The following is a 57,671-nucleotide window of genomic DNA, read 5'->3' as shown; positions in this document are numbered from 1 at the left end:
GATTCATCACCCCGAGTTAGACGTCCTAAAGACACAGCTATTCCTCTTTCTAGTTCTAAACTCACAACACTTATCTAACCACTATGGGCTACTCTTGCTTTCCCGGAACCTCAACATAAACGCCTTTTATATTTTGCGTTCTAAATTCGATGGTACTAGGGTAATCACCGAGTTCGAACTCGATGGCGGCGTAACCGTTCGCCATTTCTATTGTGCTGCTTTGTGTAGGGGTTCCATGGTTTTCAACGAGTTGTCCGTTGTCACCAATATTGAAAAAGTAGGCGCGTTCTGCATAGTCGAGTACTCGATTCCCACTGGCATCTCTAGCTTCCGCGTGAATCATGTATTTATCCTTATCCACAGTTGAAATTGTTAAGCGGATATGATCAAAATCTCCATTATTTCCAATAAGATAATTAACGGCAAGTGTGTCACTAGCTACAATATGGTCGTCGTTTAATCCATTGACATGCAGCTGATTATCACCCTCCACAAAGGGGACTTTCCATACTAAACCACCAGCTGGAACCACATTGGGTTGTTTTGTCTTACGCCCGAGAGAATCACCATTGAGGAAAAGCTCGGCCTCGCTGGTGTTGCAATAAACTGTGACGTCTCGCCCTTCTTTTGGGCCACTTCGGTGTGTCCATGTGTGGGATTCGATCCAACACATAGGGTCAGTGCTCCAGTAACTAGCAAACACATAGTAGGCATCTTTTGGGTTGCCATTACGGTCCACAAGCCCTTTCATATTGATATAGGGTATGGGGTTTTCTGGACGTAATGGCGTACCAAAGTCTTTGAAGGCCCATTGGGCATTACCGGCAAAGTTAGGTAGGGATTCAGAGACATTTAAATGCCAGTCAAATAGATCGACGATGTAGCTTTCGTTCCAATCAGAGTCTTTTGCCACACTTTTCACGACTGCTTGATTAACTGCCTCCGCTACAGATACTTGAGCGTCTTGCAATCCATCGGCACTGACAGGCGTCTCAGTGTGTCGGCCTACGTGACTAGAGCCGCCATATTCCATATGCAAAAATGCAGGATACTTTTCCATGGCATGTTCTAATGCCGCTTGATACTGGTTATAAGCGCCGCCATACCAGCCTGCCCAAATACTTGGCGAAAAGGCATCCACAATGTCCCAGCCCGGATAGTACTTTCTTAGTGTAGTTAACCGGTAGGGGTCCATGGCTTTTACCATGCCGTTGAGCTTGGTCAGGTAGGGGTTTATCACATCATCAGCACCACCTCCAACAAAGTCTTCCTCCCAGTACATTTCGTTACCCAGTGACCAAAAATAACGCTCGGGTGATTCATGTTTTGATTGATCATCGAAGTGAGCATGTATTCTGTGTTTGCTTCCCATTCCTTGCCGCCTTTTCCACCGCGACACCAGGGGAGCTCATCCCAAATGAGCAAACCAAGTTCGTTAGCTGCTTGGTATACTTCAGGATCTTGCGGGTAATGACCCAAGCGGACAAAGTTAGCCCCCATTTGCTTTATCATTTCCATATCTTTTCGGTGCTGAGCGTTAGGTAGCGCTGCGCCCAAGCCTGCGTGTTCCTCATGGCGATGCGTGCCACGGATAAGCAGACGTTCCCCATTAAGGAAGAACCCTTGATGAGGTTTCATTTCAAACCAACGATAGCCGATGCTGTGACTATCGGTATGCATGCTTCCTAGCGCCGTTGAAAGTCTGACAGTGACTGTATAGAGCGAAGGAGAGTCAGGAGACCATAGTTGAGGATCTTGCAGTGTGGGAAGGTCTACAGTTAAGGAGTTATTGCCTGTGACGAGGTCAACATTTTTTTGCTCAACGCTCACCGGTTCGCCTGATGGCGACTCAAGATAAATAGAGATATTAGCTTGTTGATTCTGTGCTGACGTTAGCTCTATAGATATCTGTGTTTGAGCTTGATTTTTGGATACTGACGGAGTGGCTACATGGGTTTGAGTGATATGGGTTGTTGGTACGTGTTTTATCCATACGTCTCGAGTGATTCCTCCAAACAGGAAGAAGTCTGCTTTTTGAGAGGGGATCAAATTAGGATTAAATCTGTTAGATACGCGAACCAATAATTCATTGTTGTCGGTGCTATTCAAGAATGGTGTGATATCAAACGTGAAGCCGATGTAACCACCAGTATGCTCACCGACTCGTTGCCCGTTGAGGTAAACCTCAGTTTCAAAGTTTGCACCTTCAAAATAAAGTTGGGTTAACCCTTCTGGGTTTACAGCTTCGGCCGGAATTATTCGTTTGTACCAGCTAGCACTGCGTCGGTAACCGGGAACCGTATCAACGGTATCAGTGGCATTCCACGTATGAGGTAGTGTTATTGATTGCCATGATGAGTTTTCCAACGCGAGTTGATAAGACTTTGTATTGTTCTCCCAGTAGTACCAATCTTGGTTGATGTTAATTGTTTGCTGTTGTGCCTGAGCTGTTAAAACAACACCGACGAAACACAGTAAAAGCACTAACCATTGCTTTAGCATTACCAACCCTTATACAAAACTCTAAATAATTCAAATTAGGTCATATGGAGCCATAAAATAGTAATGTGGCATGACCAATATTGTTCGATAATGAACCCCTGAACGCATCTGATCAAGAATTTTTTACAATACTATTACATCCTGATTTGCATGAAATAGTACTGATACATAGTAATTTATTGTTATTAATGTGATTTTTATAATTACCCTGATTGACAAATTAATCAAAGAAAAATTTAATTCACAATAATTGGCCTTACCGCTTGACAGTATGTTTGGTTGAGAGTAGTTATGTAAAGGAGATGTAAAACACAACAACGTATTGGGACAAGGAAAAGGTATGCAAACCACACTCGCAACTCACCATTCAGCCATGCGTCGGCGCAAATTTAGAGGTTCAATTGTCGCCGTGGCTGTCAACACGATTTTGGCTGTATCAACGCTGCCGGCTTTCGCGCAAGAGAGTGAAACCGATGAATCGGAGACTGTTGAAATCATAGAGGTACGCGGTGTAGCAGAGGCGTATCGCAATGCTATTGCAGAAAAACGTAATGCGGCGACCATTGTGGATGCGCTTTCCTCTGCAGATATTGGCGCCTTGCCTGACCTGTCTGTAGCAGAGACACTGGAGAGGATCACCGGTGTGGCGGGTGACCGATTCAAAGGCAACGCCAGTGAAATATCTATTCGTGGTTTGGGGCCTTTCTTAGGCCTTTCAACAGTAAATGGTCGAGCCATTTCATCGGGTAGCGGCAATCGAAGCGTCGCGTTTTCTCAGTTTCCCTCAGAGCTGGTTAACGGTGTTGTGGTTTATAAGGCACAAAAAGCAGACCTTCTTGAAGGCGGTGTAGCTGGGACCATAGACCTTAAAACTATTAAGCCCATTGATTATGGCAAAGAGCGTTTTCAAGCCGAAGTTCGCCTCAATTACAATCCTTATCACGCCAAGTTAGACGACGAAAATGGCATGGGATATCGACCCTCTGTGTCGTACACCAACAGTTTTGAATTTGATGACGGCAGCAAATTTGGCTTTGCCATTGGTTACGCGGGTACTGATGTGTCTACCCCTGAAGAAAGCTATAACACCAGTTCTACATTGAGAAATTGCAACTCTGATTACGGCCTCGATGGTGGAAGTAACTGTAGCTTTAGTGATGGAAATGCTGCAGCTAACGGCGGATCGGCTGAAGCGGGTGACTACTACTTTATTCCCAATCTGTTTTATTACCGACAAATGGAATCTGAAGAGAAGCGGGATGGTGTTATTTTCGCAGTTCAGTATCAGCCAAACAGTGATATTGATATCAACCTAGACGGCCAGTTTTCTAGCCGTTTCTATTACGAAGATCGTCACGACCTTTACTTTGATGATGGTCGTCGCCGTATTTCAAATTGGACCACCAATAGTGAAGGTGCGCTGCTGTCATACACGGGTAATTCACGAATAAGTTCCTATGGTGAATACCGAGAAAGAGATGAAGACTACAGAGGTGTTGGTCTGAATGTGGATTGGCAATTGACCGATGAGCTGGGTGTTGAGTTTGATGCTTCTTTTTCAGGCACCGAGCGCTGGCAAACGCGAAACTATACGCGCTTTAGAAGTGACCGTTTTTACTATGATTGGGTAAACCGTGGCAGTGAGACATTCCCCAACATAGCAAATGTGTACAGTGATTTTGATGATCCTCAAGGTTCGTCGGTTGATTGGCGCAGTCAAATTCAAGACTTGAGCTTCTTTGACGCCAATAGTGAAGCGCGCAACTATCGTTTTGATATTAGTGATGAAATTACCGCCTATCGGCTAGATTTTGATTACGCGCTCGATGGCGACGTATTTACTTATGTTCAAGCCGGTGTTCATATCTCGCAGCGAGAACACGATAACTTCCAAGAAGACCGCAAAACCGTTAGTACGGCATCAGGTGACCGAGACGCCGTATTGGCGTCTGTTGACCAATCTTGCTCATCAAGCTGGCCACAGTCTGATTATGGTGATGATGCTCAGTCTCCGGTAACTCAGTGGGCGTTTTATAACACCCGCTGTGCCTACAATATCCTTGTGGGAGATAACGACGTTTCCCTTGACCCCAGTCAGCCATCTTCGGGTGACGTGAACTTGTCAGAAGATATTACGTCCTTGTATGCGATGGCTTTCTTCTCAACAGAGTGGGGAGACGTGACCGTAGACGGTAACGTTGGTATTCGCCATGTCTCAACTGATATAACGTCATTAGGCACACGCAACTCATATTCAGTGACCACTACCCCAGAGGGTTTTATCGTTTTTAACGAAAACGCCGACCCAGAGACAAACGTTCTTGAGAATGACTATTCGAATGTGCTACCGAGCATTAACGTAAACTTTGGGTTGACCGATGATGTGCAGTTGAGAGTGGCAGCATATGGTGCGATTTCTCGCCCAGATATGTGGTTCTATGGTGCTGCAAGGGAAATCTCGGGTGCTTCTGAATCAGACGAATTTCAAACCATTGAAGAAGCTCTGCAAGACAACGTGCGAGCGCGAGGTAATCCATTCTTAGAAGCATTGGAATCAGACAACTTGGATGTAAGTGTGAGCTATTTTGCAAGTCAGGATACCCTGCTATCAGCGGCACTATACTACAAAAAGTTCAACGCTCGAATCGTCCCTGAAAGTGATATTGAATCTGTGATTGTTGATGGCCAGTCTTACGCGGTGGAAGTCTCTGGTCGCCCCACCATTATTGATGATTCATCAAGCATTAAAGGATTGGAACTTACACTTCAACATAGGTTCGTGAGTCTGCCAGAACCTTTCGATGGCTTGGGCATGGTTTTAAATTACAACTATGCTGATTCCGATTTTGAGACACCCGAAGCTGGTAGCAGTATATCAGATAGCGTTTTGCCTCTGATTGAACCGGGTAATGTGCCAGGTTTGTCACAAGACACTGCCTCAGCTCAGCTGTACTGGGAGAAAGGTGACGTATCTGCGCGTATGCAATACCGCTATCGCTCTGAGTATCTCAAACCGTTTGGCGCAAACTTGGGACAAACCAATCGCTATGTTGTTGACCAGTCGTCGTTGGATTTGGATGTTGCTTACGATATCTCCAAAAATCTTACTGCCAGAGTTCAGGTGCTCAATCTGACCAATGAACCTTATGTGGAACAGCGTGTTGTGGATGAGGCATACAATCGCATTGAATATTCAGGAAGACGCTTCTTCGTCGGCCTTAGATATAGAATGTAATGCTGAATCAACGCAACTTATTTACTGACATGAGGATATGCTGTGATTGAAACGTGGCGCTGGTTCGGACCAAGTGATTCAATAACGCTGACGAAAATAAAGCAAGCTGGGGCAACGGGAATTGTTACGTCGCTCCATCATGTTCCCACGGGGGCGCTGTGGGAAAAGGAGGAAATACTCGCACATAAAAAGATGATTGAAGGGGCTGGACTCACGTGGGAAGTTATCGAGAGTATCCCAGTCCATAACAACATCAAGACTCGTACAGGGAATTATCAAACCCTTATCGAAAACTACAAAATGTCGATTCAAAATGCGGCGGAATGTGGCGTTACCACGATTTGCTACAACTTTATGCCAGTGGTTGATTGGACGCGTACTAATCTCATGTATCGCTTACCCAACAATAGTCACGCGTTGCGATTTGAAATGACGGATTTCGCTGCCTATGACATTTATGTGTTGAAGCGAGAAGGAGCGCGCGATTGCTACTCTGATGCGATATTGACAAAAGCAGAGGCGTTTTACGAATCACTCGATGCAGACACCGAAGCAACCCTCGAAAAAAACATTATCGCTGGACTACCCGGTGGCGAGGGTTCATACACGCGAGAAACCATCAAAAAAGCAATAGACGACTTCATCCAACTGGGGACAGAGGGCTTTAGAGCAAATCTTTTTGCCTTCTTGAAAGACGTTGTTCCCACCGCGGAAAAATACGGTGCGAAGCTTTGTATTCACCCAGACGATCCGCCATTTTCTTTGTTTGGCTTACCTCGTGTGGTGTCGACTGCTGAGGATGCGCGTAGGATCCTTGCCGCATATCCATCCCCAGCAAATGGGTTAACCATGTGTGCTGGCTCTTATGGTGCGCGTGGAGACAACGACCTGGTCAGTATGGTTAACGAGTTTCATTCGCGGGTGTACTTTGTGCACTTGAGAAACGTGACTAGAGAGGAGGATGGATCATTTTATGAGTCGGACCATCTTGATGGCGACAATGATATGGTAGGGTTGGTTGAAGCATTGTTGAACGCAGAGGCTGAAAACAATATCAAAATCCCAATGCGACCTGACCATGGTCACTTACTTGAGGATGAGTTAGATGACAAAAGCGTTAAGCCCGGATACGGTTACATGGGAAGAATGAAAGGACTCGCGGAGTTGAGGGGAGTTATTCACGCGGTGTCATCTATGTTTAAAAATAAGTAGGTCGACTCGCCCTCGCTTATATTGGTAATCTATGGGTAAAGCTATACACTTCGAAACGCAAGATTGAGAGCGTTGACTTTCAATCTTGTTTTCCGCTCTACGTGGGTCTCAAGCCATGGTCAGGGCAGCTAAGATCAATGAAAACCCTACAATCAAGGAATTACCGCATATGTCATTTTATGTTGGAGCTTATGCTTCATCTCCATGCACTTCTGGATGGAACCCAGAACTCGAATCCTCTTTTTATGAACAGCTAAAACGCTTGCCTAACATGGCCGGACTAGAACATCCATTTTTAGGTGAGTCTTTACACGCCCATGATGATGATTGGTTTTTAGCAAACATAGACTCATCATGGAACTATGTGCTGACTTGTGTGCCCGGTACTATGGGAGCTATCGGTAAGAACCCTAACTTTGGTATTGCCTCAGGTGATGAAGAAGGGCGTCAGTTAGCGATTGAGTTTTTGGCGCGAGCACGTGATGCGGTTGTTAAATTGAATAATCACTGCGGTCGCAACGCGGTCAAGGCAATTGAAATTCAAACGGCGCCGAATCAAAGCAAAGCGAGCTCCTCTGCAGAGGCTCTGACAGCTACCCTTGAGACTATTCTTGGTTGGGATTGGCAAGGCACTAGCATTGTTATTGAACACTGCGACACCTTGGTAGAAGGGCAAACACCTGCGAAAGGCTTTTTGTCATTAGAAGATGAAGTTAATGCCGTGAAGACCGTAAATGCAAAGTGTAATAGCAATATCGGTATCGTAATCAACTGGGGACGCTCGGCTATCGAAACTCGTTCAGTAGACGGTGTAATAGAACATATCAACCAAGCAAAAACAGCAGGTTTACTGTCAGGACTAATGTTTTCTGGTGTGTCAGCAACTGAATGTCCTTATGGGGTATGGGCTGATACACATATGCCTGCTGCAGCATCAGAAAATTCTGAAATAGGCGCTGAACACTCATTGATGACCGAAGCCGAAATACACAAGTGTATTGTTGCGGCTGGAAATGTTGATATCCTGGGTATCAAGCTGGGTATTCGCCCAAAAGACGAGATAATTGACAATCGCATTGCTTACAACCGAGAAGTAATGGCAATGATGAGTCGTGCGGCCAAGTCTTAAAAGGTCCGTTTGACATGGTGTGACATCTGTCAGTAAGTGTAAGAAGGTTGATAACGCACTAGAGGGAAGGTAAGGGGCTTTTTACAGCCGTCTGAGGCAGGGATGCCGAAGCCGAGCCCACACGGATGTGCTTGCGGCGTGCGGTAAAAAGCCCCTTACCTTCCCTCAACGGGCCGATACCACCTGAATAGCTTAATTGACAGGTGTTACGACCCTTGTAGCGATCGCTTTTTTAGCTTTTCAATACGTATAAAAGTGAGCATGATGCAAATACCCAATATGCCGATACACAATGAACCTAAAGTGGCGTCTCTGAAGCTATAGAACTGGGCCACAAGCCCTGCACCTGTGGTGCCTAACATCATGCCTACGCGAGTGGCGTTTGAGTAGAACGCAGAAGTAAATCCAGTGAGGTCGGGGGCTTGATGTTGTAGCAGTGTAAGTCCAATTCCCGCATACAATCCGTAGAACAGTGCGTTAAAAATCTGAAGTACTAAAAAGTGCCATTCTTGGGTGGCGTGATACATTCCCACGTAAAAGCAGCAGGCAAATACAAAGGCCGCTAGCATAATGCCAGCAGATGAAAATCGATTGGCAAGTTTAGCCGCAAAGAGCATGGTTGGAATTTCAAGACCAGCCACCACACCCATCATCAAACCTGGTAAATATTCGGGCAAATCTAGTTCTTGCATCACATAAAGTGGCATCGACGAGAGATACATAACATTACCTGCCATACCGGCCACTACCGCCAACCCGATCAGCCAAAAAGAGACAGACAGTTCACCTTTTATCTTTATAGGCTCAGTGCGCTTCGGGGCTATTTGTGAGGGAACCACTTTCAATACAAAAACAGACGCAATGATCACGCAAATAATAGCCGCAGAGAATGATGCCGCAAACCCAAAACTCGCTACCAGGGTAAACGCCAGAGGCGGACCAACCACCCATGCCATTGAAATTGCTGCACGAACTCGAGAGTTAAAAGCGGGTAGATCGATATCTTGGTTTTTTGCCCATAGCCCTGATACGGTGAGCATTTGAGATACAGCCCCGGCACCAATCGACATAAACAACACACCAGCAACAAACACCTGCCAAAATTGGTCACTGACAATAAAGGCTATCATAGCTAGCCCTATACACCCCATAGTCAAACCATAGAGCTTATTGGCATTCATTCCTTTGTCTGCCAGATATCCTAAATACTGACTAATCACTAGCCCAGAGAGTGTTACGGATACCATGTAAACGCTCATGTAGAAAGGCTCAACATTGATGCCATCTATCAGGAAGTAACTCATCAAAGGGGTGACAAACGAAGACGTGAGGCCGGTTAATAGACTGAGTAATAAGAAGGGTAATTGGGGGCGCAGCGACGCTAGAGAGGCCATGAACAACTAACTGTATAAAAAAGGAGCGGGCATTATAGGTGCAATTTTTACGTTGTCTACTTAAAGATTGAGGTTGAAAAATACCAATTCACTACTACTTTTACTGGCGGTAGTAAGTTCCATCAACAGAAAAGAGGTCGTTATGGATATAGAAAGATTCTTATTTGATATTCCTTCATCAAAAGCCATTGAAGAACACCATCAAATGTTGGTTGACCAAGCGGATGCAACTTTAGCACTTCGCGCAGCATGGCAAGAATATTACGAGACGGATACTCAAGACTAGCTAGTCCTACGGAGATGGGTTATAGGTGATACGTTGCTTTAGCTCATCTTCCGTTATTTCCCAGTCATCAAATAAGCTGAGTGCCAGCGTAATATCTTCTAAGTAGCGTTGTTGACTTGGAGTAAAGTTGTCCCAAATCTTCCCTTCGTCGTGTTTTCTTCGCAGCAAGTAAAAAAGTGTAATGTAGTCGTTTACCGCAACAAATCCGCGAGCACAGTAGTTGCCCAGCGATGAATATAATGTGAACCGATGCAGTTCATTCCGGTGTTCACCTAATATAGCACCTTCATAAATTACGCCATGTTTAGTGCAGAGTGCTGCAAAGTGGCCAATCGATTGGGTGATAAACAAAGGGACGTTCATGATAGAAAATTGGCTCACAACGAGCGTGCTTTCAGTCTTACCTATGGTGGTGACGCTTTCTTTACATGGCACCCCGAGTGTTGCCATTTCTCGAATGAAAGAACGAATGTCACATTTTTCATCATTAACAGCGTACATAAAGTGAGCTATTTCGATATGCTTTAGATTGCCATGTAACTCAGAAATGGCCGGTAAGCTTTTAGATACAAGTGCGGTAGGGTATTCGCAAAGTTTTATGTAAGCAGCGTTGTTAATGCTATCTAAAGTATTAAACAAACTTTCTCGGGTCAGATTCGGAAAGTGGTATGACGAACCATCACGAACCTTTTTATCAAGGGCAATGGCAGGATATGATGCGACCTTATAAAACTGAGCGAGCTTACCTTTATTATCTTCAGTTGCGACAGTGCTGCTACCAAATTCATAAGTGTCGATTAACGGAATGTTGTTAATTTCTTGACCGTGAACCCAGACAGTTTGTTCGTTTACATCGTTGCTGAACATAATATTCAAGGCATGAAAAGACGAAAGTTGGGGCGTTGATAATAGGCTGTAGTCATCGACATTCGAAGGTGTATTCGGTTGAAGGTCGGTTAGGCAATAGATAGTCGCATAGAGTCGGTCATAGCTAACCCCATAGTCTATCTCTTTGACAATAAGGTAGTTATGCCTAGGAGAAACCGCAAAACTGAAACCCTCGTAGTTCTCATCAGTGCCGTATTGGTATGTGCCGATGACTTCACCCGAGCTCATACAAATTCGCTGAATTTCGTTGGGTGCATTAATATGGTCTACCACTAATGACTGGTGTAGATCATATAAGTGAATTATTTCTTTTTCTTGTCCGTTTTCTTCTAAATACAGCGATTCTTCATACTTCATCAATACTTCCCTATTGTTGAACATTACTACATTTTTGTCATGACACGAGTAACCCACTGCAATAGGTAAAATCACAAACATCATATCATTAAAGTGTCACGAATATCCTTGATACTTTCTAGTTTTCTATTTGACCTTAACGAGTTCACCGAAGTAATGATGAAGGATGCCATTCTCTCCGCGACCGTTTCTTCTCGCTCTTTACGTAGCTATATTCGAAAACTTGTGAGTCGCGAGTCAGACGTTGAAGACGTCTTACACGACACTTATCTGAAGATGGCTGACGCTCAACAAACCATTGAAGAGCCAACGCATTACGCTCATCGCGTGGCAAAGAATATAGTGCATGATATGCATCGCCAACAGTTTCGCCAACATGAGCTGCTTGACGAAGAGCCCGCTTGTGACAAAAGTGAGCTGGACAATGTGATAGAGCATTCTCAAAGAATTGAACTTTATCAGCGTATTGTTGCTCGTATGCCCAAAGTTAGGCGTGAGGTATTCATTCGATATCGCGTTCAAGGTCAAACTAAGGCGGATATTGCAAAAAACTTAGGGCTTTCTACAGACAGTGTAGACAAGCACATTACTCGCGCCTTAACCACACTCAAAGGCGAAATGGCATTACTCATTAATGAAAAGGAGGGCAAATAGATGAAACCACGCAATGAACAATCAAATCAATGCCCTACTCAAAACGATCTTCTTGCTCAACAAATTTGGGATGATCCAGCGTTAGTTGAAGCATTATCTAACGTATCCTGTGCTTCTGCCTCTAATAAATCATCAAGGGTAAGCACGGGTTTTTGGCTCACCGCTGTTTGTTTCGTACTCGCGATCACTACCTTCTTGCTGTGGCCCTCGAGTAGTCATGTTTCGCCTGTCATAGTGTCTCCGTCACAAATGTTTGTGACGGGTACGGCTAAACGAGAGCAATTTATCCTAGAAGACGGTACGTCAATCGCCGCCAATGCGTCGACGTCATTGGAAGTCACATTTTCTGAAACGTCTCGGCGAGTGACCATGACTCAAGGAGAAGCTTACTTTGATGTTGCCAAAGACCCCAACAGGCCTTTTGAGATAACCACTAAATTTGGTGAAATTACAGTACTGGGTACTGCCTTCAATATAGATACGGACAGTATGGGCGCAGAAATTCGTGTCTTTGAGGGGGTAGTGAGCGTGGCATCTAACGGAAGGAACATTGAGCTCACTGTGGGTCAGAAAGTTGTTGCCGATAGTTTAGGTAATCTGACTTCGGTGACTAATTTTAATGCGCAGGTTGAGGAAGACTGGATGGCGGGAACGTTACATGCCGATAATATGTCTATGCGTCGAATTGTTGATCGAATGAACAGGTACACTGACAAGCCGATTTATTTAGCACCAGGTATATCTCAGCGTTCGGTAACGGGAGCATTCTCTCTTTCTCGACCAACTGAAAGCCTTGAACTACTCAGTGAGTTGTACGATTTAACAATTGAAGAAAATCACAATAGTTACTATTTAACGCCGCAGCACTAGTATTATGCAAGCCGCTATTAGAATGTCAGCGGTACTTATGGTGCTGCTGTTGTGTTTTAGTGAAGTTAGGGCACAAAGTACTGACGGAGCTCATTATGTTTCGTTGCCAGAAGGGCAACTGGCGGATGTTTTACCTTTGTTGGCAGAGCAATTCCAGCTGCCAGTCATTGCCGATAGCCATGCTATTTCTCAGTTTACTATTCAATCCGTTAGCGGCAGATATACACTACCAGAGGTACTGGGTATTATTACTCAGGGTTTACCCATCGAGGTGCGCATTGTAGCAAGTGGGGTAGTACTCAAGTTGCAGCCCGCAGAACATGAGCTTACGCAAGATAATATCGAGTCCGCACCGACCCAAGAGATGGAGAAAGTCGTTGTTGTTGGAGAGCGTTTATCTTCAGTAACACAAACCTCCACACACGCTATGCAAGGCGCGTTTATAGAGCAACTCGATGCTCGAAAAAACAATTTTGTATTTTTAAGTTCAGCAAACTACCAGAGCTTAAATGCGTCATCATCAAACACCTTGGCAGACGCTTTTGGTTTTCTTTCTGGCCTTACTGTTGCGAGAGATTTTGGCGAAGGGCTAAACGTAAGTGTTAAGGGCTTGGGACCTGATTATCAAGCCACGCTGTTAAATGGTCACCCTTTGGCGGTTAACGAAAATGTTAGAGATAGCGGCCAGTCTGGCCGTTCTTTTCGATTTGACGTGTTACCTGCTCAACATGTTGACCGTATAGATATTATCAAAAGCCCAACAGCATCCATGGCCGAGGGTGGGGTGGGAAGCACCATTTCGGTGACAAGTTTGCGCCCGCTGGCGATTGGCGAACGTGTGTCTAGGTTCAGCTTTGGTGCAGATTATTCAGCAAATAGTAAAAAAGCCCGCCCGAGTGTTAATACACTCCAAAATTGGGTGAACCACGATAAATCGATCGGGGTTTTGTTGTCAGCCAACAGTAACTCAAGGGAGATACGGCAAGATCATTTCCATACTTGGGAGTGGGAACCCAACGGGAATAGCTATCGACTCGATGGGATTGATTCAAGTGTATTGATTCCAAGCAACAGAATAGCTGTCAGTATTGAACGAGAACGCAGAGATACCGAGAGCTTCTCATTGTCTACACAATGGAGTCCGAGTAATGCCTTTACGCTAAGTGCTGAACATTTTTACTCATCGTTAGTATCGAACTACATAGAGCAGCGTTGGCTCGCTCGATTAGACACTGAAAACGCTGGCTTGGAATCCTATAGCCTCAGTGGCAATAGTCTCGTAGGGGCAACACTCAGCAACATTAATATGAAAGCGGCGTTGGACAGTTCCGAACAGCGACATACTAACCAAACTTCAATTTTTGATCTCCAGCTAAACACTCAAGGGTGGCTGGTAGATGCATCGTTGGCGAGAACGTCGGCATTGAGTAATACCGACGACCCCATAAGACGAACACGCTATGAGAGCACGCCTGTTGAGTTTTCATTTGGTCATTTGGGCAATAAAATAAACGACCCGTTCATCAGTGTTAGTCCGTTTCCTGAATTCGGTGATGAATCTCCTGAGCATGTGAGTGCTAGACGCATACGTGTAGAGGACGATGGGCATTCGATGCGTTTTACAATGACCAAACCATTGAGCAATACGTTTACTGAGATTTCGTTTGGCACAGATTGGCGGGAACAGTCTCGTCGCTACAATCGACAAGATGTTAGTGTGAGCATTCAAGACTTGGGTCGGTTCTTGCCCGAAGTCAATGTTCTTGAGCCTGTGTTGGCATCTAATTTCTTGGCGGGTCAACTGAAGGGAAATATTCCAACCTATTGGTCAATTCCCAACCGCGATACTCAGCGTGAGTTGGCGTCTTTACTCTCATTTGGCGATCGCACACTCCAAGACCTTTCCCGCAGCTACCAGGTAGATGAGCGGGTTCATGGTGGTAGTGCTACTGTGCAATTTGTGTTTGGAGAAGATTGGAGCGGAGAGGCTGGGCTTCGTTGGCAGCATTGGAACAATGAAACAAGCGGATTTTATGCACAAGGAGATAGCATTACACCTACATTCAAGCAGTTTTCCAGCGCTCGAAACAATTGGTTGCCAAGTTTGAGTATCAGAAAAACGTTGAATTCATCGCTGCTGCTTAAAGTTAATTACGGTGAGGCGATCACGCTACCTAGTTATGCTGATTTGCAACCAGGGTTATCTTTAAATTCTACCGATGGTGTGAATTTAGCGACCGGAGGAAATCCAAATTTGGCGCCAACAACGTCAAAACAATTCGACGCAGGTTTGTTGTGGTCGTCAGAGAATATGAGTTTATACCTAGCTGGCTTTCACCGCAGGCTAGATGACTACATTGATGTGATTCGTCAAACGATCATGATTGACGGTACAACTTATCAATTATCTCGCCCAGAGAATCTTGGCTCGTTTTTGTTTAACGGTGTTGAAGTTGACTTTCATTATATTGAGCCGTGGGGGGGAGGTATTCAGATTAATGGCGTTTTTCTGGATAACATTGAGCAAGTAATTGAGTCTGTTGCACGCTGGCATTACAAGGCTCAGGTGTTCTATGAAACCGAAGCATATGCTGCACGAATAGCGTTTGATGTTCAACAGAGTCACGTAATTGGTCGTTCAGCCACTGAGGTGCCAAACACCTACATTGACCGCCAGTCATTCCTGTCTGCACAACTGAGTTATGTGCTTTCTGAGGCTGTAGTATTGAACCTGAGTGGGCGAAACTTATTGGATGAATCTGTAAGATTCTACTTTCAGCGTGATCAAGGTAACACATTGAAAGAAATAGAATATATCGGAAGAAGTTTTTCATTTTCCATTGAAGTTAGTTTCTAACCATCTTTTCAATTCACAAAAATGTCATAGTTTTTTTGTCCTAAATTTTTCTTTTGTCCCGTCTTCTAGTCAACACATTACAAAAAATCACTAGGAGAGTGACATGACATTACGTAAGAACTTGGCTCCATTAGCGTTAGCCGTTGCTGCTGCAATGGTTCCCAGCGTGCAGGCACAACAAACCGATGACGAGCAAGTCATCGAAGAAATTCTGGTTTTAGGGTCTTACTCTAGCAGTTTGATGCGTGCCATGGATTTGAAACGCAGTGCGGAAACGGTAACCGATGCGATCTCAGCGGAAGACATCGGTAAATTCCCCACTGAAAATGTGGCGGAAGCACTTCAACTAGTACCGGGCGTACAAATTGACCGTAACCGAGGAGAAGGGCTAGGCGTGAGTGTACGTGGCTTGGGGCCAACGTTTCAGGTAACGCAACTTAACGGACGTGGTGTTGCAGTTAACGAAAATGTTGAAAATAGCGGTCAGAACGGTCGTCAGTTTCGATACGATATACTGCCATCTGAGCTAATTTCTGGTCTAGAGGTTATCAAATCGCCGTCGGCAAACATGGAAGAGGGGGCGATTGGTGGTTTGGTGAATATCCAAACCTTTAAACCACTAGAGCTGGGTAACTTTGGATCTGCTACCGCAAAAGCAAGCTACACAGATTTAGCTGATAGTACTGATCCCCGTGTATCTGGTTTGTACAGCTGGAACAATGAAGACAAATCCCTTGGCTTTTTAGTGTCCGGTGCATTTTCTGAACGAGAGCTTCGTCAAGATCGTGTTTTTACGTTCAACTGGATCCAAGGAGCGTTGAGTGCTGAAGATGGAGAGCCATCGCTAGACAAAGCTTTTGCGCCTCAGCGTAACCGCCCGACGTTAGAAAGACAATCTCGCACGCGTCAGTCATTGGCATCGGCATTGCAATGGAAGAGCAGCAATATCCATGAAATGAATATCGACATGCTTTACTCAAAATTCAATGTGGCGTTTGACGAAATTGGTATTGATATTGAGCTGGGGGGAAAAGTTGCGAACCCTGTGGTCAATGGAAATTCTTTGGTATCAGGTACGGCGTTAGATACCAATCTACAGCTATCGCGAGAAAGCTCTGATGCAGAACACGATACCTTCAGTTTGGGCGTTAACAATGAGTGGAGACTCGATAATTGGCATTTGTCTGCGGATGTTTCATTGTCTGAAGCCAACAGTGAAACGGTAGAGCCTATACGTCGAACCCGTATTCGTTTAAATGACCAAGCGGTAGGATTCGACTACAGTGCGGGTTACAAACACGCACCTTCATTTACTTTCCCTGTGGACATTTCCGATAGTAGTGTATTTCCAGGGCGTCGTATTGAATATCGAACTATTGCTGTTGAAGACAGTGATTACGGCGTAAAGCTAGACGCAGAACGCTTTTTTGATGGCGCGGTATCATCGGTAGAGTTTGGCGTGCATCTTCGCAAACGAGAGCGTATTTATAATCGTCGTGATATTAGAGTGTCGGATGGTATCAGTGGTGAGTTCTTTAACGACACATTCTACGAAACGTTTCCAGTATCTGATTTTGCAGCGAATGTATCGGGTAATTACCCTTCTGTATGGGCAGTACCAAATGAAGATGCATTCTTTAGTACATTCTTTTCTAGCGAGCTAATCAACCAACCGCTAACTGCGGGCGATCAGCGAAATTCATATCAGGTTGATGAAACTATCTCGGCTGGATATGTCATGGCGAACTTGTCTGCGGGTGACGAGCTACCTGTATTTGGTAACATTGGTCTTAGAGTAGTGAGCTCAACTCAGTCGCCCTCAGGTACAAGTATTATCGATGGTTCGCCACAAGTTGTGGACTTCGAGACTGACTATGTTGAAGTACTACCCAGTGCAAATATCAACTTTGAACTTAGCGACGACTTGCTATTGCGTACAGCTTTTGCAAAGGTGCTAACGCGTCCTTCGTTACCTGATTTACGTCCGGGGTTGACCTTCAGCACAGATTCTCCAACGGCAAAGGGCGGTAACCCATTACTAGAGCCTTATGAAGCATTGCAATACGATGTTTCTGCGGAGTGGTATTTCGCTGATTCTGGGTATGTATCTTTAGGTTATTTCTACAAAGACATTACCACATTTATTTCTACACAAGCTCAGCTACTAGACGTTGAAGGTACTGAGGTCATTCTAAGTGCTCCGTCAAACACCGGAAATGGCGATATCTCCGGATTAGAGTTTGCCTATCAACAAGTGTTTGACACCTTACCTGCACCGTTTAATGGTCTTGGCGTGCAGGCTAATTACACCTTTGTTGAAAGCGAAGTAGAAGTTACCGAAGGTGATGTTCTAGTGGCTCAACCGATTGCGGGGCTCTCTGAAAACAGTTTTAACCTTGTAGTGTTCTGGGAGTATGAAGATTTTGGTGCTCGTCTGGCTTACAACTGGCGAGATGATTTCTTAGTGAGCAACGGCGTGGGGGCGGTTTCAGATCAATTCCAAGATGCGTTTGGTACCCTAGACACCAGCATGTCATACGATGTTAGCGACTCAATTAGTGTGTCTTTAGAAGGGGTTAACCTTACCGATGAATCTATACACACCTACTTTGACCAGCGTGTTCGCGGTGGTCGTATCGACCATTATGGCCGTCGATTCTCGCTCGGTGTGAACGTTACTTTCTAACTTACTTTTCATCACTTTTTAGGGCGCTCATTGTGTAATGTCCGTGAGTCAAAAAAGCCTTTAAAGCTTAACTGGCCGGAGTTACCCGAGCGCCTTTTTTGGCTAGGCATTCGTATGACAGAACATTTTCAAGCCGTTTTACAACGGCGTATTAACCGTAGGTCGTTCCTAAAAAAATCTGCATTAGCAACCTCGGTTGCCTTTGTACCATCATTGCCCTTGTCGGCAATAGTGAATGCACCACAGCAAAACACAGTCACCGAGACTTTCAATTTCAGTGAGATAACTCACGGCATTGGTGACGAGTTAGTCGTTGCTGCCGGATATGAACATAATGTACTAATTCGTTGGGGTGACCCCCTGTTTTCAGATGCACCTGACTTTGACATTAATTCGCAAACGCCTTTTTCCCAAGAGCAGCAGTTCGGTTACAACAATGATTACATAGGTTACTTGGCGCTACCTTCCAAAAGCGACAGTCAACGAGCGCTACTTTGTGTTAATCACGAGTACAGTTTGCCTAAAATGATGTTTCCCGACATTCACTCAGAGCGTGATTTGACACTCAATCACGTTAATATTGAACAGTCCTCGGTAGGCAACAGCATTGTCGAAATACAGAAAATTGATCGTGACTGGAAGGTGGTTGTTGGTTCTAAATTCAATCGACGTATCACCGCAAGAACCACTCAAATTGAGTTTTCTGGACCTGCAAAAGGTCATCCTCGTATGCAAACTAAGACCGATACTTCTGGTGTTTTGGTTACAGGAACACTCATGAACTGTGCAGGAGGGATGACTCCATGGGGAACCTATCTCACCTGTGAAGAGAACTTTAACAATGTCTTCACGGGAAGTTTGTCAAAGGACCACGCCGAGTACGCACCCTATGAAAGGTATGGAGTAAACCAACGAGAAGAAGGCTGGGGTAGGCTCGATCCAAGGTTCAACATAGAAGCAACAACAAATGAACCCAATAGATTTGGTTGGGTGGTAGAAATTGACCCTCTTGCGCCCGATGAAAAACCGATAAAACGTACAGCACTAGGACGCTTCAAACACGAGGGAGCGGAATCTGTCATTGCACCTTCAGGCCAGCTGGTGGTTTATATGGGGGATGACGCTGCTAATGAATACCTATATAAATTTGTCAGTCGAGATGTTGTCGATACCAAAAACAAAGCAAACAACCGAGAGTTATTGGACCATGGCACTTTATACGTTGCCCGTTTTAGTGATTCTGGGGGTTTAGACTGGTTACCCCTTGAGTATGGTAAAGCACCATTAACACCGACGAATGGCTTTCACAGTCAGGCTGATGTAGTTATCAACGCGCGAATGGCTGCCGATTTACTTAAAGCTACGCCGTTAGACCGTCCTGAAGATGTAGTCCCACACAGTCACACTGGTAGAGTATATGTACTGTTAACCAACAATACGAAGAGAAAACAAGAGGATATTGATGCGGTAAATCCAAGAGCAAATAATCAATTTGGTCAAATTGTTGAAATTGCAGAAGCTAATGATGATTTTGCTGCCACAGAGGGGACGTGGGATATGCTTGTTGTTGCTGGCGATCCAAATAAAGCGGAGGTGGGTGCAAAGTGGAATAGTAACATCAGTGAGAATGGTTGGTTTGCGTGCCCAGATAATGGAGTAGTCGATCAAAAAGGTCGTTTATGGGTAAGCACTGACCAGGGTGATGTTGCCTACCAGACTGGCACCAACGACGGTTTGTGGGGGCTGGAAACTGAGGGAGGGAATCGCGGTAAAGGCAAAATGTTTTTACGATGCCCAGAAGGTGCAGAAGCTACAGGACCGATGTTCTCTGATGACGGTACTTCGCTTTTTGTGGCAGTGCAGCACCCAGGAGCCGGAAGCCGTGCTAGCGGTAAAGATTCTTTACATGATCCCATCAATCGTTGGCCAGATAATGAGAAAGGAGTACCTCCAAAACCTTCTATTGTGGTCGTACAAAAACATGACGGAACTGAGATAGGTTAAATGTGACAATTAGCTTGCATCTGCATATCTCGTCAACAAGTGTACGATATCCAATACAAAGAGCGTTGGCGAACGCAGGTTTTGAACTAATATAGAATTGAAGGAAGGTAGAATACTCTGTAACCTTCGCGGGATTTTTTATTCCATCCTCTTGGAGATAAGTTTTGTTCAGAAGCTACACCTACTGGGTGTTCTATCTCACTTTGACTTTTGCGGCGTTTACCGAAGTAAATGCCGTGGAGGGCGAATGCAAAAAGACGCTTGTTGTCAGCGTTGCTCAGGAGTGGCCTCCATTCTCCTATCTCGAAGATGATGAATTTAAGGGATTGGATATTGAAATTGTTGAGTTGGTACTGAGAAACGCAAACTATTGCTGGAACTACGTTTATTATCCGTCATCTACGCGGTCTTTGATTGAACTTAAAAAGGGTAATGTAGACCTAATATTCGCTGCCAGTTATACATCGGAGCGAGCAGATTATGCTTTTTACAGCGAAGCCTACCGCTTTGAAACCATGCAGCTTTTTGGCCGCATAGGCCAAATTGCTAAATCTACCCTAGAGGCGGGAAGTACTATCGCCGTAAATCGCGGATCCCACTATGGCAATGACTTTGAAAGGTATAGACAGGAATGTGAAGAGTGTATAGTCGACACTAACACTGCGTCTGAACGCTTTGCACTTGTTGATAGGGGACGAGTGGACTTTGCTATTGAAGAATCAATTGCTGGTGACTATATCATCGATAAAGCAGGACTCACGGGATCTATTGTGCCAACGAGCGTTACCATTAATCGCTCACCAGTGCATTTTATGCTGAGCAAAAAACAGCTTACGTTCCTCGAACTCGACCATTTGAACCAAGTCATTGGCAATAGCCACAATGAAATAAATAGTATCGTTATCAAATATCATCAACGCTACGGAAATTAATTTAGACTAATTAATTGTCGCTACTCATATTAGAGTCTGAAGATTACCGTTAATCAGGTTGAATTTTGCTCATTTTTAGGCGGATTATTGAGCCAATAGAATTTCTAACGAACATATTTTCAACTATTGCTTGCGATAATTCGGCGGATTCACTAACGTGTCCTATACGACCCGTGTTTGTATATCGAACCAGACCCCAAAAGAAGGATTTAATAATGTCGATAGTGGTTAGTTTTGAACTTAGCGAGAGCGATTTAGAGCATTTCCGTAAGATGATGAAAACGGCAATGGAAAAAACCCAGTCGTTATCAGAAGAAGACATTCTTGCTAAGGCAACTGCATTGTGTGAAGAAATGGAACAAGCAAACATTCCAGAGTTTGTTCGTTCGCGCTTATCGTCGCTAGAATTGCTTATCACTGCAGTAAAAGACGACGAGTGGCAAATGCCAGAAGACGAGAAAACTGACATCCTTGCTTCGTTGGCATATTTTGCTGAGCCTCAAGATTTAGTGCCAGACCATATCCCTGGCCTTGGTTATGTCGACGACGCTATTATGATCGAGCTGGTTATCCAAGATTTGTCGCTTGATCTGGAGTCTTACAAAGCATTTTGTTCTTTCCGTAAAACGGAAGAAAATCGTCGTGGTGATGAAGCAAGTGTTAATCGCGAAAGCTGGCTTGAGTCAGAGCGTACAGAACTTCGCTCTCGTTTGCGCCGCAATAAATCTACAAGTAGACGTCGTAGAGTATTCGGTCGCATCATGTAATTAAAAAGTCATGTCATTCAAAAAAGAGCAACACACTGTGTTGCTCTTTTTTTTAGAGTATTACGGATTTTTACTGAAGCCAGTTAACGTAAATTTCTGAACGCGACGGCCCGTGTTCACCTCTGACGTATAAACGTTTCCTTTGCTGTCCACTTCAACACTGTGTAACCAAGTAAATTGTCCCGGATAACGACCAGGGCGCCCGAAGCTACCTAATACTTCGTAGTTTTCGTGCCACAAAATCCATATGCGGCCATTCATCATATCGGCGACATACATGTATTTATTGTCGGGCGAGAACGCAATATCTGATGCAGTGCCTAACCCTCCAGTTTCACCCGCAACAATGACATCCTTTACGAAGCTGGCATTACCATCTTCGCCAAGCGTGAAAACCTGAATACGATTGTTACGTCTGTCACACACATAAATTCTGCCGTCGGTAGACTGAGTAATACAGTGAACAATGTCGCCGAAATTCTCTGCCCTAATACTTGTGTTTTCGGCATTGGCAGTCGCTTGAGATACGTCAAATGCGCCTTCGCGAGTTCCGCCTCCGGGGATTGTCGCATATGCCCCCCAGAATTGGTTGAAGGAGTTATCTTCTGTGTGAAATGCCATGATGCGTTTGTTGATATAACCGTCTGCGATGAATAGTGCATCGGTATTCACGTTATGAAACATGTCGGCGGGGTTGCCCAATGCCGATTCACTTAAGTTACCGGCAGTGTCTCCACGTTGGCCAAACTGGCGGATAAATTCTCCTGATTGAGTGAAGTTAAGTACCACGTGGTCTCCTTCACCATTTCCACCTAGCCATACGGTATTGTCGTTATCGACAAACAAGCCGTGTACGGTGGCTGGCCATTGATTTTCACCATCAATAGTAGGTGATATTTCCGGGCCACCCCATGCGTTAACTACATTGCCCTCAGGAGAAAACTGCACAACGTGTGGTGCAGATTCACAGCATTTTCCCATTTTGTTGGTTAGGCCGAGGTCTAGCCTGCTCAATGAATTTGGTCGATGTAGAATCCATACATTATCATTTTTATCAACAGCTAAGCCGGGGACCTGACCAATCAACCATGTATCAGGCAAGGTTGGCCAACTTGCATCAACACTAAATTGTGGTACTGGATGACTCGCTTGTGCCTCTGGATACTGTTCGACGTCAACTAGTGTACCTGTTTCGGCATTAACTGAACTCAGCGTAAACAGTTGAAATAATCCAGCGAAAGCGAGAAGCTTGCTAGTGCTGCGTAAAACCATGGTAAGCCTTCCTTAAAGTGTATTTGGTCAATACGTTAAAGTCTGGATTATAGTTCCACAGTTATCCTAGGTTCGCAGCGCGTTACGTCGAATTTATAGCCATATTCACCGCTTTCATCGGGGCTAATAAGTAGCACCATGTTTTCATCGATAATGACTGAACGCTGCTCTGTAGTCTTTATACACGCGCTGTTGGGGTAAGATTCGAAGTAAAACAAGAAGTGAGCAATAAATCTTCTGATGAGTTTAGCCTTCTCTTCATTGGTAGCCTGAAAAGAGCCAATGGTATCGTTTATGGCCTGAGCTTCGTCCATTGCGGCCTGTTGTTGTGGTGTTGTTAATTCACTAACGTCTGTAGAAATATTTCCATTGTTATCAATAAGGGCAACATCTTCCTCCAGAAAGTTAATATTTATCGGTATGTTACCGAAGGTAACGGCAAAATACGGAGAGGTTACTGTTGCCAGCGATATCATCACCACAGGTATCAGCACAATTCGCATGATCATAGTGACGAATGGGTGCTTTTTATCTTCCCAATGAATAGCTGGCTTGAATCCGAGCAAACGAAAAGGAAGTCTAAGTAGCAGCCAAAGATTGGCCACAATCATAAACATGAAAAAGAAAGAGATGGTAGCTACGGTTATCCAAAAAGGAAGCATTACAACCGTAGTAAAGCCGAGAGTAAAAACGAAAGGCGTTGGTTCCACGCCGGTGATCAAATTAATTTGCATGGCCGCAAAGGCAAGCGCCACATTTGCAGTGGTTGCATAAAGGATCAATATGGCCGCCTTACCTAGCGAGTAAGACCATAAATAGTGAAACAGCCCAAGCAGTTCTCGTGTTAGCCCAACCAGTGCGATAAAGCCAGGGACGATAATGTTGACTTCTTCAGCCCAGAAACCCTGAATTGCGAGTAAAGAACAGGCAGCGAAATAACAGAGTTGAGAGAAATTATATGCCTGCCACCACGACTGAGATGGATCTTTTTCGTCACGTGTCTTGGTGAGTGCTTGAAATCGTTTCGACAATAATGTCTTGATACTACCCAATGCATTGGGCAATCGTTGTAATGATGATTCTTCCATAAAACTAGACACGCGATATTGTTGTTATAACCTCATATTAAATGGTTAACTCAATAATATTCAAATTTTGTTCAAATTCTATGTCGCTGAGTTTGCATAACGAACAGCTATTGATGGTCATCATTTCTCACAATGTTGGCTGAAGTGTATTTTGTGGTGCCATATTCTTCGATCTGATAGGGTTCCGTAGTGATAATGAAGGAAATTGCTATGCCTGATTCAAGAGTTACACTTACGGTCAAAGACAATATTGGATACGTTGCCCTGAATCGTCCAGAAAAGCACAACGCGCTAGATTTCGAGATGTTCCTTGCGATTGATAGCATCATCAAAAAAGTGAGAAAAGACAAATCGATTCGGGTGGTTATTCTCAGTGGTGAAGGTGAGAGCTTTTGCTCCGGCTTGGACGTTAAGTCGATTCTCACAAAACCGTCGAGCGCACTGCGCTTGTTGTTTAAGTGGTTGCCTGGGAATGCCAATTTGGCACAGCGGGTAACTGTTGGATGGCGCAGGTTGAACGTACCCGTAATCGCCGTGTTACATGGAAAATGTTGGGCGGGGGTATGCAAATTGCCCTAGGTGCTGATTTTAGAGTAGCATCGAATGATTGTTCTCTAGCGATAATGGAAAGCCGTTGGGGCCTTATTCCCGATATGGGAGGCACACTGGCATTGTCGGAATGTGTACGCGGAGATACCGCAATGCAGCTTGCCATGACTAGTGAAGTGATTGATGCAACTCAAGCACAGGCCATTGGGCTTGTGACTCACTTAGATGATGACCCCATCAAAGCAGCAGAAGCGCTCGCAAATAAACTACTCAATCGCTCTCCGGATGCCATTCGAATAATAAAAGGTATGTATCACAAGATTTGGTGCTCAAAAGGTCGCAAAATCTTAGCTAAAGAAAGCCTTAATCAAGTCAAAATATTACTCGGAAAAAATCAGCGAATTGCAGTAAAGCGAGAAACAGGCAAACCGGAAACGCCGTATATATTTTGATTTCATTTAATTGTTAACAATTTTGAATGTTTGGGTTAGCATAGTGTTTATTGAAACAACCACTCATCATGCTAACGAATGAAAATCGCCTGTTTTTTAATTGTTTTAAGCGTTATTGTTTTCGCCAACAAGCCTAGTGCTTCTGAAGATAGCCGTCCAAATATTATTGTTATATTCGCCGATGATTTGGGATATGGCGATGTTGGATTTACTGGCTCTAATGAAATTAATACTCCCAACATCGATGCATTGGCTGCTGGGGGCGTAATATTTAGTAATGGGTATGTGACTCACCCATATTGCGGCCCATCCCGCGCAGGGTTACTCGCTGGTCGACATCAAGCTCGCTTTGGAATGGAAATTAACATAGCTCATTCACCAGATGATCCGTTTTCAGGAATGCCCGCCTCAGAAGTTACCTTTCCTGAGCGTCTACAAGACGTAGGTTATACCACGGGAATTGTTGGAAAGTGGCATTTGGGATCTCATCCTAACTTCCATCCCAACAAACATGGTTTTGATTATTTTTATGGTTTTTTACCTGGCGGACATGATTATTTCCCAGATTCAGTGAAGACAAGTACCGAGCCATATCATGTGCCTCTCGAGCGAAATGGCGCGACTGCAGAATTTAGCGAATACCTAACTACTGCGTTGAGTCGTGATGCGGCAGAATTTGTGACAAATACCAATACCCCTTTTATGTTGTATCTGGCCTACAACGCACCTCACGCTCCACTCCATGCCCCGCAAGCATACATCGATAAATACACTCATATTGAAGATGAGAATCGACGTATATACGCTGCGATGGTAGACGCAATGGACTCAGGTATTGGGATGGTTGTTAACGCATTAAAGCAATCTGAAAAGCTAGACAACACACTTATTTTCTTCCTATCTGACAACGGGGGAGTGTTTCCAGAATATTGGAATAGTTGGGAAAACTGGGCGGATAATACACCCTTTCGTCGAGGAAAAGTGAGCCTTACAGAGGGTGGAATACATGTGCCATTTATTGCGTATTGGCCTAACCAAATTAAGCCTAACCAAACTTTTGATGGATTGGTGTCATCACTAGATATAGCGGCAACCTCAGTAGCATTAGCCGGTGGTAACATCGATAAATTGGAAGGTGTTCATCTGTTACCCTATATCACGGGAGAGCGCTCTGGGTCGCCTCATCAAGCGTTGTTCTGGCGCTTAGAAGAAGCTGATAATATATGGGCAGTTCGAACGCCGACAACCAAATACCTTAATCAAGGTCTGCCCGATGTGGGTCTGAGCTTGTTTGATATGGTGAGTGACCCTTATGAGTCGAATAACCTCATTGGTATTCGCGATGATTTGCGTAAACCTCTTGCAGAACTTTGGAACAAATGGAATGTAGAGAACGTTAATACACCGTTTTTACAGGCATATCCATACAAGCAGCAGCGTGACAATTTCTACCAATCTTTATATGAAGAAGGGCTAAGGCGAGCTGCTTCGCGGGAACCGTATACCATTAATTAGTGAAGAGTGCGTTTAACTTTCACTCATTTTATGACACTTTGCACGAGCATCCTCTTCCTGCTCGTGCTTTACTAAAATAAAAGTCAGGTACATTTTGGTTGGCAGGCTCATAATCATGCCTACGGCAACCAAGCATGCGCTTATTACAATGCCAGTAACGCCCATGCTCTCGATGGTTTCGCTGAAGTTATGACAGTAAATACCCGCCAAGATTAGCATTATACCGGTGAGCATTATCCCTTTAAGTAGAGTAATAAGTTGTTTGTCTTTCATCATAAGCCTCCGGAAAGAAGTCTGACGAATCCTCTATATTAGATAGTTATTATATTCCTTTTTGTTTATTACCCTATTGATGCAGATCATTAAAGGATCATGGTGCTATTTTTCACCTAACGCATAGACTTTTTTTTCGTAGTCTATATAGTGCACGCTTCAATATTTGTCCTCAGTTCAATTTGCTTCAACCTTTGGAATTTCTATGATCACTGTATCTAACGTTACTATGCAATTTGGTAGTAAACCGCTATTCGAAAATATCTCTGTTAAGTTCGGTAACGGCAACCGATACGGACTCATTGGCGCTAATGGTTGTGGTAAGTCTACCCTGATGAAAATTCTTGATGGCAGTTTGGCACCGTCGTCGGGTAATGTATCGATTACACCTACCGATCGGGTAGGTAAACTAAATCAGGATCAATTTGCTTTCGAAGAATTTACCGTCATCGATACAGTGATCATGGGACACAAAGAACTGTGGGACGTTAAAAAAGAGCGGGATCGTATTTATAGTCTTCCAGAAATGAGTGAAGAAGACGGTATTAAAGTTGCTGAGCTTGAGTCGTTGTTTGCCGAAATGGACGGCTACAGTGCGGAGAGCCGTGCTGGTGAAATTCTCATTGGCGCAGGTATTGAACAGGATGCTCACTACGGCTTGATGAGCGAGGTCGCTCCTGGTTGGAAGTTACGTGTATTGCTCGCACAAGCGCTGTTTTCAGAGCCGGACATTCTTCTACTCGATGAGCCAACCAACAACTTGGATATTGACTCAATTCAGTGGCTAGAAAATATTCTTAACGATTACAAATCAACCATGATCGTTATTTCGCACGACAGACACTTCCTCAATTCAGTATGTACGCACATGGCGGACATCGACTATGGTGAGCTTCGCGTATATCCAGGTAACTATGATGATTTCATGCTGGCATCCACCCAAGCCCGTGAAACTATGATGGCAGCGAATGCGAAGAAGTCGGCACAAATTGCAGAGCTACGTCAGTTCGTTGCGCGATTCTCTGCAAACGCATCAAAAGCAAAACAAGCGACGTCTCGTGCTAAGCAACTCGACAAAATCAAGTTGGAAGACATTAAGCCCTCAAGCCGAGTGAACCCGTTTATTCGCTTTAATCAACAAAAGAAGCTTCACCGTCAAGCGCTTGTCCTTGAAAACTTAGGCCATGGCTTTGACGGCGAAACCTTATTTGACGACGGCAACCTCATTCTTGAGGCTGGTGCTAAGCTCGCCGTGGTTGGCGAGAATGGTGTGGGTAAGACTACCTTCCTTCGTTTGTTAATGTCAGAGCTTGAGGCCAATACTGGAGTGGTTAATTGGTCTGAAAACGCCAGTCTTGGTTATTGCCCTCAGGACAGTAATGACATTTTTGACAACGACATGAACTTGTTTGATTGGATGACACAATGGCGTAAACCGGGCGATGATGATCAAGTGATCCGCGGTACGCTTGGTCGTATGCTGTTTTCGGCAGATGATTTTAAGAAGCAGGTAAAAGTGTGTTCTGGTGGTGAGAAGAACCGCCTGTTATTCGGTAAACTGATTCTTCAAGAAACCAATGTGCTGATTATGGATGAGCCAACAAACCACTTGGATATGGAATCTATCGAATCGTTGAATATGGCGCTAGAAATGTACGAAGGAACATTGATTTTTGTGAGTCATGACCGAGAGTTTGTTTCGTCCTTGGCAACGGAAGTTATCTCCATTCACGACAAGCAACTAGAGCACTTTAAAGGTACTTACGACGAATTCTTAGCACATAGGAATGCTAAGTAAAATAAATGTTTGAGCTAGTGGTAAGTACCTACTTACCACTAGCTTTATGCTGTTTGCTTATTTTTGCTAGCCAAACGTCTGTGAGCAATGGCTTGTCAAAGTAATACCCCTGAAAAATCTCGCAACCTCTGGCTTTGAGGTATTCTACTTGTTCTGAGGCTTCGACGCCCTCCGCTACACACCTCACATTAAGGGCTTTTGCCATTCCTAAAACCACGTTTACGATCAATGCAGGATGTTGAGCGTCGGCGTCGATGATGTCATCAACGAAGTACTTGTCGATTTTTATTTCAGAGATAGGAAGTACTTGCAGGTAGGCCAAGCTAGAGTAGCCGGTGCCGAAGTCATCAATAGAGAAGCTGAACCCTTGATCGTTTAGATACTGCATGGTTTGTTTAACAACATCCACATCTGCTACTAACGCGGTCTCAGTGAGTTCGATAACCAATGCCGTTGGGGGCAGAGACCAACGCTGAATACAGTCTAGTAATTTGTCTGAAAAATCATCAGCGATAATTTGCTTGGCGCTAATGTTTACGGCAACGTAGGTTTGTATGCCTTGCTGATAAAGTGAACTCAATAGTTCACAAACGCGATCAAGTACCCAATCGCCTACGGCAATGATTATGCCACTTTCCTCTGCTAATGGAATAAACTCCGCAGGACTGACAAAGCCTAGCTGAGATGAATACCAGCGAAGCAATGCTTCGGAAGAACAAAGGCTATTTTTTGAATCGTATTGGGGTTGTAGAACAACTGAGAGTTCATCGAATACACTTCCGCTGTGAAGGGCTGCTAGTATAGCTTTCTTTCGACGATAGCCTTTCAAAGCATCAGCAGTGAGAAAGCACTCTCCGCTCGGTTTGGTTTCTTTTGCAGTGGATAGCGCGTACTCTAACGAATCCAAAATACTCTCGAAACTCTCATGCTGCGGGTAGCAAATCATACTACCTAGAGAGAATGTAATAGTCTCTTGGTAATCCTCTCCTTGAACAATAACTTCGCTGAGTAGGCTCTGTACTGTATCTTGATGTAGTTGGCTCCACTCTGTGTCGGTGATGTCGTCGTTGGCGGAAGAGATATAAAAAGAGTCGGCGCCATTCTTATACAGCTTGAAATTAGAAGGCAAGCGAGTGGCTAGCGTAACTCCTACCGTGTTGATGACTTCATCGCCAATATCAACGCTATACTTTAAATTAAGTTGGGCTATACCATCGATATCGATAAGACCAATGTACTTCGGAAGGCGCTCGTTACGTTTGAGTTCGTCTCGTAATTCTTGCTCGAACCAACGGCGATTTTTCAGGCCCGTAATTGCGTCGGTATAGGCCATATTGTAGATTTTATCTTCGGCGGAGATACGTTCACTAATGTCGCGAACAATTCCGATGAATTCGGTTTCACTCTCTTTTTCAACTTTTGTTAGCGCCAACTCCATTTGAAAAATTTCACCGTTTTTTCGCACCGCAGGAAGTTGTCTACCTTTGCCAATGATATTTGCTTCACCGGTTTGTCGATAGTGTTCGAGATACCTATCGTGCTCATCACAATAGGGTGGTGGCATAAGAAGATTGATACGATTACCAAGTAATTCACTCTCGGCGTATCCAAATATTTTTTGTGCGACTACATTGCAGTGCTTAATGATGCCTTTTTCATTTATGGTGATAACTGCATCATTGAGGTTATTTAGTATTGTTTCAAGGCGATTCTTACGTGCTTGTTGCGCGAGTAACGCTTGGCGTTCATTGGATATATCTTCGAAAGTACCGTAAACCGTAACGATGTCTCCATGATGGTTTCTATCGGCATAGCCAGTGGTTCGGACCCATTTTGCGTGGCCTTGAGTATCGACGAACTGAAGTTCTTCTTTGTATGGTTTCCCAGTAGATATAAGCGTGGCCAAACGTTCTGCAATAATCTGAGCGTCTTGTTCTCTGTAACAGGAAATGGCTTCGTCTTTGATAATAGGCGTATTAACTGGCATCCCGTATATGCGATACACTTCTTCAGTCCAGAACAGAGTCTCGGTAGCGAGTTCGAGTTGCCATGCACCTACGTTAGCTATACGTTCAACCGCTTCAAATAGCGTGAGTCGCTCATTGGCACTATTTTCAAAAAATGATTTTTGACAAAAAACGCCGAGGTACTCGCCGGTTTGTGTGAACAGCGCTTTTTCGACGTCATTCAATGACCTGTCTTGTTGTTGCAAACCCACAAGTAGCCCACACGGATGCCCAGCGGTATCAAGGAGTGAGGTGCCGACATAGGTTTTAATACCCATGTCAGTGAGCAGTTTGTCCATGGGAAAATGCTTGGCAACATCAAGATATTCGCAATAAGTACCAGTGATTGCGTTATCACAAGGCGACTGTGCGAGTGGGTAGCTAAAGTTCTCAATAATCTTGTTGTTATTCAGGGTAATTGTTGTAGTTGCGTTTGATTTATCGTCGTCAACGACGGAGAGAAAAAGGTAATCTAATTGCAGAGTATCGTTAAGCGCAAGTAATGTTTGTTCGATGTGCTCGCGCTGTTCTTCGCAAATGTGCAAAAAGTCTTTTGCGGAAAACAGGGGGGTATACTTCAACATATTTTTACAATAACAACCCTTAAAGTAAGGACAATAACTTCGCTATTACCAACGATACACAATGGTGCCGGAGTATACACCACGAAGGTGTTTTCGTGAATTTTTTGTAATGTTATTCGTGGCTTACATCAGACTATTTATCCCTTGTTAAGTAAACAGTTTGCGATGGGAATGCGAAGCCACTGTCGTTCTCTTTAACAATTCTAGCAAGAGATAGTAAAAGCTTTTCCTGAAGCGCTAAAAACATACTGTAATCGTCTGCAATGATGTAAACATAAATTTCAACATCTAACGAACACGCGCCATAACCAATGAAACGCACTCGCATCGATTCTTTGTCTGTAAACGGGTACGACGAAATTTGTGTACGCATGGCTACCAGAAGTTTTTCTATATTTGATGTTGTGGTTTCATAGCGTAAATTGAGCGTTGTTCGAGTAAGAAACTTGCGACGTTTTGTGTAATTTTCAATTTGTTCAGAACTCAGTAGCCCGTTGGGGTATGTTACTAAGGTATCGTCGAGAGTCCGTATTCGTGTAGAGCGAAGCCCAACTTGTTCTATGGTTCCCAGTAGCGTACCCACCTTACAAAAATCCCCGACCCTTATTGGCTGATCAATAATGATAATGATACTTCCAACTAGGTTCTCAATTGCCTTTTGAGCACCCAGCGCTAGGGCAATACCACCTATGCCAAGTGCCGCTAACCCGGTAGTTACATCAACGCCTGCGTTACTCAGCAGCACAATCACAGTAACGATAACAAGGAGTACTTTGGCACTTGCGCGGGTAAATATCAGGATAGATAAACCACCTACACGATTTTTATCTCTTAGGTAGGTTTCACTGCGTGTAGCTGAATAGTTAATGAGTGCCCATAAAACCATAAAAAGGGCAATCCACAGTATGCTTGTGGTGAAAAAGCTCAAGGTTTGACGCAGTACTATGGAGACACCTAAGTATTTCAGCAGCGAGCTAAATAATATCACCGCTACTACTAGGCTAATGGGTTGGACTAATATCTTTGATAGAGCCTTGCCAGTCGGGCTTTTATGGATTCGAGTGATACGGATTGCGAAGAATTTAAGCAGCAGTGAGAGCACTACGCTTACGAAGTAGCACAAGGTGGCAAGTATTGGTACGCTTATCCACTGTCCTAAGGGGGCGCCTCGCCAGCTAGATGATTTTAGTAATTCTGGTAGCCATTGAGAAATAAGCGCTTTGTGCTGCGTGGGCATATTTCTAAACAGTTGTGTAACTGTCTCTCTAGCAATCAACCACTGCGACGTACCGTCGTCTCTTGTGATACGAACCAATAGCAAGGGGACGATACGATCCGGCAGGTCAAAATCTCCGACTTTTTCATAATTGTATTCCAAACCAGTTTCCTGAGTGCCTTCAGGGCGATTTGAGATAAGCCCAATGGGCGGCATACTCACGTATTCGTCAAGTAGTTGCGGAAATGCAGCTTTAACTGCGGTGAGTTGATGGCGTTGATAAAATTCATCAAATCGCTTGTCAAAGAGACCGTCCAGGCGCGTCGTTTGAACGTTTTTCATTCTACTCAAAAGCCTTTCCACAGCCTGTCTAGGGGATTCTTGATCAGTGATGAGTGACTCATTGATCGGCTGAACTGTCGGTATTTGAGCGCTAACCTTAGAGACAATTACAAATATTAAGAGCGTAATGATGGTTAGCAGTTGGGTACAGGTAATCCTTACTCGCATTATAAATTCCTCGTCACGCTAATCGCTCTGACTTTCGTTCCATTAGTCTAGAAGGTGAAAATAGAACATCCAAACTTTCATCCAAACCGTAATGACAAAAGATCAAAAAAGTTACCTACACTTTTCTAAACTATATCGTGGCAGAAAGGATCAACAAGAAGCGTATGAAATTCATGGACAACAAACCTCATCGTTCTACTTTTTTAGCACTACTGATTTTACTAATCACTTCCGGAAATGTTGTAGCTTCTGAAGGCTCACCATTAAATGACGAAACGTCTGATCCAAGAAATATGGGGTGGATGGTTGGTTTTCCGCCCGAGCCATCGTTAAGAATTACGCAGCCAGACAGTAATTACTTTAGTTTTCCCAAGCTTCGCTGGTCTGTTTGTCACTTAAGAGAGCTTTTGCCTACGGCTCGAGTAAGGCGAAATCCATATCTTGCGATACCGTTCGAATACGCGCTAGATGGTGGTATTGAGCGTGTGACTTTTTCTCCGATGAATAGCAATAACGATATGACTTGGCAAGAAAGCTTGTCTGCAAACTATACTGATGGGTTGCTTATCCTGCATAAAGGCAAAGTGGTCTACGAGTACTACAGCGGTTGTTTGTCAGAGCATACCCTTCATGCTGCAATGTCGATGACGAAGTCTTTCACTGGGTTGATTGCTCAGATACTGGTATCCAACGGCGAACTGGATGAAACAGCGTTGGTGAGTAGCATCATCCCCGAACTCTCACCCTCTGCATTTGGTGATGCTACGGTACGTCAAGTGATGAATATGACTACGGCTTTGGATTACAGCGAGAACTACGCAGATCCAAATGCCGATATTTGGATTTACAGCAAAGCAGCGAGCCCCATGCCTAAAGCTCCGGATTATGATGGACCCGAGGGATATTTTGAATACTTACAAACCGTTCGCAAAAAAGGCTCTCACGGTGATGGCTTTGGGTACAAGACGGTAAATTCTGACGTTCTTGGGTGGATAATTGCGCGAACGACAGGGATGGCATTTGAAGATGCAGTTCATCACTATTTGTGGGATCACCTCGGTGTTGAGAATGATGCTTATATTACGGTAGACGGTCTCGGTACTGCATTTGCAGGTGGTGGGCTTAGTGCAACACTAAGAGATTTAGGGCGCTTGGGGCAAATGATGTTAGATGACGGTAAAGTCAATGGCTTGCAGCTAGTACCCGAAGAGGCTATTGATGCAATCCGTCGAGGAGGAGATAAGGAAGTTTTTGCCAAAGGTGGATTCACAACGCTCGCTGGTGGTAGCTACCAGAGTATGTGGTGGATCTTTCACAACGACAATGGTGCTTATGCTGCCCGAGGGGTACATGGTCAAACAGTCTACATAGACCCTACCGCAGAAATGGTTTTGGTGCGTTTAGCCTCGTTTCCTGTCTCAGCCAATTCAAAGATTGATCCTACGTCGTTACCTGCTTACCAAGCCGTTGCGGACTATTTAATGTCTAAAAATTAAATAGGCGAAACATGTGGTAATTCATACTCATCGAAATTAAAGGGTTACATTAATCAAAGTTCGTGGCATAAACGTTCTAGTATTGTTAGAGGGAAGGCAATAGACGTTGAGTAAGTCATGTAGAGAAAGCAATGCACTTTTTACCGCACGCCGTAAACCCGTCCTTGGGGGCTCGGCTTCGGCATCCATGCCTCAGACGGCTGTAAAAAGTGCATTGTTTTCTCTTTGAATTAGCAAAATAAAGCTAACTGCTTAAGGGTTAGTAACAGGGAGCATATTTATAGTGAAAAATGAAAGTGTCTTGCGTTTCGATGCTCAAATGATTAACGCACTGAGTAAAAGTGCAAAGGACAGTCCTAGGCAGCGCGCGAATAAAAACATTCACCCTCACTATCAAGATGCAGTACAGCGACTATTTATTTCTATGTGTCCTGACTCTTATGTAAGACCACATCGTCATACGCAAGACTACAAATGGGAATTTTTCATGGTAGTGTCTGGGCGGCTGGATATTTTACTGTTCGAAGAGGATGGCACACTCACCGAGCGTATTCCTTTGGAAGCGGGAGGGGAAACTTTTGGTGTAGAAATACCTCCCAATACTTGGCATGCAACGGTGTGCTATGAACCAGTAACATTCGTAGAGGTAAAGCAGGGGCCGTATGAGATCACCGAAGATAAGAACTTCGCTTTGTGGTCACCACCTGAGGGCGACAATCGTGTGCCTGCGTTTTTACAGACGTTAAAAACTGCAGAAGTTGGTCAGTTATTATCTATGCCTGAGAGTGCCTCAGTGTAATCAGCACACAAAGCGCAGAAGATGTATATAGTCTTGTGTAGGGGGAGCGATGGAGTTTTTACAGCCGTCTGAGGCATGGATGCCGAAGCCGAGCCCACAGGGATGTGTTTACGGCGTGCGGTAAAAACTCCATCGCTCCCCCCTGAATTCCAACGGTTCCACTAAATTCGATGGCTTACTCCCTAAGCAGCGGTCATTTCACTCTGTTCTTGCTTGCTGATTCGCTGCGTTTCTAGCGTATCAATAAGCGCTTGAGGGTCGGAAACTATTAATTGGATGGTTTCTGGATGCTCTAAAAAAGTTCCCATCAGTGTGTGCCATTGGGCTTGCTTAGTGCAGGTTATCTTGATGTTGGCAACGTCTCCACGCCCAATTGTGACTGTTTCCTTGCTCTTTTCCCACGTACCTTGGCTCACTGAGTTTATGTCACTTAATGGAACAAGTAGAAGATTTAAGAACGAATCATTGATGACAAGATGGTCATTGTAGAGATAAATCGAGTAATGCTTTGCGATTCTGTAATTCGCTATTACCGAGAAGACACTATACAAAATCAAGCTCGACACAATAATAGCGGCTAGCTCACTCAAATTGACTATAGCCAAATAAGAGCCCACGCTCGCAATCAGTGTAGCAGCGAGCAATAACAACATGAAAACACCTGATTTACTGAGGGTTGCTACATCGGTAATTTTTGGCGTGTGGTTGCGACTAAATTTGGGGATCATGTAGTACCAACATGCAGGTTCAGCTGCCATCATTAAGGCAAGGGAACGCTTTTTGTCTTCACTTTCTGTGAGTGAAGATAACGCTTTAACGCGTGGATCCCCTTTGATGTGACGTGCCTTCCACAACATTGACACCACGTGTGCAATTACGGCGAGTTCAATCAGCAGTAATATCGCGATAATCGGGTATCGAACGTAGCTGATGAAGTCAAAGTACTCGGCGAGTGCACTCGGCAAAGTATAGCGGGCGATAACCGTTCCCAAACTCAGTGGAATAATGATTTTCCAACGCTTCTCTTCGCCTTTGACGATGACGCAAAACCAATAAAGGGCAGGTAGCGCAACAAAATAAGCAGTGAGAAAACCGTAGGTTAAGACCTTATCAGCTCTAGTGCTCAATGCCTCTGGCATAAAAGTAAAACCAGCGCCGAATACGGCGGCCATACACAGTAGATAGAATAATCGAAATTTGACTCGTGTACGCATTGTTCTTCCTTGCATTTCAATCAAGGCACTATACCCACAAACCGAGAGAGTATCATCCGATATTTATGACGCACGCCAGTCTGTCGTAGTTGAAATTACACACCTTTCCAAAATGGAAAGTAGTTGCCATTGCTTATTAAAATGGTATGGTGAAGGATACTTAATGTGCAGAGATTGTTCTGCCAATTAATTTTTTAGGAAGAATTCCCATGCGAAACGTAGCCAAACCGTACATTTACAATTTTACCGATTGATTGCGCCTGACCGTGGTGTTCAGGGGCGATTAATGGCTCTGGGCACGCAGGAAACGTTTTGCAAAAGCCCAGAAGTTTAAACTATCTGGGTTTTTTTATGCCCAAAACTTGAGGCAAGTTTATAATGAGAGAGTTAACGTTAGGCGAAATCAGAAAGCAACACCGTGTAAAGCAGGAAGTCGTAGCAATGGCATTGTGTGTGACAGCATCTGGGGTGAGTAAACTAGAGTCAAAGCGTATCCAAGATGTGCCCTTGCATCGCGCGGCAGCGTATCTGGCAGCGGTTGGTGGCAGTTTAAAAGTGGAAGTCACACTACCCGATGGTGACACGCTGTCGGTTGCAGAACACAATGCTGCTTGATACATCATCATGTGTGAAATAGTAGAGGACGTAAATAATGTCGGTTCATGAGATTACCCACCCCTTGGTTCAACACAAGATTGGTTTAATGCGGGATGGTGAAATAAGCAGTAAAGATTTCAGAGCATTAGCGTCGGAAGTGGGTAATCTTCTTACCTATGAAGCGACTCGCGCTTTACCTACAGAATCGACTGAAACAAAGACTTGGTCTGGAGAGACAGTAGAGATCAAGCAAATCAAAGGGAAGAAAATTACAGTAGTGCCTATATTGCGAGCGGGACTCGGCATGCTAGATGGTGTATTAAACCTAATTCCTAATGCCAAAATAAGTGTTGTGGGTTTGTATCGCAACGAAGAAACCCTTGAACCCGTCGCCTATTTTGACAAAGTGGTCAAAAATATCGACGAGCGAACCGCGTTGATTGTAGATCCTATGCTCGCCACCGGCGGAACACTCATGGCGACCATTGAATTATTGAAGCAAAAAGGGTGTAAGCGAATTCTTGGTTTGTTTTTAGTTGCAGCACCGGAGGGAATCAAAGCGGTGGTTGAACGTCATCCTGATGTTGATATTTTTACGGCAGCTATTGACGAGAAGTTAAACGACAAAGGGTACATACTGCCGGGTCTTGGCGATGCTGGTGATAAAATTTTTGGAACACGCTAATTAGCGTGCTCCCTCAGTATGTGCTTTAAGTACATTGTTATGTGATTGAAAGTTCAAAGCGCAGCCTTCAAAAAATGCTTCTAGCCCATTATCTCTGTATAAGTCACCCTGTTCTTTAAGGCTTTCGGGTTGATTGTTGGCTTTTGGTGGAAACAAACCGTAACCCGAGAGTAAACAATGCCAAGACGACGCGCTAAAATGTTCATCGATGTTCTGACGACTGATTTCTTTTACTAAGTCTTGTTTTTGATACCAAGTATTGAGTAGTTGAATCAGGGAATCTGATATAGCGTTGTTCTCTCTGTTATCTATCCAATATTGGCTATCTTCTCTGGAATTCAGTTTGTAATGGCCAACAATATAGTCACGAACACGCTCAAAGCGCTCTGACATTGCACTGTTATACTTATCCTGATGCTTCGATGTAAAATCTCCCGCTTGGTAATCACGGATAAACATCTCAATACCTATTTGCACAAGATGGAGCGCCGTTGCTTCTAACGGCTCGATAAAGCCTTGTGATAGCCCCAACCCTAAGCAGTTCTTGGCCCAATGTTGCTCACACTGGCCTACATTCATGGTTAAATGTCTGGCTTCTATATCTGCATCTAATAAGCCCAAGTGTGCTCTTAGTTCGGTTTCAGCAGCGTCTTTATTCAGGTATTGATTGCTGTACACATATCCATTACCCGTTCGGTGAGTCAATGGGATTTGCCAACACCACCCATTGGATAGGGCAGTAGACTTAGTTTCAACTGGAATGTCTTTAAAAGCGCTAGTAGGGAGTACTACCGCTGCATTATTAAAGAGATTATCGGCGAAGGGGTTGAAAGGTACCTTTAACGTACTTTGCAACAACAAGCTTTTAAACCCCGAGCAGTCTACAAATAAATCCCCTTCGATACTTCGACCATCGTCACATTCAAGAGATTTAATGCTGCCATCGGGATGTTGAGCGACTGCAGTAATTTCTGCTTGGATATGGTTTACACCTTGGGTAACCGCGCGGTCTTTGAGAAAGTTACCTAACAATCCAGAGTCAAAATGGTAACCATACTCAATACGGAAAGGAAAGTTATCAGGGGTTACCGGCGCTAATCCTTGGTTAGCGAGATAACCTGCAAACAAAAACTTATCCGGTTGAGTTTCAACGTCTAGTCCGAGCCGTCGAGTACGGCAGTTCACATGAAATGCACGTTCACTGAAGGTATCGAGTTGCCCGAAAAAAGGGTGACTATATCCCTTGGGCGCATATTTGGGGCTCCACCCTTCAAAGCGTATATTAGTTTTGTAGGTGGCGTTGCACTTAGGCATCCACTCAGCTTCGCTAATCGCTAAATCAGAGAAGAAACGCTTCAACGTTGGCGTTGATCCTTCTCCAACCCCGATGATGCCGATGTTGGGTGCTTCAATGAGGCTGATTTCAACGCAAGCGTCTTTCCAATGGTGCGCAAAAAGATTTGCAGCCATCCATCCTGCGGTACCACCGCCAGCGATTACGATTCTGTGAGGTTGCACTGAGGTAACGTCCTATTGTTTGTCCCAAACTAATGCTTTGAAATGCTTTCGACACATAGATTCATATCTATCGTTGCCACCGATTTGCACTTGATCACCACTGTTAACTGCATTGCCATTTTCATCTAAACGAACAACAAAACTCGCCTTTCGGCCGCAGTGACATACGGTTTTTAACTCTGAAAGCTTGTCCGCCCAGGCAAGGAGGTAATGGCTACCTTCAAAAGTCTCCCCGAGGAAGTCAGTTCTCAAGCCATAAGCCAAAACAGGGATGTTAAGTTCATCTACTACTTCTACTAGTTGCATTACCTGTGCTTTAGACAAAAACTGAGCTTCGTCAATGAAAACACAATCCAGTGACATATTGGTGTGCTCACTATTAATTGAAGCAAATAAATTGTCGTCATTGCTATACAATTTTGCATCGGCTTGAAGACCGATTCTAGAAGTGACTTTGCCCACACCATAGCGATCATCAAGCGCAGCTGTATAGATAAGCGCGTTCATCCCGCGTTCTTTGTAATTGTATGCAGATTGTAGAAGAGAAGTGGATTTACCTGCATTCATTGCAGAATAATAAAAATAAAGCTGAGCCATAATGCGTTAGTTATTCTTGTTATACCAATCGATAAAATCGTTTTTGTTCATTGGGCGAGCAAAATAAAAGCCTTGGAAAAAATCGGTGCCAAGTGCTCGTAATCGCTCGATCTGTGTTTCAGTTTCAACACCTTCGGCAACGGTTTTACAGTCAAATTCATTGGCAATAAGTACCGTCGCTCGCAAAATCGTATCGTTTCCTTCGTCTGAATTTTTAACAAAAGAACGATCGATTTTAATGAAGTCACAATCCATAGATTGTAAACGACTCAGTGACGAATACCCAGTACCGAAATCATCGATAGACACTTGTACACCACGGGCCTTAATGTCGTTAACTCTTTTCACTGCATCTTTGTCATTGGTAGTGAAAACACTTTCCGTGATTTCTAAGTAGAGTTTTTCAGGAGATATTGGCGTAGTTTTGAGCACGTTGTCGAGTGTGCGTATAAAACTCTCATCCATAAGCTGAATCACTGACACGTTAACCGAAAGGCCTATTTGTTCTTCAAAAGGCCACTGGGACGCATCTATACATGCTCGATGAAGGACCCAACGACCTATGTCATTGATCAAGCCCATTCTTTCCGCCAACGGTATAAACTCCGCCGGAGATACAAACTCACCATCACACTCCCATCGCAATAGCGCTTCAACAGAAGCGACCTTTAACGTGTCAGTATGAATGATTGGCTGGTAATAAACCGTAAGTTCGTTGTTTTCTATCGCGCAACGGAGTTTATCTCGTCTGCTCTGCTCGAGCCTTATTTGAGCGTGCAAGATTTCATTAAATACACCAATCGTGCCACTTCCTTCACGCTTTTTATCATACATGGTTAAGTCAGCATGCTGAATCAAAGTCAGTGCGTCTTTTCCATGAGTGGGAAATAGGGCGATACCAATGGTTGCATCTAAATTAACTTGGTTATCATTGGCGCTAATGGGCACTGTAACGCCATTTCGCATTGCGTGGGCCACTGCCATTGCGGTGTCTTCAGTAGCATATGGAACCACAGCAACAAATTCATCACCACCCCAGCGCCCTAAATGGCCATCCTCGCAATATCGGGAGAGTCTTTGTGCAATGTTCGCCAGTACGATATCGCCTATTTCATGGCCTAGGCTGTCATTGACTTGCTTGAAGCCATCGAGATCGATAAATAACACTGCGAAGTTCTTCTCGAGGCTACTCGATGTTTCAACCAGACTGTTTAAGTGTTTTAAAAAGCCACTGCGGTTGAGCAGGTTTGTGAGTGGGTCTTTATTGGAAAGGCGGAGAATATCACTGGTGCGTTTTTCTACTTCGGCTTCTAGCGTACTGTTAGCATGGTCTAATCGATTGTTAGAATCTAAAAGTTTGGCGTTTACCTCAGCGATCTCTGCACGCTCTTTGGTCATCTGATCGACAAGTTCTGTATTACTCTGTTTGAGTACAACTGTATTCTCAAAGAACGCATTGTAGCGAAAAGCGCTACTTATCAACGCGGCCCAAAACACTATCCCCAAAATCCCTAGTACCGAAAACTGGTGCTGGTTATCAAAGAGAATCACAATACTCAAAGGTATCAGTAACAAAGTACAGTAAATCGTTACGAGCACTCTGCTCGGAGCGAGTATTGTGGCAGAACCACTGGCCATCGCTGCAAGCACAATCATGGTACCCGCCAGTTCATGTAGTGCCATGTTCTCGTAGAGACCTATGGCGTAAACACACCACATGATCGCGGTCAGGATGACCCCAATAGAAAAACGAAGTTTGGCAGAAGGTGGTGGGTAGTCGGTTCCTTTGAGGCGGAGATACCAATAACCTGTGTCAGCAAGTCTGCCCACCGCAACAATGATGACTATTACCCAAAAGGTATGTTTTAGATCTTGTACCATGGGAGTTTCAAACCCAAAGGTAAGGCCTGTGAATACCAAAATAGTGACCATGATACCTGCTATTGCGTTTCCGTATAGCATATCTACAAGGTCACGTTGTATATGCTGAGACGTAGCTACTTTCTTTTTATGAAACAGTGCAGTGATGTTTGCTTTCGCCATATTCTTCTTTGTCGATACTTCTTGGTTAAAACAAATCCTTGTTGGCTAGGGGCTGCTGACCTTTGCGGTACACTTCGCTGCAAAAACGTACAGCAAAGATCAACAAACCCTATCGTAACTTTAGCAGCTTGTTTGGTTAATTTACCAAAAATTAACAGTTATAGCTGAGATAATAATCGACAGTTATAAAAAAAGCCCTGTAGACGAGCTAACAGGGCTTTGGCATGGTTGGAACTATGTGATTAAGCGGCGTTTTTGTTGCCACCCACCGCTTTTAATGTTGCTGAAGCGGGCAGAATTTCCAGGTCGAACGTATATTCGTCTACGCGAACCGCTAGCTTACGCTTCTCGTTGTAATCGAGCAGCTGAGCTGCTTCCTGTTCAGTTACAACACCTTTTTCCAATAGCTTGTTAAGTGCGTGCTCAAATGAAATAAACGGGATAACAGGTTCTTTGCGCAGTGCTTTTTGCACTTTACCAAGAAGATGCTTAACGGCATGTTTCGCTTTGAACGCTTGCTCGTTGATGTCGTTTCCGTCACCGTTCATCGGACGCACTAGATGCGTAATTTGATCTTTAGCGCTGTTATCCTGCATCGATGCTGCTGCAAGCTCTGTAACCAGCTTATCACTGATACCCTTAACACTGCTTGAATAAGTGTTTGTCAGTAGGCGCATCAAACCACGGGTTGCTGTGTTCGGGAAGTTATTGATGAAGTTCACAACTGCCTGATCTGCTTGTTGCAATGACCACTGGACTGCATACTCAAAATAAGGCAAGGCTAACTTTCTGTCTTCAACACGTTGCTCGTAGAAGCGAATAGCGGCCATTGCACCGTAAAGGTAGCTCATTACGTCACCTAAGCGAGCAGATAGCAATTCTGCCTTTTTCAGGTCGCCGCCGAGTACTGCCAATGAAAGATCAGCCAGTGGAGCAAGTTTAGCAGCAATGCTGTTTAGGCGTTTTTCATGTTTAACCACTTCAGGTAGTGAAGAATCACTGCCACGTAAGAACGGTAAATAACTCTTACCCAAGCTTCTGAAGGCATTATTCACGCTGAAACCAACAGTCTTGCGTAATACTTTGTTGAATTCTTTGTCTGCTGCGCTGTCGTTGCTATGGATTAAGTCAACCATCTCTTTAAGGTAAGGATGACAACGCATAGCACCTTGACCAAATATCATCAGGTTGCGCGTTAGGATATTTGCACCCTCTACTGTGATTGCAATAGGTAGTGCAGAATAACCTTCAGACAAGGTGTTTTGAGGACCACGCTGAATAGCTTTACCCGCTTGAATATCCATAGCTGAATTCATTACATCACGACCTAGTTCGGTCATATGATATTTGGCAATCGCAGTCACTACTGATGGTTTAACACCTAGGCCCAGACCTTCAGTGGTTAGGACACGCATAGCTTCGAGCAAGAATGTTTTGCCCGCAATGTCGGCCATTTTCTCTTGAATACCCTCGAAGCGACCAATAGGTAATCCAAATTGTTCGCGTACAAATGAGTACTCAGCTGTGCTCTTGAATGCAGATTGTGCAGTAGCAACACCCATCGCCGGAAGTGAAATTCCTCGACCCGCGCCTAGACAGCTTACAAGCATCTGCCAACCGCGTCCGATATTTTTCTGTCCGCCGATGATAAATTCCATTGGAATGAAAACATCTTGACCGCGAGTAGTACCGTTGTAGAAACGAACACCCATAGGATCATGACGGTTACCTAGTTCTACACCAGGGTGAGCTTTTGGTAGCAGCGCACAGGTAATACCTAGCTCTAACTTGTCGCCGAGTAGTTGGTCTGGATCGAATACTTTAAATGCTAGGCCAAGTACAGTCGCAATAGGTGCTAGGGTAATGTAGCGCTTGTCCCAGCTTACACGAAGGCCGAGTACTTCTTCGCCGTTGTATTCGCCTTTGGTAACGATAGCAGCGTCAGGAATTGCACCTGCATCTGATCCTGCTTCTGGGCTAGTTAGTGCAAAACAAGGAATATCGCGACCGTCAGCTAGGCGTGGCAACCAGTAGTCTTGCTGCTCGCTCGTACCGTAGTGCATTAGCAATTCGCCAGGACCTAGTGAGTTAGGCACCATAACTGTAACCGCAATAGCACCGCTTTTCGCAGCGATAGTAGCCACGATGGTTGAGTTAGCGTAAGGCGTAAACTCTAGGCCACCAAATTTCTTTGGAATGATCATCGAGAAGAATCTGTTTTTAACCCAGAAAATCCAGAATGTGTTGAGGAATGTGTTTTTCATTACTCAATTCATATTCGTCGATCATGCCCAATAGTTCTGTGACAGGACCGTCCATAAAGGCTTGCTCTTCAGCACTCAGCTTTGCTTGAGGAATATCACGCAATGCCTGCATGTCAGGTTTGCCTTGATAGATTGAAGATTCAATCCAAACATCTCCCGCATCAAGCGCTTCCTGCTCTGTTACAGAAATTGGTGGTAGTACTTTCTTTAAGCTAGTTCTGATACTCATAATTACTCATCCGCTCATCTGACCAGTTGTATGTCTTTATAGTACAACAGAAAGAGAAAAGATCAAAATTTATGAAAATATTATTTATATCAGTCGTTTACGATTGTGGTGTACTTTTTTTAATCAGTAACATCATGATTTTGATGTTTATTTTATGTGCATTAATTGTTTGTTAGGTGTGAAAATATTTTGATATGTTGCGTGTTGAGCGTTTTAAACCAAGTCGCTGAGCGAGGGAACGTCTGGTCATTCCTCGTGAATTCTATTAACACTCAATTCGACGCAAGCGAAGAGGCTAGGTAGAATAGACACACTTTTAACATAGGATGGACACCCCACTTGTCGGCAGCAGTAAAGCCCCCTCAATTCAAAATGAGTTTCTTTTTACCCAAGTATTGGCCGATTTGGCTGGGTGCTACGATACTCTATCTTATTACTTGGCTTCCCTTTCCACTCATCCGTGTACTTGGAAGAAGCGTAGGTTTTCTTCTCCGAAAGCTCGCTAAGAAGAGAGTAATGGTGGCTCACCGAAATATAGCATTGTGGGATCCTAGCTTATCGCCCCAACAAGTAGATTCGTTACTAGATGAAAATATTCGCCGCACTGGAATGGCTTTGTTCGAGACGGCGATGGGATGGTGGTGGCCTGACTGGCGAGTTAAACGCCACTTTGAAGTTGAAGGCTATGAGAATGTGAAAAATGCGCTGGCATCGAATGGCGGTGTATTTGGTTTAGCATTGCACAATGTCAATTTGGAGTTTGCTTGTCGAGGGTTAGGTTATACACATCCGAGTATTGCGTTTTATCGTAAGCACGATAACCCACTGATTGATTACCTCCAGTATCACGGACGTAATCGTTCAAACAAATACATGATTCACAAGCGCAATTCGAAAGCACTTATTCGCGCTCTCGATGACAATGAAATGTGTTTGTACCTTCCTGATCAAGACTATGGACCGCGACAAAGTATTTTTGTCCCTTTCGGTGGTGTTAAAGAAACAGCAACCACTACAGCCACTATGATGTTCATTCGAAAAACACAGTGCGTACCTCTTATGGTTACATCGCAATACACCAACTCTGGCTACAAGGTTAAATTTTATCCGCCGATGCACAAGCTTAGAGAGATGGAAGATAAAGATGCGTTAACCTTCCTAAATACTGAGATCGATACCATAGTGAGAGAACAACCTGAAAGCTATCTATGGATGCACAAGCGATTCAAAACTCGTCCACCCAGTAGCCCAGAATCTCTCTATAAGTAGTTGAAGGGTTCAACTAATTACCCATTGTGTAGAGAAGGTGAGTTAGTTAACGTATAGTGATTGAGACTCAAATCGGTGATCTGTAATGATAAATAGTGACAAAGGCTTTTCGCGTTCCATGTTCTGGATACGCCATTTGACCTTGGCATTCATGCTGGTTGCCGTTGCTGGAGTGCTCATTTACTTGAGAGAGGATGACGCTCCTGCGCTTCCTGATGGTGAGCCTGAACAGCGATCAGTCTCAACTGGGTTGAGCGAGTTTTATCGAGAGTTTCGCATGTCGGCCACCGATCCTGCTGAAGAGCCAACTGGGGATTTTGTGTTAGACATTGCGGGTGTTGATTCAAACTTGGACGCACGCCTAGAGAGTATGTCTTCTCGCACTCGACCTGTGGAAGAGAGTTGGACGGGTGAACACAAGAACCGTTCGTTCAAAGCGGGAAATACGTTGCGAGAAGCAATATCCACTTACGCACTCGCCGAAGGGATGCAGGTAATTTGGAATCTTAACCAAGATTTCGTCATCAAACATCAATTTCAAATGGACAATACGGTGGCGGGTTCTCTTGCCGAAATAGCGAGTGGGATCAATAGCAGCTTCGAAGGCGATGTGAGAGTTTACTTGTGTTCGCAACAGCGTTCATTAGTCGTATCTGCTGAGGCAACTCCTTACTTAGTCGACGAGTGCAGCACAGTGAATTAGACGCTTATTTTCACTTTATAAGACCTCATTATTTATAATTTTTAAGTACTGCTCAATTTATTGCAAGGAGCTTTAAGACACATGGACACGCTGGTGCAACTCATCCCTTTAGATAACTCACTTTGGACTTACCTTGTTATCGATTTTGGTATTGCTTTGGCACTTTTACTCGTACTCAAATGGTTGAAAGGGGCCCTCTCCAAAACTTCTGTTACTGAAGAATTGGGTGTAAAAGACAATATTGCGTTTGGCATTAGTTTAGCTGGAGGCATGTTGGGTTTATGTATCGTACTGAGTGCTGTTGTAGGTAGGCACATTGGCATGGGGTACACCAAAGCTGCTATTGGTATGTTGGTTTTCGGTGCTGTGGGAATTTCATTACTCAAAGTTGGTCAGTTTATTCACGATAAGTTAGTGCTAGACAGAGTTGACACGGACGCACTTATTGAAAAACGAAGTTTGAGCGTAGCGCTAGTGGATGCAGCGAGTACTGTTGCCAGTGCAATCGTACTGCGAAATATCATGATGTGGGTTGATGGCAGTGATATGAATGCCATCATCGCCATTACGTCGGGTTATTTGGTGGTATTGACGATGCTGCTGATGATGACGCGACTCAGAGAAGTAAGATATGCCAAAGATAACCAAAATGGCTCGTTTCAAGGGGCGCTGCGAAAAGGTAACATGGCGTTAGCGTTAGAACACACTGGCAGTTTATTGGGTACCGCCATTATAGTATCGACCGCGCAGTCGCTGTTAGTCTATTCTCCCGATGGTTATGTAAGTAATGTTACAGGCTGGCTCGTCGTCAGCGTGGTTATGGCGGTGGGATTACATACACTTGTTACCATTAGCAAACGAATACTATTGTTGGGGATGAGTGTAAAACAAGAAGTCGATCATCAGCACAACATTGGCGTTGCGTCCGTAGGATTTGTGCTTAGTGTTGGACTCGCCTTGGTTGTTAGCGGCGTATTGAGTCACTAGGTTAGGATTTTAGTCGACAAACAATTCAGTGACGCATTCTGTTGTGCCTAATCGTTGCTCTGTGACTATGGTTTCTTTTTGAGAACGCGTTTGCTGCTTTATAAAGTATTCCATTTGGTGTGCGTGTTGTTTTGATTTTGCTCGAAAAATAGCTTTGAATGCGATGGGGTGCTTACCTTTCAGTGCCTTTGCCCCACCTGTCAATAATCCTCTATGTTGAGATATACGTCGTGTTGGCGACGTTGTAACACCCGTATAGTACTGACCTAATTTGTTTTCGATAATATAGATGTACCAAACAGTATTCTGAACGTTTGTAGATTTATCGTTGGAATTGCCCTTAACGGCCTCTGTTGCTTGGGTATTTTCGGAAGCGACTGGTATACTCTTGGTCAAGATAATACGTGAACGTAGTTAATGGATTCATGATTCTACCAGATTTTAGTAATGCTCGAGTTCTTATTGTTGGTGATCTGATGCTGGACAGGTATTGGAGTGGTAATACCGGGAGGATATCGCCGGAGGCTCCAGTGCCCGTGGTAAATGTTGACGGCTCTGAAGACCGCCCAGGCGGTGCCGCGAATGTAGCGATTAATGTTGCCACACTTGGCGCTACTGTCACGCTTCTCGGTCTATGTGGTAATGACAGCAATGCAGATATACTGCGGGATCGCCTTACTTCCTTTGACATCAATTGTCAGTTTTTCCCTGTCGAAGGCATGGACACCATTACTAAACTCCGAGTGATGAGTCGCAACCAGCAGCTGTTACGTCTTGATTTTGAGAAGAGTTTTGCCCATGTCGACAAGGCCGTATTAGAAGCCGCCTTTGAAGAAGCCGTGGACCACTGTGATATCGTTATACTGTCGGACTATGCCAAGGGCTGTTTGAGCAATCCGCAAGCACTCATATCAACCGCAAAACAAAAGGGAAAGCGTGTTGTTGTTGATCCTAAAGGCAATGATTTTGCCCGCTATGCAGGGGCGTCTGTTATCACACCGAATTTATCAGAACTGTTGGGGGTTGTTGGTGAGTGTGATGATGAATCTGTTTTGATCAACAAAGCACAAAAGCTTCAAGAAGATTTGTTGCTTGACCATTTGTTACTTACTCGTTCAGAGAACGGGATGACTTTATTCTCAAAGCATAGCGAGAGTTTTCATTTACCGGCGAAAGCGAAAGAGGTCTATGACGTTACAGGCGCTGGCGATACTGTAGTATCAACATTATCAGTGGCCCTTGCGTGTGGCTCAAGTTATGAGGATGCATGTGTTCTTGCGAACATAGCAGCAAGCGTTGTTGTCGGTAAACTCGGAACGTCTACTGTATCTAATACAGAGCTTGCTGTAGCGCTAGGAGAAGAGTCGGTTCATTTAGACGGTGGTGTAATGACGCCTGAACAGCTAGAAATCGCACTGCGCGCCGCCCACAATCGCGGTGAAAAAGTTGTGATGACCAATGGATGCTTCGATATTCTACATTCAGGGCATGTGTCTTACCTTGAAGAGGCAGCACAGTTGGGGCAGCGGCTAATTGTAGCCGTGAACACAGACGCTTCAGTGACTCAATTAAAAGGGCCCGGAAGACCAGTGAATAACGTCAATCGCAGAATGGCTGTACTGGCTGGTCTCAGTGCTGTGGACTGGGTTGTCCCCTTTAGCGAAGAGACGCCACAGGCTTTGATCGCGCGCTTACTACCAGACGTTCTTGTTAAAGGTGGCGATTATACCGTTGATGAGATTGCAGGAGCCAAAGAAGTCATGGCCAACGGCGGTGAGGTGAAAGTACTAGGATTTGAAGATGGTGTCTCGACTACCGGTATTATTGAGCGCATTACAGCTAAGTCGTAACGATAAAGACATCCCCATGGTAATACGGTGAGTAAAATCTCAGGGCCAAACTTAACAGGTAAAGTGAAGTAATGTACGAAAGCTATTACGGACTTAGCTCCAAACCCTTCCAGCTAACCCCTGACCCGGGCTTTTTTTACGCAAGTAAATGGCACAAGCGCGCGTTAGCATACTTACAATATGGCCTATCTCAAGCCGAGGGGTTTATTGTCATTACTGGTGATATAGGCACTGGTAAAACGACTATTGCCAATAGTTTGCTTGCTTCCATTGAAGACGATATTGTCGCCGTTCAAATTGTCACACCAAAGCTTACGCCAGATGAGCTCGTTAAGATGGTTGCAGCAAAGTTTGGTTTGGAAACCTCACATCTGAATAAAGCAGAGGTTTTGGAACATCTTGAGGGATTTTTGAGGGGATTACAGGACAGAGGAAGTAGAGCACTACTTTTAGTGGATGAAGCGCAAAACCTGCCACTGGAAACCATCGAAGAGCTGCGCATGTTGTCGAATTTTCAGGAGGCAGGTAAGCCCCTGCTCCAGAGCTTCTTGTTGGGACAGAAAGAGCTTCAACCCATACTCAGAGCTCCCAATATGGAGCAGTTCAGGCAGCGAATCGTTGCTTCTTGTTACTTGAAGCCGCTGACTGAGCAAGAAACCCTAGATTATATAGCATACAGGCTTACACATGCTGGTTGGGAAGGGGAGTTGCCTCTTGATGAGGACGCCATTCCACTTATCCATGATTTTACCGGCGGTGTTCCAAGAAAAATCAATACCTTAATGGATAGAGTCTTTTTATATGGGTTTCTTGAAGATTTAACGCGATTAACCGCAGAAGTTGTTAACGAGGTGATTGAGGAAGTTAGAGAAGAGAGCTTTGATCAGCCTTCGCCCGAATTTATGAGCGATAGCGCAGTAACCAGCAATATTCACTCAGATAACGAGCACTTTGTTACGCCGAATGGCAATCAAGTGAAAGACGTCAATTATTACAAAGCTATGTTAGCTGAGCTGGTGGATGCCCTAGATGATGCTATTAGTCACAAAGTTAAGCTTACTCAGCATATGGATAAATTATTGAAAAAGAAATATCGCACCTATGTTGGGATGAAAAATGAATCGAGTGACGAGCCATAGGCTCGTTATTCGTATTTGTAAGTGATAACTAAAGATATTCGACGATCCATATAGTTTGCACCAAACAAACTTCCTGTATTCAAATCACCTGATTTATCTAGGTAGGTAAACTTCAACGCTGCTGTTGTGTGCCGCCCAAAGGATCTATTTACACTAGCGTCTACATTATAGTTCTCACTGATTCCTTCGGTTGTTACGTCACCCCTTTCATTGACATTGGCATAGGTTGCGTTCAATTGAATGTCGGTGTACTTGCCCAGTTGATAAGCAATATTTATTGCGCCAGAGTAGCTACGCCTGAGTCTATCTGCATCTAAATACTGGTCCTCGGCATAACGCCAAGAAAAGCCAGTAGAGACTTTGGAGAATGAGTAGCCAAATTGAAAGTTACTACTTTTTCTCAATATGACATTATCATCAAACTCTATATTCTGTGTTGTAAATTGAACAATCTGTTCTTCTGCTGTTGGGGTATATGAGAGGCTATTGGGTTGAAAGCAATCCGCTAACGCTGTGGACTCGGCAGGACATACGAATACCCCTAAATTTTCGGGATTGGCTAATAGCCTCGAGGTATTAGTTACACTCTCGCTATATGAAAACGACGTACGTATGTTTTTCGTGTTGTAAGTGAATTTTACGTCTGCGGCATTCCCATAAAACCGCTTTCCGTATGACGCAGTTAGCGATGTTCTAGACGACAATGCCCATTCTAAGTCTAAACCTACAAAGGTCTCGTTATCATTGTCCTCTTCGCTTGAATCGCTCTTATTCGCGGTAATAGATACATACCGGTTCAGGCCAGTTCGATAAGTTAACCCGAGACCATAGGTGCTGTAAGTTCTGGCAAAGCTAGAAGTGTCAGTTCTGTCTGATATCTGGTTGCCTTCATGTGTTGCGTTTATCCTCAATGAAAAGCTGTCATAGACCATAATGTCCGATATGAACTCGGCACTTCGCGTAATAAAGTCGTCACTGCGGTCCTGTTGTTGAGTCGTTTGAAAGCTTCCAGAAAGTGCCCATATTGCGAAGCGTGCTCTGTCTCCGCTTGCTAATGTCCCTTCAAGAGAATAGCTATCGTTGTTCAAAGCGGTGTTATTGTTCACAGAACGCTCTGAGGCTACGTCAGAATATGAAGCAACCCCTTGTGCTCTCACCCAATCATTGTTTTCAAACTGTAGATTCGAGGTAATTCTGTTTGAGCGAGTTTTCGAGAGTTCCTCAGGATTGTTCACGAAATCCGCCAATAAATAATTTCCCGCCGTTGTATTCTGATAGCTCAAGTTACCGGCTGCGGAAATAGTTAAATAGTTTTCGATTAGGCGTAAGTTAGCACTGTAGTTATATTCGGGAAACGTCGTTTCATCACTACTGATATCATTTTCCCGCTCTACGTATGTGACACCAGCCGACCATATACCGTTGAACAATTTGGACTCATAACTCGATAGTACGTTGGGCGTGATAGTGTAGGAGTTATAAGAAAGCTGCCCATCATTTTCAGATTGCACTGTTTGATATATGGCTTCAGCGTTAGCGGTTGCTGATAGGTTTACTTTGTTCTGTGCAACAGCGATGTTACTTAGCGGAGCAACTGCTAAAAAGACAACGTATTTTGACATGCTATGTGGCGTTAGCCGATGCTTACTCAACCGTTCTTTCTGCATAGTAATATCCATAATATCCACTACCATCGGTATCCGTATGCACTGATTTATTAACCACAAAACCTATTGCCATATCTGGGTTCAATCTTTCAACACAATGCCTAATGTCAGCCATTTTTGCTCGTCCTTCTTCGACGACTACAACCGCTTGTCCTGCAAAATTGGCGAGAATAGCACTCTCGTTGATACCAATAAGTGGCGGTGTGTCGAAAATGACGACCCTGTCTGGGTAGCGATTGGCAAATTCATCAACAGTATCGTGCATTTTCTGACTTGCAAGTAACTCAGTTGATAAGTGATGTGATTTACCAGCGGGTATAATTTTCAGCTTGTCCACGTTGGTGTGGTAAATAACTTCAGAGATATCATCTACGTCACCGGTAAGGTATTCCATCAATCCGGGTTTGTGCTTCAAGCTCAATGTTCTTAGAACATTAGGTTTCAATACGTCAGCATCAATAAGCAACACAGTTTTGTCTTGCTCTGACGCTATACTGAGAGCCAAATTAGTCGCCGTAAATGTTTTACCCTCTGACGGACGGCTACTACTTACCATAATAATGTTGGGGTTGTTGAGCGTGCTAGATAGTGCACCAAAAGCATTGGCAAGTAATTTCCGTTTGATTTCACGGTATTCTTCATTGATTTGTTTTCTCTCGCCCGATAATGAAATAAGCCCATTTTCACTGAGTTTTTCTAAATCAATTTCCAAGAATTTTTCGGGCAGATCAGGCTTACTTTCTGGTTGAGTTTGCGTTGGTACAGTTTGCTCTTGTTGTGTTTGTACCTCAACCTGACTCGATATACTGGAGTCTAACGTCGGTTTATCATCCTTAGGCGGCTCTTCAACCTTAACCTCAGCTTGACGTTGCTGTTTCGCCTCTTTCTGTTTTTGAAGCGCTTTTTCAATAGTATTCTTCACGACAAGAAACCTCGAATGATATCGATATTCATAATTTCAGAGGCTACGAGTACTGCGTACATTGAAAATACTGCACCAGAGGAAAGTAAAAATACTGCAAGCCTAGTTCGGTTTTTACGTTTTATATTTTGGATATCCAAATGGGAAACCGTTCCCCATATTGGATATTCTGAAACGTTTAACAATTGCTTCGGTCGAATGAGTACTGGTTGTAATTGACTCACTAAAAAGGCAACACCAATCCCTGCGCCGAACCCGATGATCAACACTGCAGTGTAGAGTATCAGCCTGTCAGGACCAGATGGTCTCTTGGGGACGAGTGGCGGTTCTATTATTCTAAATTGTAAATCTTCAGAAGAAACGTCGGCCCGTCTAGAAAGGTCAGCAGCTTCTTTACGGCCGAGTAATTCTTCATATTTGCGTTTTGTAATACTGTAATCTCGATTCAACGCTGTTGATTCTGCTTCAATCTGCGGGATTAAATCAACTTTCGATTCAAGTCGTGCAATTTTATTGTTGATATCGGTTTCTTTAACTTCAAGCGCAGCTAATTGACTCTCAAGGCGACTGACTTCTAGTCGTAACTCGCGGTTAAGTTCATTAAGAGGCTGTGAGTCATCTTCAGAGGCACTGTTGAGGAAAGCATCTATCTCTTTTTCGCGAGCAGCTTCTAGGTTTTCTAACAATGACTTAGTTTCAATAACGTCGGGGTGCTGATCTGTGAATCTTAATTTTAGCGTATCTAATTGCTCTTCTAGCCCTCTGATCCTGTCATCGTAGCGGGTTCTGAGTACAGGACCATCCGCATTAGTGACGTCAAAACTGTCCGAGGACTGAGCACTACCCATTTGTGATTTGATGGAATCGATCTGTTGTTTAGTCTGCTTAATTTCTAACTCTGTAGACTCAAGGTCTCCTTGAAGTACCTGTAGACTTGAGTAGTAAGTACCGGACAAAGGTAGGATATCGTTATATTGGCGTTTGAAATCTGCCACACGTTGCTCTGCCTCTGAGAGTCGGCTCTCATACTCAGCGATTTGTTCATCAAGGAACTTACCAGCTGTATCAGTATCGCGTCTGTTGTTACCCAGAGCACCTTCCACAAACAAATCGAGTGTTTCTTTAACGACCCGTTGTGCAACTGTAGCATCTCTATTTGAGTACGAAATATCGTAGATGTTATCTCTGCCCGTAGAGCGAAGCCGAATACTGTTGCTCAAGCCAGTAACGAGACTCTCAAATTGGGCCTCTGTCGTTGTGGTAATATCTAAATCACTCTCCCTAGCAATGATTTCAACATTAGAACGACTCAACAATGTCCTAGCCATCATCTGGATTTCTTGATCAGGATCTGTCTGTATGGTGAGCCCGCGTAGCAGCGGCTGTAAAACAGATCGAGTGTCAACGAAAACCTGTGCGCTAGAAGAATAGGTATCGGGCATACTGGCTACGTAAATAAAACCCACTGGGCAAATAAGCCAGGAGAAGATCATCACGTAGCGCTTTTTGATCCAAATACCTTTAACGTAATCGAGTATTTGCGTCAGCGTTTGCTGTAAATCTTGCATAAAAGGAAGTGTTCCGGTTACAACGCTGGTTTAGAACCAAGCCTCTGGAATAATTATAATGTCGCCCGGCAGCATATCTACGTTTTCGCGGATATCACCGTTCCGAATCAAGTCATCTATATTAATGTCGAAAGTTCTTTGCTGACCTTCGACAACTCGAACTAATTTTGCACTGTTGCCGTCTGCAAACTCTGTCAGTCCTCCCACGGCTATCATAAGGTCAAGCAGCGTCATGTGCTCAGTGTAGTTTACAGCGCTGGGATTCGTTGCTTCGCCGATAACACGGACTTGCTCACTAAGTGGTCCTCTGAAGCCATTGACACTTACCGTGACTCTCGGATTGTTGATGTATGTTGCCAGTTGTTCTTCTATTTCTCTGGCAAGGGTCGACGGCGTCTTACCAGATACATCGATATCTTCGACTAATGAAGTAGTTACTTTACCGTCTGGGCGTACTATAAAAGATCCTGAAATCTCAGGGTTTCGCCATACAAATATAGTCAGTGAATCACCGGGACCAATGAGATACTGGTAATCATCGACATCCGTTGTTAGCGAAGCTCTTGTGGTAGCCTGTGGCAATGATGAGGTATTACTGCATCCTGCAACTAGTGCGACTAAACCACATACGAAAAAAGGAACGAAACTATTCACACGAAACATAATGAATTCGGCCTACGTACAGTTGGTTTGTTAAAGCGTTCTTGCTTTACCCTATGGTTAGTAGCACTATAATGCCATCTTAAAGTCTAGTCTATTAGAATAATTACCATTAATATGGGTAACATGCCGAAGTTTTTTGGGGGCCAGGGGTGGCAGTAAACAAGCGAAATCAAAATAAACGCTCAAATATATTAGTGGTTACCGAGGCGTTGCTGATTGCCTACATGGGCTACATATCCCACTTTATTTTGACACAGGTTGGTTTGTCACAGCCTGTTCCAATTGAAAAGTTGTTCGTTAATGTGGGGATGTTAACAGTCAGTATCCTTTTGTGTTCGCTATCAGTGGGACTTTACGAAGCTAAACTCCGCGAGACCTTCAGAGGGATCATACGAAGAATTTTCGTAAGTGTCGGATTAAGCTACTTTTTGGTGGAGGTACTATCACGAGCGTTCTTCGACGAACTTGTGATGGATTCCTATTTCTTACCGGGCGCTGTGTGCTCAATAATCATCACTCTGGTGGTCTTTCGGTACTTTACTAATCGTTTAGGGCTCCTTGGACTAGGCAAAGTTAGAATTGTGGTGTTGGGTGCGGGTGAGAGAGCGTCAATCATAGAAAAGCGTATGCGCCGTGATGTAGACCGTATAGGGTTTGAATTATTGGGGTTTGTACCAATTCCCGGTGACAACCGAGAAGACGGTATAAAGCAAGAAAAGATAATTCATGTAAAAGTCGATGACAGTTTTCAGAAATTTATTTTAGACAACGATGTCGAAGAAATAGTTATCGCTTGCGACCAGCGTCGAGGAACGCTACCTGTCGAAGTGCTGTTTGAATCCCGACTTCGCGGTATCGAAGTGACTGAGTTACTCGATTTTATGGAACGGGAAACTGGCCAGATTGTGGTTAACCTCATGTACCCCAGTTGGGTTATCTACTCTAATGGTTTTCAGAGTCAAAACTATTTGCGCGATGCTCTAGATTACAGCCTTAACGCATTTGTTGCCTTCATCATTTTCTTTTTCGTTTGGCCCATAATGCTGTTCACGAGTATTTTTATCTATCTTGATGACGGCAGGCGCACAGGAACCTCGATCTTTTACAAACAAGAGAGAGTTGGTCTAAACGGCAAACTCTTCAAAATCATAAAGTTTAGAAGTATGCGCCCTGACGCTGAAAAAGATGGTGCCAAGTGGGCAAGTAAGAATGATGATCGCGTTACGCGAATCGGGCACTTCATTCGCAAGTATAGAATCGACGAATTACCTCAGTTACTCAATGTTTTCAAAGGGGAGATGTCTTTTATTGGTCCCAGACCAGAACGTCCTCAGTTTGTCGAACAATTGGTTAGAGAAGTTCCTTACTACAACCAACGTCACAATGTGAAGCCTGGTTTGGCTGGTTGGGCGCAGCTCAACTATCCCTACGGTGCAAGCGTCGAAGATTCTATGGAGAAATTGAAATTCGACCTTTATTACGTGAAACATCAAAGTTTGTTGTTTGATATCGTCATCTTGATTAGAACCGTGGAAATAGTGCTATTTGGAAAAGGGCGTTAATGAATGAAACGAGATGAACGTCTCAATGCGATGACAGTGGATGTTGAAGATTATTTTCAAGTTTCTGCGTTCGAAGATGTTATTGAGAGAAAAGATTGGGATGCTATTAGTCTTCGGGTAGGTGACAATACGTCACGTTTATTGGATTTGTTTGCCCAGTATGATGTTAAAGCTACGTTTTTTTACTCTTGGATGGGTGGCAAAACGCTGTCCGGACGTCATTAAACGTATTGTTAGTGAAGGACATGAACTTGCAAGTCACGGCTTGGCCCATCAACGCGCAACAACAATGCCCAGATCTCAATTCATACAGGATGTGACGGAAAGTAAAAATATTCTAGAAGATATAAGTGGCAAACCGATTATTGGTTATCGCGCTCCAAGCTTTTCTGTAAACGATTCAAATACATGGGTATACGAAGAGTTGAAAACACTGGGCTTTTTATACTCATCGAGCACTTACCCCATAGAACATGACTTATACGGAGTGCCTGAGTGGCCTCGCTTTAAATATGAACGACCGGAAGGTCTTGTAGAGATTCCGATTCCCACCATTCGTAAAAATGGCACCAATATAGGTATTGGTGGTGGCGGTTATTTTCGTCTTTACCCGTATTTTCTATCAAGAAAACGTATCACTCAATACCTCGAATCTGAGCCGCATCCATACAACTTTTACTTTCACCCATGGGAAATAGACCCTGCACAACCTCGCATCGACGGAACGTCGCTGCGCTCAAAATTTCGTCACTACATCAACCTATCTCGCATGGAAGGGAAAATCGTGAAGCTACTTAAAGACTACAAGTGGCAAACGATGTGTCATACCTACGGTATTACCACTAAGGAAGAGTGAGGCTTTA

42 protein-coding genes and 3 pseudogenes (1 of these 45 running past the window's edge) are annotated in these 57,671 nt (G+C 44.1%); 25 read left to right on the top strand and 20 right to left on the bottom strand.

Features of this window, described 5'->3' with window-relative positions; all coding sequences use genetic code 11:
• The 3 genes from EYS00_RS04705 to EYS00_RS20820 all read right to left on the bottom strand — a co-directional run.
• Positions 1-35 carry the start of a mannitol dehydrogenase family protein gene (locus tag EYS00_RS04705; RefSeq protein WP_130635399.1) on the bottom strand. It extends 1,411 nt beyond the left edge of the window, so the window shows 35 of its 1,446 coding nt (coding positions 1-35); it begins with the start codon at positions 33-35; its stop codon lies beyond the left edge, outside the window.
• Positions 36-88: 53 nt separating this feature from the next.
• Positions 89-673, bottom strand: a complete 585-nt coding sequence (locus tag EYS00_RS20825) for a DUF4982 domain-containing protein (protein WP_242618662.1) — start codon at positions 671-673, stop codon at positions 89-91.
• 563 nt (positions 674-1,236) lie between these two features.
• Positions 1,237-2,502 (bottom strand): glycoside hydrolase family 2 protein, encoded by a 1,266-nt coding sequence (locus tag EYS00_RS20820; protein ID WP_242618648.1) that lies wholly within the window; start codon positions 2,500-2,502, stop codon positions 1,237-1,239.
• Between the two features lie 340 nt (positions 2,503-2,842).
• On the opposite strand from EYS00_RS20820, the gene EYS00_RS04695 reads away from it, so the two are divergent.
• The 3 genes from EYS00_RS04695 to EYS00_RS04685 all read left to right on the top strand — a co-directional run bounded on the left by EYS00_RS04695 (position 2,843) and on the right by EYS00_RS04685 (position 8,078).
• Positions 2,843-5,737 (top strand): TonB-dependent receptor, encoded by a 2,895-nt coding sequence (locus EYS00_RS04695; RefSeq protein ID WP_242618647.1) that lies wholly within the window; start codon positions 2,843-2,845, stop codon positions 5,735-5,737.
• Between the two features lie 42 nt (positions 5,738-5,779).
• Entirely contained in the window at positions 5,780-6,949 is a 1,170-nt protein-coding gene (gene uxuA, locus EYS00_RS04690; RefSeq protein ID WP_130635398.1) for a mannonate dehydratase, read from the top strand.
• Positions 6,950-7,118: 169 nt separating this feature from the next.
• Positions 7,119-8,078 (top strand): DUF4862 family protein, encoded by a 960-nt coding sequence (locus EYS00_RS04685; protein WP_130635397.1) that lies wholly within the window; start codon positions 7,119-7,121, stop codon positions 8,076-8,078.
• A 206-nt stretch (positions 8,079-8,284) separates the two neighbouring features.
• Here the strand turns inward: EYS00_RS04685 and EYS00_RS04680 are convergent, their stop codons facing one another.
• Positions 8,285-9,472, bottom strand: a complete 1,188-nt coding sequence (locus tag EYS00_RS04680; protein WP_130635396.1) for a sugar efflux transporter — start codon at positions 9,470-9,472, stop codon at positions 8,285-8,287.
• Between the two features lie 142 nt (positions 9,473-9,614).
• Here EYS00_RS04680 and EYS00_RS20500 point away from each other — a divergent pair, with 142 nt between their 5' ends.
• Entirely contained in the window at positions 9,615-9,758 is a 144-nt protein-coding gene (locus EYS00_RS20500) for a hypothetical protein (RefSeq protein ID WP_165399306.1), read from the top strand.
• Between the two features lie 6 nt (positions 9,759-9,764).
• On the opposite strand, the gene EYS00_RS04675 is transcribed toward EYS00_RS20500, so the two are convergent.
• Positions 9,765-11,003 (bottom strand): hypothetical protein, encoded by a 1,239-nt coding sequence (locus tag EYS00_RS04675; protein WP_130635395.1) that lies wholly within the window; start codon positions 11,001-11,003, stop codon positions 9,765-9,767.
• Between the two features lie 108 nt (positions 11,004-11,111).
• On the opposite strand from EYS00_RS04675, the gene EYS00_RS04670 reads away from it, so the two are divergent.
• From EYS00_RS04670 to EYS00_RS04640, 7 genes are all read left to right on the top strand, one after another.
• Positions 11,112-11,657 (top strand): RNA polymerase sigma factor, encoded by a 546-nt coding sequence (locus tag EYS00_RS04670; RefSeq protein ID WP_130635394.1) that lies wholly within the window; start codon positions 11,112-11,114, stop codon positions 11,655-11,657.
• Complete coding sequence (locus EYS00_RS04665) at positions 11,658-12,527, top strand: FecR family protein (RefSeq protein WP_130635393.1); 870 nt, start codon at positions 11,658-11,660, stop codon at positions 12,525-12,527. It begins immediately after the preceding gene.
• 4 nt (positions 12,528-12,531) lie between these two features.
• Positions 12,532-15,384, top strand: a complete 2,853-nt coding sequence (locus tag EYS00_RS04660) for a TonB-dependent receptor (RefSeq protein ID WP_130635392.1) — start codon at positions 12,532-12,534, stop codon at positions 15,382-15,384.
• A 103-nt stretch (positions 15,385-15,487) separates the two neighbouring features.
• The gene (locus EYS00_RS04655) at positions 15,488-18,070 is read left to right on the top strand and encodes a TonB-dependent receptor (protein WP_130635391.1); all 2,583 of its coding nucleotides are present in this window, start codon (positions 15,488-15,490) and stop codon (positions 18,068-18,070) included.
• A 114-nt stretch (positions 18,071-18,184) separates the two neighbouring features.
• On the top strand, positions 18,185-20,074 hold the full coding sequence (locus EYS00_RS04650) for a PhoX family phosphatase (protein WP_130635390.1): 1,890 nt from the start codon (positions 18,185-18,187) through the stop codon (positions 20,072-20,074).
• A gap of 164 nt (positions 20,075-20,238) precedes the next feature.
• Complete coding sequence (locus EYS00_RS04645; RefSeq protein WP_130635389.1) at positions 20,239-21,006, top strand: ABC transporter substrate-binding protein; 768 nt, start codon at positions 20,239-20,241, stop codon at positions 21,004-21,006.
• Positions 21,007-21,221: 215 nt separating this feature from the next.
• Positions 21,222-21,773 carry a YkvA family protein gene (locus EYS00_RS04640; protein ID WP_130635388.1) on the top strand — a complete coding sequence of 184 codons (552 nt, stop codon included), beginning with the start codon at positions 21,222-21,224 and terminating at the stop codon, positions 21,771-21,773.
• 60 nt (positions 21,774-21,833) lie between these two features.
• Here the strand turns inward: EYS00_RS04640 and EYS00_RS04635 are convergent, their stop codons facing one another.
• Both EYS00_RS04635 and EYS00_RS04630 read right to left on the bottom strand, forming a co-directional pair.
• Complete coding sequence (locus EYS00_RS04635; RefSeq protein WP_130635387.1) at positions 21,834-23,045, bottom strand: hypothetical protein; 1,212 nt, start codon at positions 23,043-23,045, stop codon at positions 21,834-21,836.
• Between the two features lie 47 nt (positions 23,046-23,092).
• The gene (locus EYS00_RS04630; RefSeq protein WP_130635386.1) at positions 23,093-24,133 is read right to left on the bottom strand and encodes a hypothetical protein; all 1,041 of its coding nucleotides are present in this window, start codon (positions 24,131-24,133) and stop codon (positions 23,093-23,095) included.
• 195 nt (positions 24,134-24,328) lie between these two features.
• Between EYS00_RS04630 and EYS00_RS04625 the strand changes: the two are divergent.
• Positions 24,329-25,134: pseudogene (locus tag EYS00_RS04625) on the top strand (crotonase/enoyl-CoA hydratase family protein).
• A gap of 78 nt (positions 25,135-25,212) precedes the next feature.
• Positions 25,213-26,649, top strand: coding sequence for a sulfatase (locus EYS00_RS04620; protein ID WP_130635385.1), 1,437 nt, complete (start codon positions 25,213-25,215; stop codon positions 26,647-26,649).
• A 12-nt stretch (positions 26,650-26,661) separates the two neighbouring features.
• Here the strand turns inward: EYS00_RS04620 and EYS00_RS04615 are convergent, their stop codons facing one another.
• Positions 26,662-26,922: a hypothetical protein gene (locus EYS00_RS04615; protein ID WP_130635594.1), complete on the bottom strand. Its 261-nt coding sequence runs from the start codon at positions 26,920-26,922 to the stop codon at positions 26,662-26,664.
• A gap of 205 nt (positions 26,923-27,127) precedes the next feature.
• Here EYS00_RS04615 and EYS00_RS04610 point away from each other — a divergent pair, with 205 nt between their 5' ends.
• On the top strand, positions 27,128-28,720 hold the full coding sequence (locus EYS00_RS04610; RefSeq protein WP_130635384.1) for an ABC-F family ATPase: 1,593 nt from the start codon (positions 27,128-27,130) through the stop codon (positions 28,718-28,720).
• Positions 28,721-28,748: 28 nt separating this feature from the next.
• Here EYS00_RS04610 and EYS00_RS04605 read toward each other — a convergent pair whose 3' ends face one another.
• Both EYS00_RS04605 and EYS00_RS04600 read right to left on the bottom strand, forming a co-directional pair.
• Positions 28,749-31,310 carry a bifunctional diguanylate cyclase/phosphodiesterase gene (locus EYS00_RS04605; RefSeq protein WP_130635383.1) on the bottom strand — a complete coding sequence of 854 codons (2,562 nt, stop codon included), beginning with the start codon at positions 31,308-31,310 and terminating at the stop codon, positions 28,749-28,751.
• Positions 31,311-31,443: 133 nt separating this feature from the next.
• Positions 31,444-32,868: a mechanosensitive ion channel family protein gene (locus tag EYS00_RS04600; protein WP_165399305.1), complete on the bottom strand. Its 1,425-nt coding sequence runs from the start codon at positions 32,866-32,868 to the stop codon at positions 31,444-31,446.
• A 332-nt stretch (positions 32,869-33,200) separates the two neighbouring features.
• Between EYS00_RS04600 and EYS00_RS04595 the strand changes: the two genes are divergently transcribed.
• Both EYS00_RS04595 and EYS00_RS04590 read left to right on the top strand, forming a co-directional pair.
• Positions 33,201-34,532 (top strand): serine hydrolase, encoded by a 1,332-nt coding sequence (locus tag EYS00_RS04595; protein WP_130635381.1) that lies wholly within the window; start codon positions 33,201-33,203, stop codon positions 34,530-34,532.
• 283 nt (positions 34,533-34,815) lie between these two features.
• Entirely contained in the window at positions 34,816-35,331 is a 516-nt protein-coding gene (locus EYS00_RS04590; protein WP_242618646.1) for a WbuC family cupin fold metalloprotein, read from the top strand.
• A 182-nt stretch (positions 35,332-35,513) separates the two neighbouring features.
• Here the strand turns inward: EYS00_RS04590 and EYS00_RS04585 are convergent, their stop codons facing one another.
• Positions 35,514-36,545, bottom strand: coding sequence for a hypothetical protein (locus tag EYS00_RS04585; protein ID WP_130635380.1), 1,032 nt, complete (start codon positions 36,543-36,545; stop codon positions 35,514-35,516).
• 378 nt (positions 36,546-36,923) lie between these two features.
• On the opposite strand from EYS00_RS04585, the gene EYS00_RS04580 reads away from it, so the two are divergent.
• Both EYS00_RS04580 and upp read left to right on the top strand, forming a co-directional pair.
• Positions 36,924-37,160 (top strand): helix-turn-helix domain-containing protein, encoded by a 237-nt coding sequence (locus EYS00_RS04580; RefSeq protein ID WP_130635379.1) that lies wholly within the window; start codon positions 36,924-36,926, stop codon positions 37,158-37,160.
• A 37-nt stretch (positions 37,161-37,197) separates the two neighbouring features.
• Complete coding sequence (gene upp / locus EYS00_RS04575; RefSeq protein ID WP_130635378.1) at positions 37,198-37,827, top strand: uracil phosphoribosyltransferase; 630 nt, start codon at positions 37,198-37,200, stop codon at positions 37,825-37,827.
• Here upp and EYS00_RS04570 read toward each other — a convergent pair whose 3' ends face one another.
• From EYS00_RS04570 to EYS00_RS04555, 4 genes and pseudogenes are all read right to left on the bottom strand, one after another.
• On the bottom strand, positions 37,828-39,345 hold the full coding sequence (locus tag EYS00_RS04570) for a tryptophan halogenase family protein (protein WP_130635377.1): 1,518 nt from the start codon (positions 39,343-39,345) through the stop codon (positions 37,828-37,830).
• Positions 39,346-39,357: 12 nt separating this feature from the next.
• Entirely contained in the window at positions 39,358-39,942 is a 585-nt protein-coding gene (locus EYS00_RS04565) for a thymidine kinase (protein ID WP_130635376.1), read from the bottom strand.
• 6 nt (positions 39,943-39,948) lie between these two features.
• A complete protein-coding gene (locus tag EYS00_RS04560; RefSeq protein WP_130635375.1) occupies positions 39,949-41,985 on the bottom strand; it encodes a bifunctional diguanylate cyclase/phosphodiesterase in 2,037 nt (678 codons plus the stop codon).
• 242 nt (positions 41,986-42,227) lie between these two features.
• Positions 42,228-44,478: pseudogene (locus EYS00_RS04555) on the bottom strand (acyl-CoA dehydrogenase).
• 339 nt (positions 44,479-44,817) lie between these two features.
• On the opposite strand from EYS00_RS04555, the gene lpxL reads away from it, so the two are divergent.
• The 3 genes from lpxL to EYS00_RS04540 all read left to right on the top strand — a co-directional run bounded on the left by lpxL (position 44,818) and on the right by EYS00_RS04540 (position 47,437).
• Positions 44,818-45,747 (top strand): LpxL/LpxP family Kdo(2)-lipid IV(A) lauroyl/palmitoleoyl acyltransferase, encoded by a 930-nt coding sequence (gene lpxL / locus EYS00_RS04550; protein ID WP_130635374.1) that lies wholly within the window; start codon positions 44,818-44,820, stop codon positions 45,745-45,747.
• A gap of 85 nt (positions 45,748-45,832) precedes the next feature.
• Entirely contained in the window at positions 45,833-46,450 is a 618-nt protein-coding gene (locus EYS00_RS04545; RefSeq protein WP_130635373.1) for a TcpQ domain-containing protein, read from the top strand.
• A gap of 81 nt (positions 46,451-46,531) precedes the next feature.
• Positions 46,532-47,437 (top strand): DUF350 domain-containing protein, encoded by a 906-nt coding sequence (locus tag EYS00_RS04540; protein WP_130635372.1) that lies wholly within the window; start codon positions 46,532-46,534, stop codon positions 47,435-47,437.
• Positions 47,438-47,446: 9 nt separating this feature from the next.
• Here the strand turns inward: EYS00_RS04540 and EYS00_RS04535 are convergent, their stop codons facing one another.
• Positions 47,447-47,833, bottom strand: coding sequence for a GIY-YIG nuclease family protein (locus tag EYS00_RS04535; RefSeq protein WP_242618645.1), 387 nt, complete (start codon positions 47,831-47,833; stop codon positions 47,447-47,449).
• Between the two features lie 29 nt (positions 47,834-47,862).
• Between EYS00_RS04535 and hldE the strand changes: the two genes are divergently transcribed.
• Together hldE and EYS00_RS04525 are read left to right on the top strand one after the other, a co-directional pair.
• Entirely contained in the window at positions 47,863-49,287 is a 1,425-nt protein-coding gene (hldE, locus tag EYS00_RS04530) for a bifunctional D-glycero-beta-D-manno-heptose-7-phosphate kinase/D-glycero-beta-D-manno-heptose 1-phosphate adenylyltransferase HldE (RefSeq protein WP_130635591.1), read from the top strand.
• Positions 49,288-49,358: 71 nt separating this feature from the next.
• Entirely contained in the window at positions 49,359-50,426 is a 1,068-nt protein-coding gene (locus tag EYS00_RS04525; protein ID WP_130635371.1) for an XrtA/PEP-CTERM system-associated ATPase, read from the top strand.
• Positions 50,427-50,431: 5 nt separating this feature from the next.
• Here the strand turns inward: EYS00_RS04525 and EYS00_RS04520 are convergent, their stop codons facing one another.
• Genes EYS00_RS04520 through EYS00_RS04505 form a run of 4 tightly spaced genes read right to left on the bottom strand, consistent with a single transcriptional unit; the run spans position 50,432 to position 55,246 of the window.
• A complete protein-coding gene (locus EYS00_RS04520; protein WP_165399304.1) occupies positions 50,432-52,093 on the bottom strand; it encodes a TIGR03016 family PEP-CTERM system-associated outer membrane protein in 1,662 nt (553 codons plus the stop codon).
• A complete protein-coding gene (locus EYS00_RS04515; RefSeq protein WP_130635369.1) occupies positions 52,071-53,015 on the bottom strand; it encodes an XrtA-associated tyrosine autokinase in 945 nt (314 codons plus the stop codon). The genes EYS00_RS04520 and EYS00_RS04515 overlap by 23 nt, the downstream gene beginning before the upstream one ends.
• Positions 53,012-54,583 carry an XrtA system polysaccharide chain length determinant gene (locus EYS00_RS04510; RefSeq protein ID WP_130635368.1) on the bottom strand — a complete coding sequence of 524 codons (1,572 nt, stop codon included), beginning with the start codon at positions 54,581-54,583 and terminating at the stop codon, positions 53,012-53,014. Before EYS00_RS04510 ends, EYS00_RS04515 begins: the two co-directional genes overlap by 4 nt.
• Before the next feature lie 30 nt (positions 54,584-54,613).
• On the bottom strand, positions 54,614-55,246 hold the full coding sequence (locus EYS00_RS04505) for an XrtA/PEP-CTERM system exopolysaccharide export protein (RefSeq protein WP_130635367.1): 633 nt from the start codon (positions 55,244-55,246) through the stop codon (positions 54,614-54,616).
• 149 nt (positions 55,247-55,395) lie between these two features.
• Here EYS00_RS04505 and EYS00_RS04500 point away from each other — a divergent pair, with 149 nt between their 5' ends.
• Positions 55,396-56,808, top strand: coding sequence for a TIGR03013 family XrtA/PEP-CTERM system glycosyltransferase (locus EYS00_RS04500; protein WP_130635366.1), 1,413 nt, complete (start codon positions 55,396-55,398; stop codon positions 56,806-56,808).
• A gap of 3 nt (positions 56,809-56,811) precedes the next feature.
• Positions 56,812-57,664 (top strand): annotated as a pseudogene (locus tag EYS00_RS04495) (XrtA system polysaccharide deacetylase).
• The last annotated feature ends 7 nt before the right edge of the window (positions 57,665-57,671 follow it).

It is taken from the genome of Alteromonas sp. KUL49 (genome assembly GCF_006538345.1).
Lineage (GTDB): Bacteria > Pseudomonadota > Gammaproteobacteria > Enterobacterales > Alteromonadaceae > Alteromonas.
The sequence above is the reverse complement of the archived record's forward strand: the minus strand, read 5'-3'. Positions and strand labels throughout refer to the sequence as shown.

Coding starts and splice junctions, on each gene's coding strand:
- upp (WP_130635378.1), top strand. CDS start 37,198: ATGTCGGTTCATGAGATTACCCACCCCTTGGTTCAACACAAGATTGGT.
- EYS00_RS04635 (WP_130635387.1), bottom strand. CDS start 23,045: ATGGTTTTACGCAGCACTAGCAAGCTTCTCGCTTTCGCTGGATTATTT.
- EYS00_RS04650 (WP_130635390.1), top strand. CDS start 18,185: ATGACAGAACATTTTCAAGCCGTTTTACAACGGCGTATTAACCGTAGG.
- EYS00_RS04605 (WP_130635383.1), bottom strand. CDS start 31,310: ATGTTGAAGTATACCCCCCTGTTTTCCGCAAAAGACTTTTTGCACATT.
- EYS00_RS20825 (WP_242618662.1), bottom strand. CDS start 673: ATGTGTTGGATCGAATCCCACACATGGACACACCGAAGTGGCCCAAAA.
- EYS00_RS04685 (WP_130635397.1), top strand. CDS start 7,119: ATGTCATTTTATGTTGGAGCTTATGCTTCATCTCCATGCACTTCTGGA.
- EYS00_RS04565 (WP_130635376.1), bottom strand. CDS start 39,942: ATGGCTCAGCTTTATTTTTATTATTCTGCAATGAATGCAGGTAAATCC.
- EYS00_RS04675 (WP_130635395.1), bottom strand. CDS start 11,003: ATGAAGTATGAAGAATCGCTGTATTTAGAAGAAAACGGACAAGAAAAA.
- EYS00_RS04520 (WP_165399304.1), bottom strand. CDS start 52,093: ATGCAGAAAGAACGGTTGAGTAAGCATCGGCTAACGCCACATAGCATG.
- EYS00_RS04630 (WP_130635386.1), bottom strand. CDS start 24,133: ATGGAAGAATCATCATTACAACGATTGCCCAATGCATTGGGTAGTATC.
- EYS00_RS04665 (WP_130635393.1), top strand. CDS start 11,658: ATGAAACCACGCAATGAACAATCAAATCAATGCCCTACTCAAAACGAT.
- EYS00_RS04600 (WP_165399305.1), bottom strand. CDS start 32,868: ATGAAAAACGTTCAAACGACGCGCCTGGACGGTCTCTTTGACAAGCGA.
- EYS00_RS04610 (WP_130635384.1), top strand. CDS start 27,128: ATGATCACTGTATCTAACGTTACTATGCAATTTGGTAGTAAACCGCTA.
- EYS00_RS04510 (WP_130635368.1), bottom strand. CDS start 54,583: ATGCAAGATTTACAGCAAACGCTGACGCAAATACTCGATTACGTTAAA.
- EYS00_RS04655 (WP_130635391.1), top strand. CDS start 15,488: ATGACATTACGTAAGAACTTGGCTCCATTAGCGTTAGCCGTTGCTGCT.
- EYS00_RS04580 (WP_130635379.1), top strand. CDS start 36,924: ATGAGAGAGTTAACGTTAGGCGAAATCAGAAAGCAACACCGTGTAAAG.
- EYS00_RS04640 (WP_130635388.1), top strand. CDS start 21,222: ATGTCGATAGTGGTTAGTTTTGAACTTAGCGAGAGCGATTTAGAGCAT.
- EYS00_RS04615 (WP_130635594.1), bottom strand. CDS start 26,922: ATGAAAGACAAACAACTTATTACTCTACTTAAAGGGATAATGCTCACC.
- EYS00_RS20820 (WP_242618648.1), bottom strand. CDS start 2,502: ATGCTAAAGCAATGGTTAGTGCTTTTACTGTGTTTCGTCGGTGTTGTT.
- EYS00_RS04695 (WP_242618647.1), top strand. CDS start 2,843: ATGCAAACCACACTCGCAACTCACCATTCAGCCATGCGTCGGCGCAAA.
- EYS00_RS04660 (WP_130635392.1), top strand. CDS start 12,532: ATGCAAGCCGCTATTAGAATGTCAGCGGTACTTATGGTGCTGCTGTTG.
- EYS00_RS04585 (WP_130635380.1), bottom strand. CDS start 36,545: ATGCGTACACGAGTCAAATTTCGATTATTCTATCTACTGTGTATGGCC.
- EYS00_RS04545 (WP_130635373.1), top strand. CDS start 45,833: ATGATAAATAGTGACAAAGGCTTTTCGCGTTCCATGTTCTGGATACGC.
- EYS00_RS04595 (WP_130635381.1), top strand. CDS start 33,201: ATGAAATTCATGGACAACAAACCTCATCGTTCTACTTTTTTAGCACTA.
- EYS00_RS04620 (WP_130635385.1), top strand. CDS start 25,213: ATGAAAATCGCCTGTTTTTTAATTGTTTTAAGCGTTATTGTTTTCGCC.
- hldE (WP_130635591.1), top strand. CDS start 47,863: ATGATTCTACCAGATTTTAGTAATGCTCGAGTTCTTATTGTTGGTGAT.
- EYS00_RS20500 (WP_165399306.1), top strand. CDS start 9,615: ATGGATATAGAAAGATTCTTATTTGATATTCCTTCATCAAAAGCCATT.
- EYS00_RS04540 (WP_130635372.1), top strand. CDS start 46,532: ATGGACACGCTGGTGCAACTCATCCCTTTAGATAACTCACTTTGGACT.
- EYS00_RS04525 (WP_130635371.1), top strand. CDS start 49,359: ATGTACGAAAGCTATTACGGACTTAGCTCCAAACCCTTCCAGCTAACC.
- EYS00_RS04505 (WP_130635367.1), bottom strand. CDS start 55,246: ATGTTTCGTGTGAATAGTTTCGTTCCTTTTTTCGTATGTGGTTTAGTC.
- EYS00_RS04680 (WP_130635396.1), bottom strand. CDS start 9,472: ATGGCCTCTCTAGCGTCGCTGCGCCCCCAATTACCCTTCTTATTACTC.
- EYS00_RS04560 (WP_130635375.1), bottom strand. CDS start 41,985: ATGGCGAAAGCAAACATCACTGCACTGTTTCATAAAAAGAAAGTAGCT.